Source organism: Streptomyces reniochalinae (genome assembly GCF_003323735.1).
In the GTDB taxonomy this organism is placed as follows: Bacteria; Actinomycetota; Actinomycetes; order Streptomycetales; family Streptomycetaceae; genus Streptomyces; species Streptomyces reniochalinae.
In genome coordinates this window covers 1-57,671 of record NZ_QOIM01000055.1, presented here as the reverse complement: position 1 = coordinate 57,671, position 57,671 = coordinate 1, and the positions used below count along the sequence as shown (strand labels likewise).

The window sequence follows — 57,671 nt, the reverse complement described above, 5'->3', positions numbered from 1 at the left end:
TCTTCCCCATGCTCTCCATGATGGACATCCTTCCGGGGCAACGCCCCTGATCTCGAATGTCCGTCAAACCGAATCAAGCCCACCCTTCACCTCATCGTCCATGAAGACGTCTTGGTCTTCCGCAAGCTTGAGGCCCTGAAGGTCGTGGGGCCTTCTCGCGACTCCGCTGCACCCCTCATTCCCTGTCTGCTCAATAGCCAACTGTGACTGAGCAAGCGCGACAGGACAGCGCCCGAACCCCTCGCATCAATCATCCGGCCCACCCGATATTCCCGTGGCCAAAGACTGACGAGGCGTGATGGGCGACAATGTTCCGCTGTCAGTGGCCGGTGCTTTTCTGAACGGAGGGGCGGCTGGCGAGCGGGCGCCTACCGAAGCAAGGAGTTGTTCATCCGTGACAATAGATTCCGTATCCCCCAGAGCGGAGACTCACCCAGCCCAATGGCGACTATGGACCGGTGCGACCAGCACCGGGGTCGCCGTCGTTCTGACGGCGATAGCGCTCGGCAGCACCTCAATGACGCTGTTCCCCGTGCTGGCCGCCCTCTCGGCTCTCCTGTTGCTCGGTTCGTACTGGGTCGTGAAACCGTGGTTCGTGGCTCGTTCGGAGACCTGGCACCGTGTGATCACGTTCGTACCGATGACCGCGTACGTGGTGGCCATGTTCCTGGTCGTGGTGGCAGCGGTCAGCTTCCTGCCGGACCAGCCCGTTGTAGCCGGTCTGGCCCTGGTGATGATCTGGTGCTTCCACATCGGCGGCGGGGTGCGGGAGTCGCCATCGTTCGCCTACGAGCGCCTGCAGGGCCGCCTAACCTGGGCGGCAGCCCTCCAGGTAGCCGCGATGTGCTGCGGCACCGTGGGAGCCGTCTGCTTGATCCGCACTCTGCCCGTTCCCGGGCGCTACTCGCCCGCGGTCTTCGCGGCGTGCATCAGCGTGGTGGTCGGACTCGTGGTCACGTCGGCGAAGGTGTTCGCGCGCGTACGAAAACTAGCCACGGAGCTGGACGCCCGCGCACAGAAGCTGGAGCGGTGTTTGACCCGGCTGTCCCGCGGTGCGGTAGGAGATCGCGCGCAGCTTCGGGACGCCGCCGAGGACGCATGGGACGATCTGCACCGGACGCTCCGCAACAAAGTGGAGACCGGGTTCCATTTGTACGGGACTTTCGTCATCCCGTCCGAGACGCGGAAGGGGTTGGAGACGTTGGTGCTGGCGGCGATCACCAACCCTGGTGCACCGCCGTACCAGGAAGCGGTCACACGGTTGAACCTGTTGCGTGCTTCGTGCCGACTTAAGATCGACACCGTGGCGTGAAGGAGCGCAGAAGCCGCGGAGCACTAGCTCGCCTCCCACCGGCAGCTCGTCTGGGGAACTTTGCCGGAAGGCCCACGCATGACCGTTCGGCCGTGCCACGATGGGCGTGCTCAAGCAACACGAGAATGAGGCCGACGGCCGGGCGGGAATCCTGTCTTAGGTCTTCGTTCCCCCTGGGGTCGACGTGCTGGGAGGGAATACAACACACCGAAAACCCCAACACTGCGAGTGCCAGCTCGAGCACCGTGAAGGTAGCCGGTAGTTGCGGGTCGGCTCCGCGTGGATCTGAAACGTCGGCAGGTCCTCAGCTCATGGCCACTGATGTCAGGTGGTCGGGCTGAGGCTGCCGTGCCCGGCTCGACCACCGCGAGCCGGATTGGGCGCAGACCCCATGCTGCCGAACTTCAGGACACGGCTGATGCTCATCGTTATCGCCGTCCTCTTCTCCCTCGTCGTCGCTCTCGTGGCGGCCTTCCTCTTCTACGCCGTCAAGAGGAACCCCCTGGTCGCGTGCACCCTGGGAGGCGGCGCCTTTGTTGCCACGATGACCTTGCTCCTGGGGGTGTACTCGCTGCTGCTCCCGTAAGCCGTAAACCACTGAAGCGTGAGGGGCGAGCCGTCGGGCCCGCCACCTCACGCTCACTGGCACGGAGCCAGGTGTGGCGTACGTAGCCAGCTGGCACGGAGGGGCGGTCATCAACAGGGGAGTGGCGTCTTCCTTTCCGCGGCTCGAAGCCTTTCGTCCGTCCGCACATCGTGCAGATTCGTTGGTCGCGGTCGACCTTCAGCCGGGTGCGTGCTGGCCCTTCACCGAGTGCCGCTGTAGCGCGGACAACGGGGTCAGCCACGTCATCCCGGCAGGTGTTCGCGGGCGGACTTGTGGTCGGCTTCCAGGGCCGGCGGTAGTGGATCTCTTCCGTCTGCTCTTGTAGCTGCGGGCTCAGTTCGGCATTCATCGCGCCGGGGTTGCTGGGACGGTCTAGGAGCGAGGGTCAGCAGCCCGTCTCCTTGGGAGGGGCAGGCAGGCCCCCGGCGGCCCGTGTGCCGTCCGCGGGTGTGCAGCCAGCTTTCCGGGCCTCCGAGATGGTCAAGAGCAACTCCGCAGAGGCCGCTGGCTGCCCTGTAGGTAGGCGCTTTTCAAGAAATCGACACTACTGGGGCTTCGATTCTGACAATTTTCCGCCTCGTGTTCTCTACTTCTGGTGTCAGCGAGAACCGCATCTTCAACCGGGCGCTGCCTGTCTATGCCTGTGAGTTCCATGCGAGCTGCACGTCCCCAGCCCAACGATGAAGAAACTCCAGAATTTATTTTCCCTGAAGAGCTCCCATCTCTCTCAGGGGAAGCTGTCCGAGCATTGCTGAAGTTCATCCTAGTAGAGTATCAGCGACATCACTCACTCGATTCCGTGTCTGGCTCTTCTCGTGCTGTCGAGGTACGACGGTTCCCAGTGAATCTACAACCCCGGATGATCTCGGGGTCGGAAAGGAGTGACTAGATGACGCATTTTGCATTTGCGGGACGTTGCTCGACTGAAGATCTTCAGGACCCGGAAACCTCCCGTCAATGGCAGCTCCGCCGAGCCCGCGGCCTGGTAGAGCCTAGGGGAGGGGAAATTGTTGTCGAGTACTTCGACTCAGGCCACTCCCGCGCCTTGTCCTGGAAGCGACGGTCACGCGGCGCCGCCCTCCTGAAAGCCCTGAGTGACCCAGAACGTGGCTTCGACGCAGTCGTGATCGGCGAGCCACAGCGCACCTTCTACGGGAATCAGTTCGGAAACACCTTCCCTCTCTTCGTGCATCACGGCGTGCCACTCTGGGTTCCCGAGATCGGCGGAGCGATCGATCCAGAGAACGAGGCGCACGATCTCGTCATGTCCGTATTCGGGGGCATGAGTAAGGGTGAGCGCAACCGCATCAAAGTGCGAACCCGAACCGCCATGGCGTCCCAGCTCAGCGTCGAGGGGCGATATCAGGGTGGGCGGCCACCATACGGATACCGGCTTGCCGATGCAGGGCCACACCCGCACCCGGGAAAAGCCGCTGAGGGCAAGCGTCTACACAGGCTGGAACCGGACCCCGCAACCAGCCACGTGGTGCCCCGCATCTTCGCTGAATTCCTGCGTGGGACGGGGCTCTATGCAATCGCAGAGGGACTGACCCGCGACGGAATTCCTTGCCCCTTCGCCCATGACCGCGCACGCAACCGACACCGCGATAGTTACGCCTGGTCCAAGAGCGCCGTTCACACCATCCTCGACAACCCGCGTTATACCGGCCGCGAAGTGGGGAATCGGCAGCGACGCCGCGAGGTTCAACTAGATGTCGAGGATGTCACTCTGGGACACCGTTCCAAGATGGAATGGAACGACCCGAGCGAATGGGTGTGGTCAACAGACGAAGCGCACACTCCCCTCATCGGGCCCGAGATCTTTTCCGCCGCACAGTCCAAGCGCCACGCTCGTCGCAACAACACCGCAGGAGTGGACCGCAAAGCCCGACCGATCAATCGCACCTACGCGTTGCGAGGTCTGATGCGGCACTCACTGTGCGGACGCAAGATGCAGGGCAACTACAACCATGGTGCTCCGCATTACCGCTTCCGTTATACGGCAGAGTATGCCAAGAGTGCACAACTGGACCATCCACTCACCGTTTATGTACGAGAGTCCGACGTCCTGCCGAAGCTCGACGAGTGGATCGCCCGCCATTTTTCCCCGGGACGGCTTCCGAACACTCTTCGTCAGCTCCATGCTGCCCAAGGGCAGGAGCGGGGGCATGAATCACCTGAGCTGACTGAAGCCCGGCAGCACGTGGCCGCCTGCGACCGACGGCTTGCTGGGTACCGCGCTGCACTGGACGCCGGATCGAACCCGGTGTTGGTAACCCAGTGGATCAACGAGGCCCAACGGGAGAAGAGTGCTGCCGAGCAGCGGCTCCGTGCCAGCCGCTCGAGTCAGCCCGAGAGGCAGTGCTTCTCTGAATCGGAACTGACGGCGTGATCCAGACGCTCGGCGACATGAAAGATCGTCTTCTCGCTGCACAGCCGGCGGACAAGCGCCCGATCTACGAATCGTTGGGCCTGTCCCTCACGTACGACGAACGGCGACAGACCGTGACTGTTACGTCACGAGCTGCCGCCGCGTGTGCGTATGGTGCTGCTGTGTGTCGGGAGGGGGAGCGGGGTTGTTTGCCCACGGGTTGCGGCGTTGATGACCGAACTGATTCTTGCTATCCCATAACCATAGGTCACCTGGGTGGGGATTAGCCGCAGTGGCCTTGTTCACGAGATGCGGCTCTGGCGCAACTTCTGTGAAACCTGCGCCGGGACGTCCGTGTTGGCCTTGCACGGATGTGAGGAGGAAGGGACAACCAGTCCCTCGTCTCACGGCCCCGCAAGCGACCGGCCTCACCTGCCCAATGCAGCGTCACTTGCCACGCTTCACCGGCAGCCCTGATGCGCACGAACCGTCACGCCCGCCACCTGAGTGGTCGACTGCGGCATGCTCACTATTATGGATCCACAGGTGATAGCCGCCGTCGTCGCCAGCCCCACCGCACTGGTCGCCGCCGCGGCGGCTTACGCGGCGGGACGCCACCAGGCGCGTGGAGCCCATCTCGGTCCCGTCGACGCAGTGCGCCGACAACACCAGCGGGACGCTTATGCCGCCTTCTTGCAAGCTGCCGAAGCGTACGCTTATGGAACGCGGCGCACCGTAACCATCGCCCAGGCTCACGCGGAAATCACCCGCACAGGTGACACCAGCAATCCTGCAGGTGTCAATGCACGCGCCGTTGTGCTACGAGCAGAGGCGGCGGAGAGGGACGATGCCCTGCGGGCTACACTCCCTGTCGTCCAACTCGAAGGGCCTGAGCACGTCGCCATCCTCGCCCAAGAAGTCGTCAGCGCGGCCTTTCAGATTCGGCTCGCCGCTCGACAGAGGGACTACTCCGACGCTGCCTCTGCGCAGGCTGCCCGTGATGAGCACGTTCACCTCACCAAAGCTATCGCCGCTTACGTGACCGCAGCCCGGGACCACTTGAATGGCGACAACGCCGGTCGGTAACCGTGCCTCGGAGCAGCTCCACCGAAGTTGTACCGGAACCGCATCTCGTGAACAGAGCCACCCCCAGTGTCCTCTGTCAGGCAATCGAGGCGTTTGACAGCGAACCCAGTCGTGCGGGCTTCCCAGACCGCCACGCCGAAGAGGTCAGCGGGAATGTCGCGATGTCCTGCCGGTACGGGTCTTGTCAGTGGTACCTCATACACTCCGCTGGTGCGACAGGCAAGGATGATGAGCACCCTGGCCGTGGCCCTGCGGGACACCGGTGCTCATGGGTACAGCGTCTGCCAGGTCGCCTGCAGAACCCCACCGGCACCAGGTGACAGCAGCGCTTCCGACGAGGTGAGGCGGTCTCCGTTGTGGATGACGGAGAGGGTTCCGCTGCCGTCCGTATCAACAGGGGGATTAAAGTCGTGCCTTCCGCTACTGGCTTGACCGATCTGCGCGAGCAGTGGATCCAGAAGATCTGCACGGGGATTGCCACCGCCGTCGGTCGCCACGCGTTGATGGACCCGGCGCGGATCGTCGGTGAGCCGAGTGATCTGGATCTATTGCGGGCCCTTTTGGTTCTGCGTATCGCTGTCTTGGACGCGCGTGGCCGATCCACCGCGCACATCATCGGACTGCTAGCAAGGCACCCAGTCTTCGCCGAGCCCAAGCCTGACACGGAACAACTCGCCAGCCTGGTCAAGCATGTCCGCTGGCACGTGGAGAACGACGGACTCATGGGTTCCGTTCTGCTGTTCGGCCTCGGCCTGCGCGCCGAGGATCCGGAGAGCGCGTACGCCCTTCTCCTGGACCACTGGTTCCGTCGGCGTTCCCGCGTGACCACCATCGCCAAGACAGTCAGAGAACTGACTCGGCACTGGGGCATGGAAACCTCTCGCGCCGCAGAAGCTATGGCGCCTCGCTCACTCAGACCGCTGGAGGTGTGCTCCGAGACCATCTGGTCCAGGCTGGAAGCGGAGCCCGACACGCGTGTCCAGCATGTCGCGGCACTTGCCCTGATCAGGGCAGGCAACGAGGCTCAAAAGCTATGGACGAAGGGGTTTCCCGCCCTCGGTGTCAGGCATCTGCGGGAGCTGGGAACCCGGGTGGCCGGCTGCACCGCAGCCAGTGGGTCCCTTCGCGAGGCAATCCGCGACTCCCGGCCAAACCATAGTCTGCGTCCGGTCTTCACCCGCGCCCTGGACGTGGTCGACGAGCAGCTTGAGGTGCTCTCCGAGGCGATAGGTTGTCTGAGCGCCACCGAGCGCGACTTGCTGCGGACCCGTACACAGAAGGAGCGCTTCCAGGACGCCTGCATCCTGACCTTCCTGAACTGTTCGCTCCACTTCCGAGAGAGCTACCGCATCGGCTCCTGCGTCCCCGACGCCCAGGCGCTACACGGCACATACGGCCCTCTACCCTGGTGGAACGTCATCGTACGAACCGAGAAGGAGACGGAGGCCGCCCGCGCCGCACTCAGCGAGGGAGTGTTGCCCCTCGGTTTCGAGAGGGACCCCGGACACGCGAGCCGCCTTCTGCTCATCTGCCGCAAGCCCAGAACGGAGTCCCTGGGCATACGCGCTCACTTCGTCTTCGATCTGGACAACCCAGCCCACGCCTGCGAGCTGCTCCTCATGGCGAAGCGCTCTGGCGTCCCCATTGACGTCTATGCGGAATCACACAACGAGCCGGATGAATGGGACATTGAGTCCACCCACCTGGGCACTCTGTACGCGCCCATCGGCCCGGAACTCGCCAGCCTGGTCACGGAAGTTGCCTCCGCAGCGCTGACACGGGCCTTGCCGGGCGCCCATGACTGTGACTACGACGAGCACGAGGGGATTGAGCCGCTCTCGGAGGCGTTGCGGCGTCTGGCTCCCGCGCGGGTCCAGCACTTCTCCTCGGGGCGCCACATCACCGCATCGTCCTATCGCGACCTCAAAGGCGGGGTCGTAGCGTTGTCAGCCCACCCGCCGGTCGAGCTCTCCGGATTCTCCAGGGGGACCAAGAGAGGCCAGCAATCTGGCCACTCACGGGAGACGCGTACCAGAACTCCCATGCCTCCCCCTCGGGCGACCGGGTTCGTGTACGTCCAGCGAAACCCTGCCTTCCCGGACATGCTTAAGATCGGCTACTCGGCCCGGCTTGCGGAGGACCGTGCGAAGGACCTGTATGGCACGTCAGTCCCCTTTCCTTACGAGGTGCTCTTCAGGGCTCTCTCGTCGCGCCCCGAAGACGTCGAACGGGCTGTCCACCGCCTCCTCACTGCCCAACGGGTCAGCGCAGACAGGGAATTTTTCCGCGTCACTCTGGATGTGGCCATCGAGGCGATCCGCCATTGTCAGGGCGAGTCAACCGGGATCACCAGCTGGGAGCCGATCCCTGCCATCCATCGCCTGCGCGAGGGCGACCGAGTCGTCCTGCCCCTGAGGGCTGGGCAGTTGTTCGCGCTTACGGCATATCCTCATCTGCTCAGCTCGTCCGCCGAGGTCCTCGACTTCTGGCAGGCCCACGGGGACGGCGATCTACTGGAAATTCATGCCACGCGCGCCCCCGGCCACGTGGCCGGAATCAGCGACAACGATCTCGGTGCGTACGAGGACCCCGTTCCGTTCCTCAACAGGGAAAAATCCGCGCGAAACGGCATGCTCCTCGGTCGGGAACGCCTCGTCGCTGGCGACCGGCTGATCTGGTTCTCGGACGAGGAGGGGCCAACCGGCGCCCGTGGCGTCGTCTTCGAAGCGGACGCCTTCTGCCAGGTCACCTACCGGACGTCGGTCCTGCGACGGGGCCCGTTGGGAATCCCTTTGGTGCTGAACTACCGTGACCGGGACGTCCCCGAGGCAATGGGATTGCTCATCAGGGACGTTGTCGCACTAGACCGACCGCGCACCTGGGCTCCCCGGAACCCCCAGGAAGAGGACGGCTGGGCTGTAGCGGCCACGGATCCCCAGCCGCCCGAGCACTGGCTCCCCCAACTCGAACGACGGCGCAAGAACGTCCGCCGAGACCGGCCCTGAACACCGTGAGGTGCAGAAGGACTGAACCCTCCAGCCAGATCACAAGCAGGCCCAGCAAGATCTTTTACCAATCCGATCCCAGTCGGCGCAGGTCAGCGCGACTCCAGCGACTAACTTTCACTGCCAAGGACAAACTGTCATTCGTCGACGCTGAATCCTCAGGCAGGAGCGTCGTAGCCATGAGCATTCGAATAGGCGTCAGCGCTGGTCGGCTGACGCCATCGGTCCGGCATACGCCCCGTTGCTGGGACTGCTCCATTGGGTAGTCTGGCAAGCCAGGGCAGCGTGATCGATCAGGGTGGGACAGGAGGCGTCGGTGCGGCGTGACATGGGGGAGCACTACGAGAATCTCGCCAGCGCGTACGACGACAACTGGGCATATAGTCCAGCCTTTGTTGGGTGGATGTCCGAGCAAATTGCCTCGGCGCTGGAGCTGTCGGCGGACGACCGTATGGCGGACATCGGCTGCGGCACTGGACTGTTCGCCGCGGGTATAGCGGAGGCTCTTCGCCCAGATCACCCTCTGCTGTGTGTCGATCCCTCCGCGGCGATGCTCGATCAGCTTCCGTCATCGTCTGCTCTCTCACCGCTTCGCGCCTCGGCCGAGGAGATCGCTGATCAGAAGGTGGCCTTGCCCTACGAGCAGTTGGATGCGATGTGGCTGAAGGAGTCGGTGCACCACGTCACCGATCCTGCCGTCACCCTCGGCGGCCTGGCACGGCTGTTGGCGCCCGGTGGGCGGTTGTTGGTGGCGATGTTGCCAACCACCATCGATTATCCGCTCTTCGCTGAAGCGCTTAGGCGGTATGAAGAGCTCCAGCCCGACCCTGCTGGTATTGCCCAGTACCTGGCCGATGCGGGGCTTCGGGTCGAACGGACTTGTGTGGAGCATGAGCTGCGCTTGGACAAGGAGCGGTACTTGTCCATGGTCAGGGCCCGGTACATGTCCGTGCTGTCGACCTTCAGCGACGAGGAGCTCGATGCCGGGATCGAGGAGATCCGGGCCGGCCACCCGGAGCCGGAGCTGGTCTTCCCCGACCGCTTCGAGTTTGTCCTCGGCATCCGTGAGAACCCCGCCGACACTATCAATCCTGGCGGGGGTGCGCGGTGACCGCTCCGGTGGACGAGCGCCTGCGCCGGTTACAGCATGAGCTGGACGATCACTCGCGGGTCGCCGAGCGCCTTGGGATCGATCTGGAGCGCCCATTACGTTCGCTGGACGATGGCTATCCGGAGAACGCCATCGCTCTGGTGGGCAAGATCACCGAGAAGCTGCTGAAGCAGCTCTGGCGGCATCATGAGGTGGCCGGTGATCCGTCCGGGCGCATGCTCAGCGAGTTGATCAAGGGCTGCCGTCCCCACATTCGCAGCACAACGGTCCTCGACGCGCTTACCGACATCCAGCGTCTGCGCAACCGCTCCACGCACGATGGCTACGAGATCGCTGAGGAAGACGGTCTGCTCGCTGTGCGTCGTCTGGTCGATGTGCTGGCCTGGTTCGCCAGCACCGCCAGTCCGGCCCTGTCCGGGAATGACCCGCGGATGGAACCCGAAGTTGCGCGCCGAGTGGAGTTCCTTGCCGGCCTTTACCTGACGCTGGGGTATCGGGTCTCCAAGCGCTTCGTTCTCTCCACGGAGACCGTCTATCAGTTGTTCTGCCGTGAATCCGGTGTTCGCCTGGAGTATGTCGAGCTCCTCCTGTCCAAGGATGCAGCCGAGCTGCGCAACGTGCTGGAGAGCACCGGCGGTGAGCTGCTGAAGACCCGACTGCCCAAGCTCACCCGGTTCGTCATCCTCGACGACGTAGTGGACCAGGTCCGCCCGTTGCTGGGGCAGGATTACCGGATCGTGGGCTATGAGGGCTTCATCGACACCATTGTCGATCTTCAGACTCATCTGGCATCCTGCGCCACTGCCGCGCCGGAGATGCCCAGCGAGCGTCTGCCTTTGTCCGGTGCCCTCCTCGCCAGTGACCCGCACAGCGGCGAATCCCTTATCACCGAGGTGGATGACGCTGAACCACTCCTGACTCGGCTTATGCAGGAGTCGGCCAACGTCCTGGTCATCGGCAAGCCCGGAAGCGGGAAGAGCACCCTGCTGCGTGCCCTGGTCAACGACACTCCCGCAACAGCGCGACGCTTCCGTTTCTACTTCGACCTCAGCCTGAAGTCCAAGGACGAGACCTTCGCCGAATACGTGGCCCGCATCCTGGCGCCTTGCATGCCGGGTGAACGCGCGCACACGTTCGAGCTGTTCTTGTACCTGATCCGCTCCGGCTCGGCGCTGTGTGTCCTGGATGCTGTCGACGAGGCGGTGGAGGAACCCAGTCCCGAAGGATTCTTGCGCCTTTTCGCGGACCTGGCGTCAGTGCTGTCAGCCGAGTCCTGCGTCGTAATGAGTTCCCGGGTCTCTTTCCTGGCCGATTCCCCGCAGATTCGGCGACTGCTCGACTGCTCCAGTGCCGTATCCGAGCAACTGGTCGAGCAGGTGTACGCCAACGGTGTGGACCCCCAGCGCGTTCCCCGCTTCAGCATGCTGCGACTGACCGGCACCCCAACCGGCAGCGAAACCACCTCGGATGTCGACACCGCCGTTCCCCCAACGCCGCTGGCACGACGCATCCGGAGCGCGCTGGACATGGCAGGGGCCCGCACGTTCACCGAGCTGATCGGCAGCCATATCGACCACGTACTCGCCAACGCCGGACTACCGCACCTCGCGCCAGCCCTCGCTGATGCCTGTGGCCGAGCCTTCCTGGAAGACCGCACGGTCTTCCCTCTGCTTGAGTTGCACAATGCGCTCGGACCGGAAGCTTTCGACGGTGGCCTCATCACGCCCGAGGCCTTCCGCCTGGCCCCGCTGTTCCGGCCGGCCGACGATCAGGCACTGGCCTTCATCCACTCCGCGTATCAGGAGCTACTTGCCGCCCGCTACCTCAGCACCCCAGCAGGCCGTGAACAGGCGATGGATCTGCCCGGCGCCCCCTATTTGACCGAACAAGTCCGCGCCTTTCTCGCTGCCCACCCCACCAACACTTCACCCCCCGCCCCGGCCGAGGACTGCGTGCTCCGCCCCGGTGTCTATCTCGTCGGGCCAGCCGAACGGCTGCTGCTGCGCCGTATCCATCGGCTGGTCCGCTTCGACCGCCACCCGGTCACCGTCGCCCGCTACCGCCCCTTTCTCCAAGCTCTGCGCCCCGACGGAACCTCACCCTGGGACCACCCGGACCAGCCGCCCGGCACCACGCACGCCCCATGGGCCGAGCGACTGCGTGCCCCGGACTACTACGACGACCCCCGATACGACGACCACCCGGCCATCTGCGTCAGCTGGTGGTCCGCGTACGCCTTCGCCGCCTTCGAAGGCAAGCGCCTGCCCACCTCGCTGGAATGGGAAGCCGCCGCCCGCGGCACAGACGGCCGCCTCTTTCCCTGGGGAGACACCCCCGACCTCCAAGCGGTGAACTGCGCCGACACCTGGGCCGGCCGCCCCCTGGTCACCTACCAGGCATGCAAGCAAGAATTCGACCGTGGAGGCCTGGGCCACGCCTGGGTCACCCCTGTCGATGCCCGTCCCTCCAACCGCTCCCCATACGGCATCGCCGACATGGTCGGCAACGTCTGGGAATGGACCTCCACCAGCGTCAACGACCCAGACGAGGCGGTCATCTGCGGCGGCGCATTCGACAACCCACTGCGCGCCGTTCAAGCCAGCGCCAAGGGGTTGTTCCGCCGCTCCCGAGCCAGCAACGCCGTCGGCTTCCGCTGTGTTACCGAACTACCCCCTGACACTGGTGACGAGGCGAAGGAGGGATCGCACGCATGACGGCAGACCGTCCTCAGAGGCCCGCCTCAGCCGACGTCCCCCGGTTCGGCCACGTCGTCGACCGCCGTCCCCACGGCGGCGGCATCCACGGCCGCGCAAGCAGCTACATCGTGCAAGACGAGGAAGACGGCCGTCACTACACCTTCGACTACACCCACATCGTCACCGAAGGATTCCGCACCCTGCACACCGGCGAACGCGTCCGCTTCCACATCGCCCCCGCCGACACCTGGCGAGCCGAATTCGTCATCCGGCTCAACCAACCCTCCCCGGAAGCCTTCTACGAGTGAGGCACACGCGCAACGCACCTACCGGTGTCCGCCAGATCATTGCCGTCGTCCTGCCCGCACGCCTGCCCACCGACCCAGCCTGGCCCCAAGGCCCCCTGCCCTTCACCCACGGCGCCCGCACCACTACCACTCACACCCGCCGCACCTACTTCACCCCCGCCGTCGCCAGCGTCCTTTACGGCACCCCCGATCACCCCACACGCTGGCACCGGCACTTCCACCACACTCACGGCCCTCTCACCGTCGACGGCGTCGAACTCCTGCGCACACCCACCGACGACAACCCCGACCGCGCTGTGGCCATCCTTCACCTGACCATCGCCGGCCCGGAACTCCTCGACACTCTCCGCGCCCTCGCCCGCCGCCCCGGGACCACCCCGCTTCCCTTGGCGGCCGAATCTGCGCTCAATGCCCTCCTGGAGGACAACACTCATACCGGATCGGAGCCCCTCCTCGGAGGCCGCGCCACGATCGAGTCCGACGCTCTTCCCTACACCGTCACCCTGCTCACACCCAGCCGAGTATCCCTGCCCCGCCTCCACCGGGGCCGTGACCACCGCCGCTGGCCGCCGACCCAGCAATGGCTCTGGGCACTCGCCTCCCGTACCAACGCCGACGACTACCCGCCCGACCCCGCAACCGTTCCCCAGCTCACAGGCGCAGCCTTGCGCCTATCCGCCGACTGGAGCGCCCTCGTCCTCCGCCAGGGCGCCGCCTTCATCGGCCACCGCCGCGACCACGGGCCCAGTGACCCCTTCTACGGCTATGCCGAACTCCACGCGCGCAGCATCTACCTCGACGCCCTCCTGCTCGGCATGATCCAGCGCACCCACATCGACCACCTCACCGAAGACCTCGCCCAGGTCTTCACCGGCCCTGGCGAGGCCAACCGCCTATCCAAACTCGAACGCAGGATCGCCCACTTCCGCAGCACCTACTGGCGCCAGCACCTGACCACCCACGGCATCGCCAACGACCTGCTCATCGCCTACCAGCAGCAATACCGCCTCTCCGACCGTTTCACCGAGATCCTCGCCGAGGCCGCCGACCACAACCGACTCATCCAGACTCAGGAGAACCAGCAAATCAGCGGCGCCCTCGGCGTGCTCACCATCCTCGGCCTCCCGCTGGGCACAGCTCTTGGCGTGCTCCAAGTGCTGGGTGACGACGACCCCTGGCACCTCGTGACTGCCACCAGCGGGGCTCTCGCCGCTACTGCCGTGCTCCTCACCACCCGATACGGCCGCCTCGTCCTCGCCGCCCTGCGCGGTCGCTCACCAGGCGATCGAGATCAGTGACTGTAGGCAGGATCAGCCCATTCCGGAATGAGATGGAAGGCGCCTCACTGATGAAATAACCTTTCTCGAGAACGACAGGTCCGACTGCTTGTGCGAAGAGGAGAAGCAATGCAGGGAGCGGCCTCGCCGCGGTACTCCGCCCGGAAGTGCGAGCGCGCTTGGACGGAGGCTATCGGGTTCCTGCGTCAGGGGCGTCCGGACTGGGCGGCGATCCGCTTCGAGCGGGCAGTCGAGCACGATCCGTCGGCCGCTGACGCCTGGCTGGGCATGCATGCGACCGGGCATCGTCAGGCAGAAGCGATCGATGCCATGTCGCGTAACCATGGCTCCTTCGGCGCCCTGCGCACGAAGCACCGAATGCCGCTGAAATCCCGCTTCGATCTCGGCGTTTACGTGACATTCCGGCTTGAGACTTCTCGCGATCTCTGGCTTGCAGTCGTAGCGAGGCTCCTGGACGAGGGCTACCTGGACAAGGCGTGGCAGTCGCTTTCCACGGCGTATCTCGACTGCGACGAGACACGGTTCGCAGCCACGAGGTACGCCTTCTTGGCACAGAACTGGCCACTTGTGCTGGATTTCTCGCGGAACATCACCGACCGGTTCTTTCGAGATGAATCCCAGCTGTACGTTGCCAGGGCTCTCATCGAGCAGCACGTCTTCCATGAAGCACTCAACGCGCTTGCCCCGCTCCCGCAGGCGTTGGAGCAGGAAGGTCAATTTGCCGGCGAGGTCGCCTATTTTCGAGGAATGGCATACGAGGGACTCGGACAGCATGAGGAGGCCCTGCGCCACTTTCAGTACGCTTTCCGCTGCTTCCCGACCTTCGCTGATGTGGCCACTCGTGCACAGGCTGTCCCCGTTCAGGTCAAGGCAGCCCCCAGCCAGCAGACGACCTCCCCTGAAGGCCCAGCGGCGGACTCCGCGCCCCCAGCCGAGTCTCAAACCCAGGAGGCGCTGTTGACCGAGGCGATGACGCTGCTGGACGGCATGGTGGGCCTTGAATCCATCAAGCGGCAACTGCGCACGCTCGTCGCACAGTTGCGCATGGCTGCTGTGCGGCGAGAGCAGGGACTTCCCTCCACTTCGGCCCCGCAGCATTTCGTGTTCGCCGGTCCTCCAGGCACTGGAAAGACCACTGTGGCCCGCGTGATCGGCAAGGTGTTCGCCGGACTCGGACTGCTCGAAAAGGGGCGGGTAGTAGAAGCGCAGCGTGTCGACCTGGTCGGTCAGCACCTCGGCGAGACAGCCGTCAAGACGAGCAAAGTCATCGACTCGGCGCTCGACGGAGTCCTGTTCATCGATGAGGCGTATGCGCTGTCCAACAGCGGCTACTTCAAAGGCGACGCCTTCGGTGCCGAAGCGCTCCAAGTCCTACTCAAGCGTGCTGAGGACGACCGGGATCGGCTCGTCGTCGTTCTGGCCGGCTACCCGCACGAGATGGCCGAACTGCTCGCGAGCAATCCTGGGCTGGCCTCCAGGTTCACCACGCGGGTTGACTTCCCGTCCTACTCCGCCGATGAGCTCGTGCAGATCGCTCGCGGCGTCCTGGAGGCCCAGGGCGACGTTCTCGATGAGGACGCTTCCAGCGCGCTGGAAGCCTGTTGAAGGCGGGCTGTGGACGACGCTCTTGTCGACCCACTGGGGAATGGCCGCTTCGCCCGAGAGCTGTGCCGCAAGGCTACTGCGCTGCGCGACCTGCGTCTGGACGAACTCCATGGAAGCTCCAGCACTCCCACACGCGAGGAGATCACCACTGTGCGTTTCGCGGACATCTCGCAGGCGTACCAGGAGCTCTGCGACAGCGTGGTCGCGCCTTGACCCTGACTTGCGACCAAAGCCTGCTCGGTGAGATCACCGGCGCATAGTCGCCGCCTGGGCGCAGTGCGGCCGTCAGCCGTACGTCACTCCCGTCGTCGCAGAATGACCAGAGTGCCCGATTGCGGTGCGCTGGCCTGCGACGCCAGCGCACCCCAGACGGCGCCCTGAAGGCGACCCTGTTCAGCTCTGCTTGCTCAGCAAGGGCTCCAGGAACGGGCTCGGGGCACCGTGCCACGAGATGGTCAGGCTGTCGCGGGCCCGGGTCGCGGCGACGAAGAGCAGGGAACGGGCCCGCTGGACCTCCCGGGCGTAGCGTCCGGGGTCATTCGTGCGGAGCCGTTCCACGGCGGCACGCGGCACCAGCCCGTCGCTCGCCCCAGCGATGATCACGTGCTGGTACTCCAGTCCCTTGAACCGGAACATGGTGCCGATGTGGACGCCGCTGCCGCCACGCGGCCCATCGGAGCCGATCTCGACGGCGCGGATACCGTGCTGAGCCAGGACGGAGGCGAGCTCGCTGGCCATCTGGTTGGTCGGCACCGCGATCGCGATCTGCTCGTGCGGTACGTCCCCCCACCCCGCGATCATTTCCGCGATGTCATGGCGCTCGGCCTCCCAGTTGTCACAAGGACGAAGTTGGGGGTGCCCTCCGCTGAGCACGGAGTGGTAGCCGGCGAGAGTCTCGGTGCTCCCGTCGAGGTCGTCGTACTTCTCCTGGGCGAGGACGCCCAGCGCGTCGCGCAGGATCTGCCGCGTCGTGCGATAACTCAGGTTGAGCCGCGACGATCGGCCGCGGATGTTGATGCCGAGGCTCCCGAGCGTCACCTGGTTCTTGTAGATGCGCTGGTGGGTGTCGCCGACCAGGAAGATGTCGTTGCGGTCCCGGGCGGCCATCGCGCGCAGCATCTTCCAGTGGGCGGGCCGCAGATCCTGCGCCTCGTCCACGACGATGTGGCGGTAGCGGTACCGCAGCCACCCGCGAGATCCGTCCTGGAGGTGGATGTTGTCCCGGCCCCCGGCGTCCTCGCGTTGCCGTTCCACGGCGAGAATGCGCTGCTCCCGTTCCATCTCCAGCCGGGCGGCCCGCTCCGAGACCTGGTCCCAGGTCTGTCGGCCGAGCCGGTCGAGACGCTGGGTGAAGCTCTCGGCGAGCTGCCAGATTGCGGCACGGTCGCTGCGGGAGATGTTCTTGCCACGACCGGCCCGGCGAGCGCGGAAGTACTCGGTCCGGGAGGGGATCGCCTGCCCGAGGATCACCTGGCTCCACTCGTCATGCAGGAACTCCGCGTCCCACCGGGACTCGCCGAGTTCGTCGAGGAGCGCGCGCCACTCCCGTACCGCCTGCGCGTCGTCGATGGTCTGCTTGCGGCTGTCGGGCTCTGCCTCCCGGACGCTGCGCAGCGCCAGTTGGTCGACGTGGCTGACGTCCACTCGGGAAAGCAGCGCCTCACCACCCAGTTCCAGCAGACGGGAACGCAGCTCGGCGGCCAGATTCTTGTTGAAAGTGGTCAACAGGATGGGCTTGGTGTGGCCGGAGGGCAACTGTGCCGCCAGTTGCTTCACACGGTGCAGGGCCACGATCGTCTTCCCCGTGCCGGGCCCTCCACCCACCCGCGCAGGACCGGAGTAGTCGCGTTCCACGATCTTGGTCTGTGCGGGATGCAGGAAGACCTTCCACCGGTTGAAGCTGCTGCCCTCCAACGCGTTGCGCAGCGCCTCGTCGGTGGTCGTCACCATCGTCGCCGGCCGTTCGGCCGCTGCCTGCAGGTCCTCGCGGTCGACCGGTTCCGGTGCCGAGACCGGCGCGGTGACCTTCTCCAGCACCTCGTCGTAGGGGGTGCCGTCGTAGAGCGCGAGCAGGACCTCGCCGGTGAGCTGAGGCGCGAAATCGATCAGACCGAGGAGCTGCTCCTCGGTGGTGAGGGCCTGGATCACCGGTACCAGCGGCTCGGCCACTCCGAGGTCGGTGAGCTGCTCCGCGTCCCAGTCGGCGAACAGAGCGGGGGGTTGCTCCGCGGCCTCCGCGGGCCCGGCCGAGGTGGGGCGTTCCGGAGCGACTGCGGGCTCCTGCGGAGGGGCGGTGGACTCCTGTGCCGCCGGTGTCCCTGCCGGTGCCAGCCCGCGCAGGAGGCTGTCTTCGACCACTTCGAGGTCGACGTACTCGATGCCGCCCGTGATCCGGTTGACCGAGTAGGCGAGGCGCTCGGGATTGTCGTAGGCGTGCTTGCGGTGCCGGACGGAGACGATGAGCCAGTCGTCGCCTCCGAGCTGCAGCAGCAGGGCGCGGTACTCGTCGTTGACCCGCGCCGACCACAGCTTGCTGTCCCCCTTGAGCTGCTGCAGCTTGAGGCCGGTGGCATGCGGATTGCTCTTGAACTTGTGCTGGAAGTCGTAGATCGCGCCCTTGACCGACCGGGGGAGTTTGAGGATCTCCTTGTCCGCCTTGTCGAGCAGGCGAAGTGTCACATTGGCGGCAGTCATGCCGTCCCCCCATCTTCCTGATGTGCTTGAGCTTCGCGGCGTGCCGCACCGGACGACGGCTGCCCCCCGGTGCCGGCGAGCCGTTCGGAAATCTCCCCCACGGTCCACCGTGATGCCGGACGCACGTCCCAGCCCGCCGCCGCGAACGCGCGGTCACGGTCCTCCGCCTCGGGGTCGTTCTCCTCACCGACCGCTGGGCGGGGCGCCAGTACGACTCCGATGCGCGCCTGTGGCCAGGCGAGTTCGGCCAGCCATCCGTTCCGGTCGAGTTCGTAGCCGTCTTCCGGAGGTGGAACGGTGTCGTGGTCCGCGAGGGCCGTCGCGAGGTTCGCGAGGCCGGGCTCGTCCGGGTCGAGGTATTCGAGGATCTCGTCCCAGCGGGGGTCGCGCGTGTGGCCATGGCCGTCACCCGTCCTGGGTGCGGTGGCGAGGGCGGGCGCCGGCTGAGCGGACGCCTCCGACTGGGGTGCCGCCTCTTCCTCTTCCGCCGTGAGCTCCAGACGGAGCGACTCCAGCAGCCCGGTGCCGCCCGTGACAGCGAGCGTTTCCAATGGGAAGGCGGCGAGCTGCCCGGTCGTCAGCTGTACGCCGTCCCCCTCGCCGTGATCGAGGAACTGCAGCAGGTTGCTCCAGAACAGCCACGCCCCCCAGCGGTGCCGGTGCTGCTCTTCGTCACCGAAGATCTCGTCGCTGTCGTCCAGCACCGCCAGACCGCTCCATTCCGGAGGCGTGTGGCGCCCGTCGGCAGCGCAGACGATGCGGCACCCCGAAGCGTCCCGGGCGGTGTAGAGGTTCGTCCTGCCCCCGGGCCGCGGCTGAGGCGCGACACCTCGCAGGGCGGCTCCCAGGTGCTCCACCAGCCGGTCCTGACCCACTGGTCCGCCCTGCGCCCCCGCGCCCAGCAGTCCGGCGAGGGCAGCCTCGGCCCGCCACTGCCAGCGTGCCGGGTCGGGAGCGCGGAGATAGGAGGTGAGGAGAACGGCGGGGTTGACCCACACGGTCTCCGACAGCTCGCCGGGCATGCCGCCCCGCACCCGCCCGTAGTACGTACGGGCCCTGGCACGGCCCTCGTCGCCGTAGGGCAGCCACGTCGCGGAGAGCGGAGCGGCTCCCGCGTAGCCGACGTCCCGCACCCTGCGCTGCCACTCCCGCACATCGCGGTAGGTCAGTTGGAGAACCCGCAGCCCTTCGGCACGCAGATTGGTGCGTTTGGCCGCGTCGTCGGCGAGCTTGTTGTGCGTGCGGGACGCGTGGAAGGCGTAGCCGTCCAGGTAGAGGGCCACGCGCGGGCCGGGAGCGTCCAAGCGTTCGAAGAGCACGTCGGGCCTGGTGCCGTCCAGCACCCGCTGCTGGGTGACCCGCCAGCTTCGGGTCTTGCCGTCGTCGCCGGTGAGCCGGAGGTTCAGGGCGTAGGTACCGGCCGGAGTGGTGTAAGCGTCCGCGCTGGCGGCGGACTCGGGCAGGGCGGCCCACTCCCGGAGTGTGTCGAGGAACATCACTTCCAGGTCGCTCTCGGCCTGCCGGTGGAGCGGGATCTGCTCCGTCGTGCGCACCTCGGAGGTGCTCCAGCGGGTGCTGTCGGGTCCCAGCAGTTCGTCCAGCATCTGCCGGACCTCCTGTCGGCTCACCCTGTTGTAGTCGCCCGGGGGCACCCGCCGCAGCAGACACCGGTGGCAGCCGTCCAGGCCCTTGTCCCGACACGGGCAGGCGTTGATGACCTCCCGCGCCTTCTCCAAGACCTCGCGGAAGCCGGTGGGTGAGGAGAGTCGGTGCAGGTACCCCGTTCCTCCGGGAAGCCGGTCGTAGACGACCAGGAAGCGGCGCGGCCAGTCCGCCGACCCCTCGTCGGGCATCGAGGCGGCGGCGATGTCGATGTGGTCCGGGTCCCCTCCGTAGCGGGCGGCGATCCCGGTGAACAGCGCGGCGGTGAAGGACGCCAGGCGCTCGTTGGCCCGTGCCACTGAAGCCGGCAGCAGGATGCGCACCGCCTCGGTGACCAACTCGTGGACGAGCAGCAGCGGAACGTCCTCGCCCTTGCCCTGCGCTTCTGCTCCTCCGTGCACGCGTCGGCGGGGACACCACAACTGGTGGTGTTCGCTCGCCTTGGTGGACCGGGCGAGGGAGTCGGTCAGCGCGTGCTGCGGCCGGTCGACGACGGGGCGCCCGCCTGCCGTGGCACCTCCGCAACTGGTGCACACGAAAAACGGGTTGATCCGCACCTCCTCCCCGGCGAGCGGCACCGTGCTGCTGCCGTCCTGCCGGTCGAGGCCCAGATTCAGGGTGCGGATCACCGCGTGCCGGGTGAAGTCCGCTCCGAAGGTCGCCGCATCGTGCCGCCAGGAACCGGGGACGAGACGTGCCGGATCGATGTCCACCGTGGTGAGGACGGAATAGCGGCGGCGGTCGCGCTCCTCGCGGTCGTCGCGCACCCGAGCGTCGTCACGCTTGTCGCGGGCGATGACCCGTTTGGGTTCGAGAACGTACTGCACACAGCCGGCATCCGCGATCTCCCGTGAGCCGCAGCGGGGGCATGGGCTGGTGTCCTGCTGCGCCTTGCGGGTCCGTGCGTAGCCGCAGGCCGGGCACAGCCGCCAGACCGACCAGGCGCGCCGTTCGGGGCTGCCGATGTCCAGCGCGCGTACGAGATGCTTGTACCCGTTGACATAGAAGCTGTTGCCCGGCGCGAGCTCGGTCAGGGCCAGTTTGCGGGAGCGCTCGTAGTCCCGCACCGCGCTGTGGTACTTCTTCCGCGGTTCCTCACCCTCCGCCTCCTCGCTCTCCTCGGTCCAGTAGAGGGTGCCCTCCAACTGGGTCGTGGAGTCGGACAGGCTGTAGTTGGGCAGCAGACCGAGTTCGACCAGCGCACCGTGCGCGCTGGTGTGGCTCAGCTCGCGCAGCAGATTCCCTGTGGCGCGCCGCTCGGCCAGCAGCTCGCGCCGCTCGCGCTCCTGCTCCCGGTCGCTGCGCAGCAGCCCGTCCACCGACTCGTCGATGGCCGCGATACGCCGCCGCAGTTCCTCGCGCCGGGCGGTCCAGCTCTCCTCGGCCTCCTGGAGCGAACGGGCGAGGCCCTCCGGAGAGGTCGCGTACTCACGGAGCTCATCAGCGGCGTGCTCGCTGATCCCGGTGCCCTCCGCCGTCCCCGCTGGGAAGAGCGCGAGAAACTCCTCCACCAGCCGCGCGCCGTGGGTGAGCGCCGCGTCCGCCAGGTCCTGGCACCAGCCGGAGGTGCCGAACAGCGCGGACACCAGCCGCGGGAGAGGCTGGAGCACCTCTCCGTCGGCCGTAGTGAGTTCGCCGCGCGCGGCGAGGTCCAGCAGGTGAGCCGTGTACTGGCGGCGCAGGATCTCCACGGCCGACAAGTAGCAGCCGGGCGGCACGATGTCCCCGGAGATCATCTCGCGCGGCTCGTCCAGATAGTAGAGATCCCGGGCCCGCCGTCCGCCGAAGGCGACGATGAGCGCGTTCCCCGTCCTGCGCCCCGCGCGGCCGGCCCGCTGCACATAGTGCGCCGGGCCGTCGGGCAGCGAGCCGAGCAGCACGGTGGACAGGTCCCCGATGTCGATGCCGAGTTCCAGTGTCGGAGTGCAGGACAGGACGTTGGGGTCGGTGTAGTGCGATCCGGCCTTGAACGTACGCTCCACACGCTCACGTTCGGCCCTGGTGAGCATCCCGGTGTGCTCGGCGGTGACGACGCGGTAGGTACCGCCGGTCAGATAGAGGTTCCGGTAGTAGTCGCCGCGGTAGTCCCGTCCCGTAACCGTGCTGCCGGAAGCCGTACCAGTGGGCGACATCTGCGGCTGCGGGGCCGTCAGCATCCCCTTGCAGCGGTAGCGGGGGCAGGGGTGCCCGTACCAGCGGGTGCGCCGCTCGGGCGGCACCACCTGCTCCCAGCCGCAACTCTCGCAGCTGACGAACGCCTTGTTCACGGCCGCCTCGTCCAGCAATCGCACCTGCACATGCCCCGGCTGCAGCCCGTAGACGCGGGTCGTCCGGTCGAGCGTGGTGCGTACGGAGAGCACCCTCTCATCCGCGAGCAGCGGCAGCAGCCTGCGCAGGAACTCCGCCGCGCCCGCCGCGTCCAGCCCCAGGCAGCGCTGGGTCCAGTCCTGGTACCAGCCGCCGCGCCCAGCGAGGGTGTCGAACGCGGTGCGCTCCTTGGGCTGGCCGAGCAGGAACCGGGGCGGCGCCACACCTTCCGGGAACGCGGGCATGCCGTCCGGGCGCCCGCCCCAGATCCGGTAGCGGGTGACCCCCGCGTCCTTGATCCAGGGCTCCAGCCACCGGTGCCGCACCCCGCCGCGCAGCCGCATCCGCTCCAACAGGCCGCGCACGTAAGCCGAATAACGCTCAGATGTCGGCAGCCCGTTGCCCAGGGTGAGCTGCCCCGGCAGGGACAGGTGCAGATCCCGGGCGAGGGCGGCCACCCGCTCCGGCTCCGGGACCGCGACCTCGGCGGCGGCCGTACGGGTCAGCTCCAGTGTGCGCCCGAGCCGGGACCGCAGCCCGAACTCCATGACCGTGGCGAACGCCAGCCGCTCACCGATCAGCTTCCACGTCCGCGCGTCCCCGGTCCCCCGCCCGGACAGCAGCCGGTCCACACCCGTCTCACCGTGCAGATCGGGCGGGACGACGGCGGCGAGCGCATCCACGTTGTCGACCGTGTCGAGCACGTTGCCGATCAGCTCGTTGAGGGCACAGGGCTCCCCGGAGTCGTCCAGATTGTGGGCCAGCAGGGATCGCAGGGAGAACTTGTACGACGCGTTGGCGACGTACCCGGCGCGGTGGGCGGCGTCCTGCGTCGAGTCGTTGAACAGGAGCGTCTTGCGCTCCTCCGCCGCCAGCGCGATCTCCTCGCCCCCGGTGAAGAGCTGCGTCACCGCGGCGGAGGCGAGTGCGGGCAGCGCTGTGCCCAGGAAGCGGATGCCGTTGTCCGTGTGGCAGGCGGGGCAGCGGTCGTCCTTCGCCGCCTGGTCCGCGGTCTTCTTGTCCAGCAGCGCGAGCGCGAACCAGGCGTCGAGCAGCTCCTCCGCGTCCGTGGCCACCGGCATCCGGTAGGTGCCGCCCGCCCCGTCCAGCACCACCACCGACTGTGGGTCCACCCCGCCCGACGCCGGCCGGTCACCCGTCAGCGCGTCCAGCGCCTCGCGGGCCTCGGAGGCGGTCGCGGAGATGAAGTAGCGGATGCGCCGCTTGTCCCGGCCCAGCCCGGCCCGCCAGATCTTCTCCGCGTTCATCTCCAACTGCTGCGGACTCGCCTCGGGCGAGAGCGCCGCCCAGCCGGAACGTCCGCAGTTGCGGCAGTACACAGAAGGCAGATGGGTCTGCGCCGGCCGCCGGGCGGTGTCCGAGCCCGGCAGCGGATCAGGGCGCCGCGAGTCGGACGACGGCCAACTGCCGCTGCCGGACGACTCCTCGTCGCCCGCGGCCTGCGTGTTCAGCACGGAGCTGAGCGCGGCCTCCCGCCGTGCGGCGGCACGGTCGTCCTCGTACCAGCGGAACTCGGGAACACCGGCCACCCCGCGCAGCACCCGGGTGACCGGGCGGACCCACAGATGCGCTTCGATGTACAGCAGCGGGCGCGGGTTCTTCTCATCCGACTCCGGATCACGCGCCACGGACAGCAGCGCCACGAAGCGGGCGAGCGCCTCCAGCGCGAGCCGGGGATTCTCCCGCGCCGCGCGCGCCCAGGCGTATCCGAACCGGGCCATCCGGTCCCGCAGCCCCCACTCGTCCAGCGGCTCCCCGTCCAACAGCGCCAGAACGCCGTGCGTGAAGTCGTGCCGCTTGAGCATCCGACCGAGCTGGAAGGCGTCCAGCCCGGTTCGGCCCAGCACCTCCCGCGCCAGCCCGTCCAGATCCAGCAGTTCGGGCCGCGATTCGACTCCCGGCCCCCCGGACACCTCGATGACCCGCTTCGGAGTCGGCGGCTCGGGCAGCGTGTAGTCGACCTCGCCGGTGAACGCGGTCGCGTCCTGCCGCTCCTCGGTGATGACCGCGTCGGGCCCGAACGGTGTACCGAAGACCTGCTCGGCGACCTGGAGCAGGCCGCTGGAGGTGCCCCCGCCCGCGGTGTCGGACGGTTCGCCCTCGCCCAGGGTCGCGGAAGTCGCGACAGGGCAGATGCCGCCGAGCGGGCGGCCGAGCCGCGCGGCCCCGACGGTGGCGGCCAGGCGGCGCAGCAGCATCGCCACGTCAGTGCCCTGTGCACCGTCGTAGGTGTGGAACTCGTCCAGCACCACGTACTGGAGCGCGGCGTCCTGCCACAGCGCCCGGTCCTCGGCGCGCTGGAGCAGCAGGTCGAGCATCTTGTAGTTGGTGACCAGCACATCCGGCGGTGTCCGGCGCATCTCCTCGCGCCGCGTCATCACCTGACGGAAGTCCGTGTCGGGCCGGTCGCCGATGTACAGCCCGGCCGTCACCTGCGCCAGCTCCGGCTGCGCCAAATAGTCGCTGATACGGCCCGCCTGGTCGGTGGCCAGCGCGTTCATCGGATACAGCAGGACAGCCTTGACGCCTGCTCGCCCCCGGGCCCGCTCACGACGGCAGTGGTCCAGCACCGGCATCAGGAACGACTCGGTCTTGCCCGACCCCGTGCCGGTCGTCACCAGCGTCGGCTCGGCCGGACCGCGCAGCGTGCTCAGCCGCTCCCACGCCTTGGCCTGGTGCCGGTACGGCGTCCAGCCGGGGCGCCACTCCAGCGCGCTCTGCCAGCCGTCCTCGGCCTGGTGGAACGGCGTGCGGATACGCAGGTACGGGCCCCGGAAGATGCCCGCCTCCGGGTCCCCCAGGAACCGCTCCAGCGACCGCCTGGTGTCCTCGTCGGCGAGCGCGTATGTGGTGGTGAGGTACTGGATCAGACTGCCGCGAAGTTGCGCGGCGGCCAACGTCGGCCTCACGGATTGTCCTCCAGCGTCCCTGCATACCCCACCTGTCACACCCACCGTATCGGGACGACGCCGAACAGTCAGCCTGACCAGCGAAAACGGTCCATCTGACGCGATTCGGCGCCGGTGGCCGGATCGCGCTCCCGCGCTGCGCCGCCCTCTTCCCTGGCCGGTCCGTCCCGATTCACCCTGAGTGTCGGGTACGAGTGCCGGATACCGCCGCTGCGTCGGTCGTCCGCCGGTGGGCCGGCGGCCGTTGCCCGGCGCTCCAGCGGATGCGGGCGGAGGAACCGAGGGACGTGCCGGCCCAGGGCACGTCCGGGGCCGGGGGAGGGGCCGTGCCATGCCGGAACCGCTGTATGTGCCCGTACTGCCGCTGAAGCCGCACGCGGCCCGTACGTTCGCCGGGCTGCCCCCGGCCGAGCGCCGGTACGCGGCACCGCTGTGGACGCTGCCCCCGCACGAGCAGAGGCCGTTGCAGCGCGTGCCCGAATCCGCGCTCCGCGACGTCGCCCGCTCCCGGCGCTTCACCCCGGGAGCCTGGCTGGACGTCCCCTACCTTGAGGACTGCACGGAGGCCGTCACCAGCAGGCTGCACGAGCTGTGGACGGTCGGCTCCCTGACACCCGTCACCGCGCCAAACCGTCCCCTGAGGCTGCACGACCTCGCGGTGACGAGCGCCGCCTCACCGTGCGGCGGGGAGCGCCTCGGCATCCGCGTCGCGCTGCCCGGCCGGTGGGACGAGACGCGGGCACAGGAGGTTGCCACCCTGCTCGCGGCCCTCGCGCGCTCCACCGCCACCGGTGACCTCCCCGTGGCGGTCGATCTGCTGCTGGACCTCGACACGGTGCTGGACGACCGGCCGGACGCGGGCAAGCAGGCCCTGCTCGCGCTGGACGCGCTCGTCCCCCTCGCACCGTGGCGGCACATAGCCGTCCTCTCCGGCGCCTCGCCCAAACAGGCCCTCCGCGAACTGCCCCTGGACGCGTACGATTACGCGCCCCGCCACGACTGGGCTCTGTGGCACGAGATACGCGATGCCGCCCGCGAGTACGGCCCGCGTGTGCGCTTCGGCGACTACGGAGCCCTCCCGGCCGAAGATTTGCGACTGGTGGAGAAGGAAAACGACCGCAGCGGGGGCGCGTCGGAATGGGGTGCGATCCGCTATACGACGGAGACCGACTTCCGCTTCGCCAAGTTCCGTGCGCGCGGCGAGGGGCGGCACGATTCCATCCGTGCCGCCGCCCGTCGCCTTCTCGCTGACGCCGACTACCGGGGGAGGGAGGACGGCTGGAGTGACGAGTGGCTGACGGATTGCGCGCTCGGCGCCGGGAGCGTCGGAGTCGGCAACGCGACGAAGTGGAACCAGGTCAGCAACCATCAGCACTTCACTCACGTCATCCGCGCCCTGCGACGCTGAGAGACGCTGAACTCGGCCCACACCGTCTTCACGATCGCGTCGCGTTGCCTCACGCCCCAGCGGTCGGCGAGGGCGTCGAGGATGAGCAGCCCGTAGCCGGACTCGGCGGGCGGGCCGGTGCCGTCCTGCTCGGGGCGGGACTGCTGCGGCAGCGGCCGGTCCGCACAGGCGTCGCTCACCTCGACCCGGAGGGTGTCGGCTCCGGCTCCGGCCTCCCAGGTGAGCCGCAGCCGGAAGTCCCGGCCGATGTTGCCGCAGTGGCGCACGACGTTCGAGGCCAGCTCGGCGACGAGCAGCGCGGCCGTCTCCGAGGCGTCGCTGCCGTACGGAATCCCCCAGTCGTCCAACTGCTGCACGGCCAGTCGCCGAGCCAGTCGCGCACCCCGGCGGGTGGAGGAGAGCTGGAGGGAGAACTCCGGGAGTTTGGGGCTGTGTTGAGTGGTGGCGGGCTGAGCAGCCTCAATTTCTGTATTCACAGGGTGACGATCCCGTCACCCAACTATCGTTCCCCAGGTCGGCCTGTGGTGCGCAAACAGTTGGTACGGGCGAGTACCACCGCTGTACGGGCCGCGAACCGTAACCGCACGGAGCGAACGATGAGGTGGGCGCGATGACCAAGCGCCGGGAACTTGAACAGCAGCCTGGGACCGCCGGTCGGCGCAACGACAACAGGCCGGGTGTCTGGGTGGCCTACGGGAAGCTGCTGAAGCTTCTGCGGAAGAAGGCCGGAGTGACCCAGGAACAGCTCGCGGAGGCTGTGGGCTACTCCCTGGAGCAGACCGCCTCCATCGAGCAGGGCCGCCGCCCCGCGAAGGCCGCCTTCACCGAGGCCGCCGAACGCTTCCTCGACGCGGGCGGCGTCCTGGAGGCGGTGCAGGAAGAGGTCGACTTCGCGAAGCTGCCTGCGTTCTTCCGCGACTTCGCCGTGCTGGAGCTCGACGCCGTCAGCCACTACTCCTACGAGCCGCTGCTGGTGCCGGGGCTGCTGCAGACGGAGGCGTACGCGCGGGCGCTGTTCGAGGCGTACTGCCCGAAGATGTCCGAGGAACTGGTCGAGCAGAACGTGGACGCCCGGCTCAGCAGGCAGAAGCTGTTCACCAAGACGCCGAGCGTCGAGTTCTCCTTCGTCATCGGGGAGGCGGCGTTGCGCAACCTGGTCGGTGGCGGCGAAGTGATGCGGGAGCAGATGCGTCATCTGCTGAAGCTGCGGGCGACGGGGAACGTGGAGGTTCAGGTCATCCCGAGTTTGGCTGGGTACCACACGGGGCTCGAAGGCCCGTTCGTGCTTCTGGAGACGGCAGAGCAGCACTGGCGATTCGGCTACATCGAGTCCCAGTCCCTGGGCTTCGTGATCAGCGACGCTACGTGGGTGAGCACCCTTGGGCTGCGCTATGGCAAGCTGCGTTCGAAGGCGCTGCAGGTAGACGAATCGGCAGCGCTCATCGAGCAGTTGCTGGAGGAGCACGATGGCCACTGAGCAGCAGACCACCGCCGACCTGTCACTGGCGTGGTTCAAGAGCAGCTACAGCGGAGGGGGCGGCGGCAACTGCGTCGAGGTGGCTCACGCAGCCACCGGTGTGCGTATCCGTGACTCCAAGGCGGTTGACGGGCCGCAGCTTGCGGTGTCCAGCCTCGGTTGGGCCGGATTCATCGAGCAGTTGGTGAAGGATTTTCGTTGATCGTTGACAAGCGGACAGCCGCTGAGCTTCCCCTGGTGTGGTTCAAGAGCAGCTACAGCGGATCAGACGGCGGCAACTGTGTCGAGGTGGCTCACACGGGCTCGGCCGTACACGTCCGTGACTCCAAGACGGACGGTCCTCGACTCACCGTGGCTCGCTCCGGCTGGGCCAGATTCGTCGCGTCGCTGACGCGCTGAGCCGCACCAGTTCGGGTCCCCCTGCCGCTGAGTGAACGAGCGGCAGGGGCACCGGGTGCCTCGGTCAACGCCAGCTCTGCAATTCATCAACGAAGTCGGTGAAGGAGCGGTTCGAACCGCTCAGGCTGCCGGTGACGTACCCATGCTTGACCGCCTTCTCCATGATTTCCGGCGCATCGGTCTCGCTGTACTTCTGGCCGCCCAGGACGCGTTCGAGATACTTCTTCGGGTCCTTCTCCAGGCCGCAGTCCCGCCTGTGGTCCTTCTCCGGTATCACCCACTTCGCCCTGAACTTGGTGAATGCTTTCGGGAAGAGGAGAAGCCACGCTTCCATCTCCACGGCGGCCAGAGCCAGAGCTGACTGGCAGGTGAAGGCTCTCCTCAGCTCCGCTGCGATGGTTTCGCGGTCCTTCGTGTACTTGTCGTCGGTGACGCGATCGAGGTCCACGTGCAGGGCGACACCGACCAGGGCGGCGTTCTTCAACTTCGCCTGGCTCTGCGCGAGGCGCCGTAATTCATCGACGCGTGGCGTGAGCTGAGTGGTCGCCTGCGACAGCTTGATGGGCTTCTTGACCTCTACGAAGTCTGGGCAGCGGCCGGGATGCAGGACGGGGATCAGGTGCCGTAACACCTGCCTGTCGTAGCGGCTTTCACCGGCGAGCGCGATCACCTTCTTTCCTGCCTTGCCGCTCTTCGCGGGTGAGGGTTTGGGCGTCACAAGTCCCCTCCCAGACTTCCCGAGAACCAGAGATCGCCCGGGGGCAGCCCCTCCGAAGCCTCGATGATCTCGTGAATCGTCTTGGTGTCGATCGCGGGCACGCGGGAGCTACCGTCCTCGCTCCGTTCGCAGATCACGATCTCCTCCGGAGTCAACTGGTTGACGAAAACGGGGGAGTGCGTCGTCACGAGGAATTGCGTGCGGTCGCTCGCTTCGCGGATGCGGTGGGCGAGGAGCTCCAGTCCGTGCGGGTGGATGCCATGGTCGATCTCCTCGATGCACGTGAGCGCGGGCGGGTGAGGATCGTGGAAGAGCGCCAGCAGGCTGAGCAACCGCACTGTTCCGAACGAGGCGTCCTTGAGCGAGGTGAGCCCGCGCAGGCCGCGCTCCTTGAGGGAGATCTTCACACGGTCCACGGAGGAGGGCCGGACCACGATGTCCTCGATCTGAGGGATGATGGTCCGCACGTCCTTCAGCAGGGACGCCCAAGCATCCTCGTCGCGCTGTAGCTCGTTGAGGAAGTCGGCGAGGTTCGCGGCGTCGTCGTCGAGCCGGACACCGAGAAAGCCGATGGGGGAATCACGGCGCGCTGCCCGCACGTCCACGTCGAAGGTGCGGACGGAGGAGAGGGAGTCCACGAAGTCGCGGACAGCCTTCTTGCTGGGGCAGTCGGGGAGGCTGGGCAGCCGGGAGTGCAGCCCCGTCTCGTACCTGTCGACGCGCAGCGGTTCTGCGGGGCGCTCTCCTGGCCCGGAGAAGTGCAACTCTTCCTGGGTGAGCTGCACTGTTGACGGCTCCTCCGCCTCGGCGTGCTGCTCGAAGAACTCCCGACGGGACAGGACGTACTCGCCGTCCGCCGTGAGGCGGTTGAGCAGCGTCAACGAGTACTGATCAGGTCGCGACTCGGAGGCATGGTCGGTCCAGATGCCCTCGATGCTTACGCGGAGCGTCGCCCGCCGACGCCTCCCGCCACGGAAGGCCAACTCCTCGAACCCGCCACTGTCACTGACAGCCCGCTCGACGCCATCCCGGCTCACCGTGGCGAGGAAGTCGAACATGTGTAGCACGTTCGACTTGCCCACGGCGTTGGGGCCGACCAGAACGTTCAGCGGCCCGAGCGGAAGACTTATGCGCGTCAGCGTACGGAAGTTCTCCACGCTGAGCTTTAAGAAACGACAGGTCAATGGGCTGGCCAATCGATGAGGCGGTGGACAGTGGACAGTGACGTGCGGTGGTGCGTTACGCGGACGCGGCGTCCGCCGCGTCCGCTGGCTCTGGCGGCGACCAACGGCCGGCAGCGATCTCCGCATCCAGCCGCGCCTGGAAGTGCGCATGCGCCCCCCGCATCTCGGCCTCCCGATCCGCCTTGTAGAACGGCGCCTCATATCCCTCAGGCGGCGGCGTGGTGGCCGGAGCTTCGAGGTGAGCGAGCAGCGCCGGGTACGTTTCCTTGGTTTGCCCGAAGCCGTAGGTGTTGTGATTGCGCGCGATCTTGCGCCCGTTGGCGTCGAAGTACATCTCCGCCTCGAAGTTCGTGAGTGTCGGATAACGTGCTACGTAGGTTGCTTGCATATCATCAGCGCTAACCCCGAGCCAGACAGCCACGAGGGCATCAATTTCGACAAGTGCAGCTCGACGTTCGTACTCCGTGCGCAGAGGTGTGCTTCTATCCCAACGCGGAGTCAGCTTTGCCGTGATGGGTGGCAATTTCGTCCACCCCTTGTAGGCCCAGCTCTCATACCCGCTCCAAGTGGAATCGAAGAGCGTGGCCCAGATGGACGAGTAATCGTTGGTCAGGCAATTGAGACGCAGGGTGCGAAGCAACAAGGGGGACGCCAGGGGATGCTCAAGAGTAGGGGCGGGCATTTTCCTTGCCTCAGTGACTTGCAGGTCGGAGCGCCCGGTAATGCGGAGGAGATAGTCCAGGGGCAGAGAAGCCCAAAAACCGGCATTCAGTACAGTCAGTCGGAGATCATCCAGCATCATGGAGTGCATCGTGTGCACGTGAGCGGGCCCTGGCGGAACAAGTGCTGCGTACAGACTTCGCTCGCCATTGAAGGCGATGAGGCGACGCCATGTCAGGCGAGGATATTCGGTATACGCCTTTCCGTGCCAAGTGTCTTGAGCGTCCTGAAAATCTTGCTCGCTGCAAGCTCGAACGTAATTGGTGCGCGGAATAGCGTCCGTTGGGAGTTTGGTTAGATCGAAGGGGGTGTAGTCAAGGTGGCTTCGACACGGGATGTCGGGTTGCTTATTTATTGGGGTTGCGACATTGATGTGAGGAGCCTGTAGAACCACTTCTCGGAGTTTTTCCACGTCACTCGTTCGCCATCTAATATAGCCTTTTTCCTTTGCCCCCTTTTCGTGATACCCGGAGCTGATCATAGGATTGAAATGGGCAAGTCGTGAATGGAATTTCGCGAACGCGGAGATTGTTCCCTGCTCGTGATGTGAAACCGGGTACAGCAGTGCCGCCTGGTCAGCCGGGGTGTTGACCGTTCCGGTGAGATGGTTCCATTCGGAGAGAAGCTCAAAGTTCACGGTGATAAGGCGCGCTTTATGTGGGCGCACATCCCACGAGCCGCCTCTCTTGATAGCTGGTGGCGAAGTGGTCCCTTCGTCCGTGAGTGATGCTATCACCACGGAGGGGGAAAGGACCCAGCTCATGTGAATGAAGTCAACGGCACGTTTGTGTGCCCCGTAGATATGAGTACCAAATTCAATGGTGGGGAGGATTTCAGGGAAGATGTTCAGGGAATTCGCATAATGAACATGGAAGCGCAAATGTCCGTAAGCTGATTTTCGCAAGACTCCTTCCCTTGGTCCAGTGAAATGGGTGTCAGGGTGAATTAGGCCAGTGATTCCTGGGGGATTGGAATGGTGCCAGGCACGACACATGAATGCTCGATACAGATCAGGCTGAGTTCCCGCGAGTAGGGGGTAGGACGCGCTATTGCCAAGGAACGAAATGGCGCCCGTGCTTTTTGCGATCTCCTCGAGAAAGGATGTCCGATGGGTGTCGGTTTCTTCGAAGAGTTGATTCTTTCTGAGGCGCCATTCCGTCACGCCGGGCTTATTTGACAACTTGAACCACGGGTCCGATTCTGCCAGAACGAGGTCCTCTTGCCATCGAGGCCGCACCCAAGGCGGGTTCCCCACCTGCAAGTCGTACCCGCCCCGGGCGAAGACCTGGCCGTACTCCAGCTCCCAGTGGAAGAAGCCCTGGTGGTCGGCGACATCCCCGACGACCGACATCCACGGGTACCGGGCCTCCAGCCAGTGTGCGGGGTCCATGCCCATCAGGTCGGGCAACTGGTCCTCGTAGGGCGTCAGTTCTTCCAGCGTCTCGAACTCGGAGACCAGCGAATCCTCCGGCACGTCCTGCGTGCCCAGCAGGGACTCGGCGAAGTCCAGCCAGGAGTCCAGGTTCGCCAACGACGTCACCGTGCGGCGTTCGCGGATGGCCTCCTTGCGGCGGCCTGTCCGCTTCCGTTCGAGGGATTCGCGTGTCAGTGCCATCTGCTGTGGCTCGGCGCCCAGGTCGAGGCCGGGGAGGGCGTCCTCCTCCCACATCATGAGGACGCCGTCCGGGTCCGCAGCATCTTCGCCAGCTTGGCCGACCTCACCATCAGCCTCGTCCGAGTCCGCGCCGGAGTCGGCAACAGCCTCCCGGCCGCCGCTCACCAGCACAGCCGCCGACTGCTCGGCGGCATCGCCGCCCGCCGCCCCGCGCGAGTACCGCTCGTCCTTCCCGTTCAGCAGCCCGGCCTCCTGCACCGGCCAGAACCACAGCGCACACCACGCATCCATCAGGGTCTTCAGTCGCCAGTACGGGGTGTCGACCGCCTCCAGGTCAGCCACCACCTCGTCCCGCTGGACGGCCTCCTGCGGGCGGCGCAGCCAGCCGTCCTCCGCGCCCCACACATCGATCCGGCGCGAGATGTCGCGCTCCGAGATCTCCAGGCGGCGCACCACCAGCCCCCACAGGTACTCGGCCCGTCGGGCCAGGCCCTGCAAACGGGCGGTCTGCTTCGCACTCGGCGACTTGGTGATGGCCCGGCGCCAAGCCGCCAGCGCTTTCGCCTGCTCCGGGGCGAGGGACTTGGCCTCCTTCTCGGCGGCGACGGCGCCCCACTCCTTCGCAGGAAGCAGGAAGTGGTGGACGGCGCCGGTCGGCAGCGTTTCGCCGGCCTGCGCGTCGGCGAGAGGGAAGCGTTCCGGCGTGGTGCCCAGCCAGCCGCCCTTCTTGAGACGTTCCGGTGCGTACACCTCGCGCCGGCCGCCGATCAGGGAGTTGCCGCGCCGCAGGTGGAGGCCGAACCAGGGGGCTTCCATGCCGGGGTGCATGGTGTTGAGCCAGAGGGAGACCTCGGCGAGCTCGACCGCCGTGGAGTTCAGGTCGACGCCGTAGCAGTTGTGCAGGGCGATGTACGCCTTCACCTTCTGCAGCTCGATCTGGTACTGCTCCGTGTCGATCGTGGTGCGCAGCTCCTTCTGGCGCCTGCGCAGATACTCGGCCGCCACTTGGTTGATGGCCTCGTTGAGGAACGCTCCAGAGCCCAGGGCGGGCTCGCAGATCTGCCACTCCAGCAGCTCGCGCGCCGGGGTCGTCTCGCCGTCCTGGTCGAGCCGGTGCTGCAGAGCGAGCTGCACCGTGACCTTCGTCAGGGACTCGGGCGTGTAGTACGACGCTGAGGTCTGCCGGTCGCGTCCGGAGAGGCGGTAGACGAAGGAGCCGGGGGCGTGCCGGACCCGGGGCTTCTCGCCGGTGTCCCGGTCATAGCCGCGCACGAAGACCTCGTCCGGGTACTCGTCGGCCTTGGATGCGGGCACCAGCCAGGAGCCGTCCTTGGCGTCGCCGTTCTTGGCGACCTCGTACAGCTCTTCGTTCGCGACGAAGCCCGAGTACGACATCAGGCCCTCGTACACGGCGCCGAGCTGGTTGATGCCGAGCTGGGCGTAGGAGATGAAGCCGCCGCGCCGCCCCTTCTTGCCTTCGGTGAGCATGAGGTTGCGCAGGACCTGGTACAGCGTCGCGTTGCGCAGGCGCGTATCGAGGTAGCGCGCCTCTTCCGGGCCTCCGGTACCCCGGCCCGCGTCCGCGTCGTAGCGGGGGTCGGGGACGGCGTGCTTGCCGATCAGCCGGATGGAAGCCGCCTCGAAGAGCTTGGAGTGCAGCGGTTCGAAGCGCAGCCCCACGTCCTCCGAGGTCTCGCATCCGGCGCCCTCGGCGTCCCCGGTCTCGGGGACGCCATGTGTGCGGCGCGGCCGGTAGCCGTCCTGCACCTTGCGGAAGAGCAGGTCAAGGGACTCGTACAGGTATGTGCCCCACCGCGACTCCTCGTCCACCAGCTCGCGGTCGGCGACCAGCTCACCCAGTCGGCCCAGCCCGTAACCCTGCTCGTACTCGGGGTAGTCCGAGGGGAGGATGCCCAGCTCGGGGCGGGCCTCGGCGTACAGGAGGAAGAGGATGCGGTAGAGGTAGCGCAGCGACTCGCGGGTGAGCTGGCGGCCCAGTTCCGGGAGATCCTTGACCTGTTCGGGCCGTACGCCCTGCTCGGTGATCCGGGCCAGTACCTCGTTGGCGATCAGTTCGACGCTCTGCCGCAGGCCGTCGCGCAGTTCGGAGGAGACGCCCACGGCGTGCTTGGCGGAGTTGCCGACGAGCTCGGCGAGCGGAACCTCGCCGCCTTCCTCCGGTGTGCGCAGCGAGTCGGCGCCGAAGAGGGCTGCGATGGTGTCGAGTTCGCCGCCGGTCTTGGTGTCGTTGCGCTCCAGCGCCGCGTCCAGCGAGACGGCGAGGTAGCGGCCTTCGCCCCACGCGGCGCGGTCGGCCAGGACGACGACCCCGCCGGTGAGCAGCAGCACGTAGCGGGGCGGCTCCTCGGACGCGAACAGGAAGGAGGCGAGCTTGGCGCCGGTGGCGACCGTACGCTGACCGTCGAGTACCACCGGGTCCAGCAGACGGCCGGGGCCGTCCCCGTCCAGGGCGTCGTCGGGCTCGGCGGCCCAGCCGCAGTCCAGCGCGACCAGGTCCTTCTCGCGGTGCGCGACCGTGACCTCGTGGGCCGCGTCGGCGCGCTGCACCGTCAGCGTGTCGGGTTTCGCGTCGAAGCCCAGCGCGCGCAGCACGTCCGCGTTGAGGGCGTGGATGCGCTCGCGCCACTCGGGGGAGGCGTAGGTGTCCGTATCGTCGCCGCCCGCCGCGACGCTGCCGCTGTCGTCCTGGCCCTGCCGGGCGGCGAAGAACGAGCGGGCCCGGAAGTAGGGGCGGCGCAGCTCGCGCAGTCCGGCGCGGGGGGTGACGGGCAGGGCGTCGGGTGCGCGAGAGGGGGCGGCGCTGTCGGCCGCGCCCTCGGCGGTGGCTGCCTCACGGGCCCGCTTCGCCTCCTCCTCACGCTTCTTCCAGGTGCTGAGTAGCCCGGACTTCAGATCCTTCGGCAGCACCTCGGACAGGTAGTGCGGGGAGAAGTAGTCACCGCGGTTGACCAGCGAGTCGAACGTCATGGCCTGGCTCTTCCAGCTCTCGGTCTCAGTCGGCGGACGGGGCGGCGGTGGGGTCGGGCGCGAGGACGGCGAGGAGTCGCAGCATCGGACGGCCGGTCGTCAGCAGCGAGTCGGCCAGGTCTGCCAGCTCCCGCTTGGTGCGTTCACCGGCCAGGGTGGGCTGCTCCCACGCGCCCAGCCGCGCCTTGTACCGCTCGATGGGCTCGCGCAGCGGCTCGTCCCACTCCGCGCGGTGCTGCTCCAGATACGCCTCGGCGGCTTTCAGCACGTCGGGTAGCGGCTCGGCGAGGCGGGCGGCGTTGTGCGGGCTGAGCGGGTTGGCCATCTCAGGGCCGACTCCGGCCTCGTGGAGCACCTTCACCATGTCGGCGTCCACCGAGCCGTCGGCGGTCACCGCCATCCACTGGACGACCGTGGGCTTGCCCTGCGCGTTGGAGTAGATCCCCTGGACCAGATAGCGGGCAGGCCGTACCTGTGCCGTGATGATGGGTGCGGTCTGCCGGTCGATGCGGACGAGCACCTTGTCCGTCAGCCACTCCACCATCGGATGCAGGTCCGTGAGGAGGGAGATCTCCGGCCAGTTGGAGGTGGAGGACTGGCGTGCGAGCCGCAGCGAGTGTTCGGCCAGCCGCCGGTTGAGGGTGACGAGCAGCCGCTTGTGGAGTTGCTGCTCGCGCACATAGTCCGGAGGCAGCGCCTTGAGACGCCGGATGAGGTCGCGCGGGGGCACGAAGGAGATCAGCCCGGACTTCTCGTCCATCGACAGGTCGAGCCGGTCGCGCGCGTCGGGAAAGACCTCGTTGAGGGCTTCGTCGATGTACTGCCGAGTGGAGGCGAACAGCCGCGGGACCTCGGCCGTGGGAGGGGCCGTGTGCTGGCCGCTGTCGTCGGCAGGCTCCTCACCGACCGTGCCGAAGAAGTCCCCCAGGAAGTCGTCCAGCCCGTCGTCCGTGCCGCTCGTGCCACCGGAATGCGGCGCGTCGAGCGACTCGTCCACGGTGCGGCCCCGCAGCAGGTCCTGGACGAGGGACTTCTCCTCGGCCTCGGCCCGGTACAGCCCGCTGACCGCCTCCGCCGTGCCCAGCGCGCGGTGCGCTTCGTCCTCCCGCTCCAGCAGCCGCTCGGCGACGAGGGTGTCGTCCTTGGCGCCGTCCACCGTGCTGGTCAGGATCAGGGCGCGGAACTGCGGCGATCTCTCCTGCCCGTAGCGGTCGATACGGCCGTTGCGCTGCTCGATCCGGATCAGCGACCAGGGCACATCGTAGTGGATGAGCTGGTGGCACTGACGGTGCAGGTTGACGCCCTCGGAGGCCAGGTCGCCGGTGAACAGGATGCGGACCGGGGTGTCGGCCAGGCCGAAGTCCTCGACGCACTGCATCTGCTGCTCGTCGGAGAGGCCACCGTGCATGATCCGTGCGGCGGCCCGCTGCGCCGCCTGCCCCTTGAACCCGAGGGCGGCCGGGACCGCGTCGCGGAGCCATTCGAGGGTCTGCACGCGCTCGGAGAAGACCACTACCCGGGTGTCGGAGCCCGGCCCTACGCCGATTTCCTTGAGCTGCTCGACGAGCGCGCGGAACTTCGCGGAGTCCTTCTCCGTCACCTTCGCGGCCAGAGCGCTCAACCGCTCCAGGGCTTCCAGTTCGGCCCGGTCGGCCTCGGGCGTGATCCTCTTCTCCAGCGTCTTGGTGCGGGTGGCGACCGTCGCCTTGAGCGCCTTGTGGGAGGAGAGGAAGGACTTCAGCAGCGTGTAGGGGAAGAGCGCGACATCGGTGACCGACTTCCGCCCGTCCGTCGGCAGCCACGTCTGCGTCAGCTCCTCGAAGATCTGCTCCTCTGCCGGGGACGCCGCACAGTGGATGGCCTGCGACGGGCCGCGGTCGGCCCACTGACCGCGCATCGCGTCCCGCACCTCCGGGCTCACCTTCGTCCGCCGGATGAACAGATGCTCGATGTCCTCGGCCCGGTAGCGCTCGGGGTCGCGGATGGCGGCGGGGTCGAGGAGCGAGATCAACTCGGCGAACGAACGGGCGTCGCCGTTGTGCGGGGTGGCGGAGGCCAACAGCAGCGCGTCGGTCCTGGGGGCCAGCGTCTTGGCGAGCTGGTTGCGCAGCGACCCCTTGTTGATGAGGTTGTGCGACTCGTCGATGACCACCGCGTCCCACCGGATGTGTTCCAGGTGGTGCTTGTACTGGTCGGTGTTCTTGAGGGTGTCGATCGAGATGATGACGCGCTTGAAATAGGTGAACGGGTTCCGGCCCGCCGGAATCTCCCGCTGGATGCGCTCGATACCCACCGAGTCGAGCCGTACGAGAGGGATGGCGAACCGCGTCCACAGCTCGTGCTGGAACTGCTCCAGCACATGCTGCGGCGTGACGACGAGGATGCGCTCGCCCCGCCCGCGCCGGATCAACTCCGCCAGCGTGAGACCGATTTCGAGGGTCTTGCCGAGTCCCACGACATCGGCGATCAGCATGCGGGGCTGGAGATTGCGGCCGGAGAGCGCGAGCTGCGCCGGACGCTGCTGGTAGGGCAGTGCGTCCAGCAGGAACGAGTCCGTGAGCGCCAGCCCCCGCTCGGACTGCGGCAGCGCCGTCTTGCGGATGACGGATTCCAGGAAGAGCCGGGAGCGCCGGAAATTCGGGGAATCATCCTGCACCAGCGTCGTCTTGCGCGGGTCCAGCAGCTCGGCCCGGTCCAGCGCGGTGAAGAACACCGCCTCCTGGTCCCGGACGAAGTCGGAGATGCCCACGGCGTCGATGCGGGTCCCGTCGTGCTTGGTGGGGAAGCTGTTGCGGACCAGCCAGACCTCGTCCCGTACGACGACCTGCGAACCCGGCGGGTACTGCGCGTCCTCGGAACTCTCGGCGAGGGCGCTGCTGCCGTCGAGGGTCACCCGCTGCCTCCTGTGTTGACGTTCGACGTTCGTGTCCTGGATGTGTGTATCACCACCCTTGTCGGGGTGGTGACGCCGGTCAAGGGGAACAGGGACGATCAGTGACCCGCTCGTTACCGCTGCCGTGCCCGGCCTTGCCGCGGGCGGGTCAGAACGGGGCGCTCGCGGCGTACACCTGGCGCAGTTGCTGGGCGGTCCGGCGGGCCTGTGCCGAGTGACGCAACGGCCCGGAGGAGGGAGTATCGCGAGGCCGTGACGCGGGGGCGGGGGTGGCCGGTGTCTGCACGCCGGGGGAGTCCGACTGCCCGTCCGGCCCGGCGGGGGAGGGGTCCAGCAGTGTGGGTGTCCGCTCCGGTGACGGAGCCGGGACGGTCGCAGCCTCGGGCTCAGGCGCCGGCTCGGTCCTTGCCGCTGCCGGCGGCGGGGCCGGGTGAGGGGGATGTGCGTGGGCCGCGGGAGCCTGGACCGTGTGTGTGGTCAGCCTCCGCCGCGCCTGAGCGATCGTCATGCCCTGGCTCTCCACCACCGCCCGGCAGTGCCGCACCACGTCGGTGAGGGACGGCCGGTCCTGCGCCTCGTGGGCCAACATGACGGTGAGCAGCGGCACCAGCTCTTCGGGGGCGCCCTCCAGATCAGGGGCCTTCGCTGGGTCCCCGACCAGATTGAACGTCGCCATCGGCGTGGCCGCCTGGTAAGGGGCGTGGCCGGTGGCGGCGAACAGCAGGACCGCGCCCAGCGCGTACACATCGACGGCGCCGGTCAGAGGCTTGACGCCGTTCGCCTGCTCCGGCGACATGTACGCGGGGGTACCGACCACCGTGTTCGGCGCCGTCAGAGACGCGTTCGACTCGGCGAAGACGGCGAGGCCGAAGTCGATGATCTTCGGCCCGTTCGGCCCCAGCAGGATGTTCGCGGGCTTGAGATCGCGGTGCACCAGACCCTGGCGGTGCACACCGGCCAGCGCCTCGGCGAGGGTGGCCCCGAGCGAGGCCGTGAGCAGGGACGGCAGCGTGCCGTGCATGTGCACGTGGCCGCGCAGGTCCGGCCCCTCCACGTACTCGGTGGCCAACCAGGGGTCGTCCGCCTCGGCGTCGGCATCCAGGAACGCGGCGATACGGGGACCCCAGATCGTCTTGAGGATCTCGACCTCTTGCGCGAACCGCAGCCGCGCCTCCGAATCCACCACGCTCGGCTTGATCACCTTCACCGCCGCGGGTTCCCCGCCGAGCGACTCTCCCAGGTAGACCTGGCCCATGCCACCTTGCCCGATCCGTCCCTGCAACTCGAAGCCGCCGATGACGGCGGGGTCCTCCGGGGAGAGGGGAGCAGTCTGCACGGGGAACCTCGCTGGTCGGGCTGGTGATGGGAAGTGCCACGTTAATGGATCTGCTGCCGTCGCGAGGGTGCTCTGGGAGGTCACACCGTCGCTGCCAGATGGGCGACCGTGTCCACGACGCCGCAGGAGGGCCGGGCTGAGGCTGATCCCTGGGAGTGGACACCCTGACGATGGATTTTGATGGTCCAGGGAGGGATGTCCAGGTGGGACGCGAGTATCCGTATCCGGAGGAGTTCAGGAAGGACGCTGTCGCGCTCTATCGCGCCGCGGCCGGGCAGCGGACGTACGCGACGGTAGCTGCGGATCTCGGTGTCACTGCGGAGTCGCTTCGGTTCCTGGGGGGACCCATACAAGATCGCGAAGTCACACTGGAGTGTTACTCGGGCGTTGCCGAACGCCAAGTCGTGGGTGGCCCTTGAGGGTGGATCGGGCGCGCGTCCTGGCAGCTTCCAGAATTCAGTCGACCGTACTGGCCTCTCGTCCGAAATCAGCACCTACCCTGAAGCAGGGTCAGGTAGTTCCTGCCGATGCAACGCTCCGGCAGCCGACAAGGGGTGGCTAGTGACAGCGGATGTCCGTGGGCCGGCATGGGCACTCGAGGGATTGGGCGTGCGGTCCGGGCGCTATCCACTGGCGGTGGAGGGCCCGGTGATGCGGGCGGTGGACCGTTTGGTTCCTGGAGTGTCCACGGTGACCCGGTACATCCGTTACCACTCGCTGTATGCGGCGATCGCGGCGCACGCGGAACGGAACGCTTGGGACATCACTGCGTGCCGCCGGGCGGTCCGCCGCAGCGAGGTCCTGCTGGCGGCGCTCCAGCACGACGGGGAGACAGATCCGGCGTGGCTTGCCCACGGGGTCGATCGGGTGCGGCGTTTTTGCACAGAGGAACTGGAACTCGCGCGAGCCGCCGACGAACAGCAGCTGAGCCAGTCGTACTCACCCCGCCGCTGGGGCTTTTGGGACCAATACGGCGGACCCGCCACGGTGCTCGGCACCGTGGATGTCCGGGACGGAGTGCTCAGACCCGGCCGGCACCCGTGCCCTCCCGCGGTCAAGGAGCTCTTCGCCCCTCTGCTGTCTCTCGCGGCGCGGGACGTCGTGTCCTTCGCCGACCTGGAGACAGCGAGGCAGGCGGCTCTCGGTGTCCCGTGTCCGGCCGAGCGGGAATGGCTGACGGACGTGCTGACCGCAACTCGCGGTGGAGGAAGCCACGCGCAGGGGGACTGGTCGGCGTCCGACCGCACTCGGCGTGCGACCCTCCGTATCCTCGGCCGGGCGATCGATCTCCGCGGTCACGAGGGTGATGGGTACCAGGAGACGCTGCGCTCCGCGGTGGCCTTCGGTGGCGAGGCGACAACTGATCCCGTCTTGACGGCGATTCCCGAGACGGCCGGTTGGCGGGGAGTGCTGCTGCGCCATTACTCCGTCGGCGCCTGGCGTCGGCTGTGGGCGGCACTGGTGGCCTGTGTCGGCTCCAAGGACGGCGAGGCAGACCGGTCGGCCGAGGAACTACGCGACTGGTTGGCGCAACAGGCCCCGGACGGGAAGGTACGGCGGGTCCTGGACGACCTGCCTCCGCCCAAGAACGCGGCAGGTCAGTTGTTGCCTGCCGAACGGCTTCTCCTGGAGCGGGGTGCCGATGCCCCGATGACCAATGTGCTGCTCCTGATGGTGGGTGCGCTGCGCTCCCGTGAGGGTCATCTGCCGGACGATGTACGGGCCGTCTTTCTGGGCCGTCAGCGGCGTCGGGCCGAGTTCCTCGACCCGACGTGGGTCGACGGCCTCATCGCCGGCTACGCCGACCGGCCGGTCAGCGACCTGGCCGCCCGGCTGGTGGACGACATGCTCGCCCAGTCCCGCAGAGTCGCCCTCGCGAAGCTGCGCATCGACCCCGCGACCGGCGGGCTGAAGATCTTCTCCCGTCTGCACTTCCGCAACGAGCGTTATTTCAAGACCGGTGACGAAGGCGACTCCGACATCGGCACCCGCATACCCCAACTCGGCTCCTTGGCGGCGCAGCTGGGGCTTTTCGCCGTCCGTGACAACTGCCACACCATCACCGCGGAGGGACGGCGAATCCTGGAGACGAACCCATGAGCGCGGCACACCACACCCGGTTCGCATCCCCCGTGACGCTGCTGAGGGAGTGGAGCGAACGCAGCGATCAGCAGGCACTGCACGAAGCGCTCTTCCTCGGATTCACAGTCGATCTTCCCTTCCTGGAGAAGGTCGCCATACCCGTTGCCCGTGGCCTGGGTGCCCGCACCGCGGTGATCGGTGATGCGGCCCAAGGACTGTACGACCCGGTCGATGTGCGCATGGCAGGCCGCAGTTATCTGCACGGCCTGGCCTCCTGCCAGCGCGCGTTCCACCCCAAGGTCGTCCTTCTGATCGGCGAACACGCCTGCCGGCTCGCAGTGGGTTCGGGGAACCCGACGCTGTCCGGCTGGGGTGCCAACGACGAACTCTGGACGGTGGTGGAAACCGAGGACGACGACTCCCACGCCCTCCTGGCCGACCTCGCCGACTGGCTGGACGCCCTGCCCTCCGCCGTGGAACTTGCCCCTTGGTCGGCGAATCATCTGACGGAACTCGCTGCCCTTCTGACCGAACGGCATGTCAACGCCCCGGCCGGACCGGAATCAGGTGCCCGGCTTCTGCACAACCTCCAGAAGAGTCTGCTGGACCAACTGCCGCTCGGTCCTGTCGACGAACTGCACGCGTATGCCCCGTTCGTCGACGAGGCCGGTCATGCCCTCAGCGGGCTGCTCGGCCGTCTCACACCCCGCCGCACCGTCCTCGGGCTCCAGCCACGCTGGTCCAGCTACGACGCCGGAGCGATCAAGAGGGCGCTCGGCAGCTTCGACGCGCAGATCCGTTTTCTCGAGGAGACTCGGATGCGGCACGGCAAATTCGTCGAGTGGCAGACCGACGGCCGCCGATACGCTCTCACCGGGAGCCCGAATCTGACCCGCGCCGCACTGTGCACCAGCACCCGGGACGGCGGCAACTGCGAGCTCGCCGTAATCGCCGCCGACACCGCGCCGCTGCTTCCCGAACAGGGGCGCATCACCTCACTCGCGAGCCTGACGGGCCGCACCATCCGGCCCTTCAAGTCCACCGGTCACACGCTCGTCCTGCTGGGCGCGAAGACGGACAGCGAAGGTCTGCACGTCTCTCTGGCGCACCCCCAGCTCCTGCCCGTGGTGATCAGCACGTCTCCGGACGGTTCACCAGGTTCCTGGACGCAGACCGGAACCATTCCGGCGGGGGCATCGGCCGGTTCCTTCCCGCTGCCCGAGGTCCCTGGTGCAGCGGTTCGCGCCACATGCGCCCGCCCTGACGGCACCACCGCCGAATCCGCCGTCGTCTTCGTCTACAGCCCCGTGCACTGCGCCCAGCGACACAGCGCCGACAGCGCTCCCCTGCTGAGATACGACTACACGGCGCAGACCCTGTTCGCCGACGAGCGTGCCGCACGCCGTTTCGAAACCGATCTGCTGCGCCTGCGCGAGCTCACCGCCGGAACGTCCGCTCCTCGGATGAGTTCGGCGGGAGACGCGACAGCGGGCTCGGTGACATCGAGCGGCGTCGACCGCTGGGACGCCTACCTCGCCGACTGCCGCCGGATGATCGGAGCGCCGTTGACGGATCTGGCGTTCGGCACCTCGCAGCTCGACCTGCCCCAGGCACCCTCGTCGCGGTGGATCGTGTCGGCGGTCACCCTTGCCGTGCGGGAGGAGGATGACGAAGAGCACGAGGACGAGACGGAAGAGGAGGACCTCCCCACCACCAGCGAGCCGCTCGTCCCGTACGTCGCGCCAGAGCAGCGTGCCCGTTGTCGCGCCTGGGCCCAGCGCTGGGTCGCGGCGCTCACAGGCCCTGACGGTTCAGCCGCAGCACCGGTTCCGGTCCGGCTGCTCGTGACCAGCCTGTACGTCCAGCTCCTGGCCGCCGGAGTCTGGGACGAGCAAGACCAGAGCTGGCGCGACGGACTCAGCCGCCTCCTCAAAGCACTCGGTGCCGAAGACCTGGCGGCCGAGACGGACCACGATGCTCCGCCCGAGACCCGGCGACGGCTGGATGCGGTGGCGGCCGTGGTGATGACACTGCTCGTCCAGGACGCCACCTTCACCGGCGGAGGCGAGCACGACGTACTCGCGGCCCGCGCCTGGCACGGCGGCAAGGCGGTGATCGCGCGTGCCGAGCCCGCCGAGGCGGAGGACCTGATGATCCCGCCGGAGCGGGCGCTCGCCCGCGTCGCGTCCTGGAGCGAGGTGGAAAAACTCATCGCTCTGGCGCAGGAAGACGACCCATACGCGGAGGTGATCGAGGGGCTCACCGCGGCCGGCTGGTCAGTCGTGTGCGAGGACGGGCTCTGGGAGATCACGGGCTCCTTCGGCAATCCGCTTCCAGTCGTGGCCAAAGCCGCCGAACGACTCGGGCGGCACCACGCCGACGGCGTGCTCGTACGAGCCCGCAGCAAGAACCGCTGGGCCTTCATGGCGTGGGCGGACCCCTACCTGGTCCTGCTCAATCCCCCGGCACGCGTCTGGCGTACCTACCAGGTACGACTCCCTGCCACACCGGAATCACGGTTCAGCGGCGGCGACCTTTCCGCGGTACCCGGTCACGTCGGTTCCCCGGTTCCGCTGCAGAAAGGTCCGCCCGAAGCCCTCAGGAAGATTCTCGCCGAAGCAGGCCTCGCCTACCCGGAGTTGGTCAGTCGCCTGTTCACACTCGACTCGTAACGGGGAAAGAAGGCGATCATCGCCGTGGCGCCGCCGGCGATGAACCGTCGAGCGGCTGATCCCCCTCGATTGACCTCGTCTTACCGTCACGCCGCTGCTCAAGGCAGGTAGGCGTGATGATGGTGGGCCTTTCTCGCGGGCAGGGAGCTGTCCGCTCCCAGCGCTGGCAGCGAGTCAGTCCGTGCCCACACCACAGTGCGGCCATCCGCGCACAGAGCAGCGCGTCGATGAGGTCCTCCCGATGCTTCCACCGACGAGGCGACTCAACCTCTCAGTGAGAGTTACAGCTGCTCAGGCGGATGATGACGAGGCGTGTCACCCGTTCGGTGGGACTGAGTTCCGCTCTTGTGCTGCTCGACGGTGTCGTCGTCGGGACCCGATTGGCGATTCGCTGGAGGTACCTGATGCCGTCCCTGATCCTCGCTGTCTGTCTACTGATCTCATTCGTCGTACTCGGAAGCGCGCCGTTTGCGTATGTGTCGGTGCGGACCTGTCTGGAGCTCGGGGCTGGTCGGAATCGGCGCGGTGGCGGTCGCCATGCGGCCCGTTGGGGTGCACGGTGAGTGCCCTGGCCCGCGCGGAACGCGGCGTTGTGGTCTATCGCTGGACCAAGGGGACGCGGCTGCCTACCGCAGGAGCCCGTCTCGCGCTGGGCGAAGCACTCGCTGGCCTCGGCCTTGAAGAAGGGACGCGAGAGGATGCGCAGCTTGCGTTGTCGGAACTGGTGGCGAACGCGGCCGAGCATGCCTGCGGTCCGTACGAGGTGCGGTTGCAGCGCATTCTGTCCGCGTGGGTCTGTGAGGTTGAGGATGGTGATCCTCGGCTGCCCCAGCTTCCTCGATTCCCGCCCGATCCTCTCTTTCCGCCAGAGGAGGAGAGCCGGGGCGGTGGGCTGGACTCGCTACTGAGCTTGTTGGAAGAGCGGGGCCGAGGGCTGCAGGTGGTGCACCAGCTGACTGGCGGTAACTGGGGATTCTGCCGGACGGGGGATACGAAGGTTGCCTGGTTCCTGGTCGGCGCTGTTGCTCCTTGAACCTGGCAGGTACGGTATGCAGCGCTGTCGCGCACCGGGGGTAGGGGCAGTCGTCACGATCCACCGCCGTGTGCTGTTGGCCGATGGCTGCGGACATATTTATAGGGGGCGGGCTGGGCCCTCGTGATGGCTGCGAGCACCTGGGATGTGACCTGGCACGGCGCCGGGGACTGGGGGTGATGCCGGGGGTGGCCGGGAGCGACTCGTGGAGGCTGTTCGTGGACGAAGCTCAAGCCGAGCCGTCGTGACGGGCTGGACGGTCACGATCCGCTGCTTCGGTGCCGTCGGCGTGCCGAGCGTCGAGACGGGGGTCACATCGGAGGTCGATTCGGGCGTCGTCCTTCGAAACGACGCCCCTGGCCGCTCCGTTCGCGCAGGTCAGGGGCACGACGAGCCACCCCTGAGCGAGCCCGACTGTATATCGGTGCAGGCAAGCATCCCGATCTTCGGGTACGGCGGGCGGGCGCGGCTCGCTGCGTGTATGACGACGGATGCTCTGCCGTTTGGTACGTCGCCCGTTCCGTGCTGCTTACCCGGCTGCGTAGCCCTCGCCCTTTCTCGGTTCTCGGTGGGCGCTCGGCCGCGCCCAACGCACGGCCGTGTAGGGGTTCTCTGGGCCTGGTGCGCTGCTGGAAGAGGCGTGCGGGTGTGTCGCCGCTGAGGGGCGACACACCCGTGCACTGTGCTGCGTTGTCAGTTCCCTGCTGTGGCCGAAGAGTCGTCCTGGGCCGGTACGTACTGGTAGCGGCGGGGCTGGTCGGTGACCTGCCGGACGGTGCCCCGCTTGGCCAGCGTGACGAGGCTGTTCGCGATGGCGCCGGAACTGCGCTCGATACTGCGGCTGATGGCGGTGGCGGTGAACGCTTCGTCAGGGTGGGCGGCCATGAAGTTGAGGACCATCTCACCCAGCACTCCTGGGCGCAGCCTGCCGCTGTCGGTAACGGTGGTAGATGGTCGCACGTGCCCGCAGGTGGGGCAGGCCCGCCCCGGGGCGGGCGCGTTACTGTCCTGTCCTGTCTGCGCGTGTGACGGGCTGTCGGCCGATACCGGCACACCGGACGGTGCGGCCGTCGCGGGGAGCCCGACAGGCCCCGGGTCCGGCGTAAGGGCCGTCGCCGCACCTGCCTGCGCACCTGGCGCCGGGTGGGGGTGAGGGTGCGCGGGTGCGTCGGGACTTCCCTCGGGCGTTGGTGCCCCGGCACCGGACTCCCGTGTGTGCGCGAGTTCCTCGTACGGGTGAGCTGGGGGCTCGGCAGGGGTGGGGGATACCTCGGGAGCGGTCGGGTGCGGTGCCGTCGTCTTCGCCTCGTACCTTTGACCGTCGGTCCCGGAGTCCTCGGATGAGGCATCCGCCATGGCTTCGGATTCCGTGTTGGGGAGCGGGTGCACCTCGTCCGGGGTGGCGTCGGGGTGCGGGTGCCATCGGTCCGGGGCAGCTTTGCCGGTGGTGGTGGCGCCGTTCTCGCGTACGGCCATGCCTTGGCTCTCCAGCGTGGCGAGGGGCCTTGCCGGCGGTGGAGCGGCCGATCCCGGGGACGAGGGCAAGGTCGGCGGCGCTGGAGCCGGGCTCGTCGGTGAGCGCCTGGAAGACGCGGGCGCGAGCGCCGGTCAGCTCGCCTGCTCCGGTGACAGGGCGATGCCGCTGGGTGCGGGTGGTCTTCTTGATGTTATTGATCACGAGGGGAACCCCAATCGCGGTCGTCAGCGGTTGGTTGGGTCCCCGGCCGGGGTGCGGCCCCAGGTGCATGGTTGGGTGCGTGCCTGGCCGCAGGCGGTGCGAGCCGCGTGCGCTGCGCGGTCGTGCTCGCTTCGCCGACGACCATGGACGCTCGATACCCGGCCCCAGTCAAGCGTCATCAGACCAGGTGAGAAGAGAGCTGCAAGAACCGGACGGGTGCAGTGAGGGAACGCGGGGGCACCGTGTGGGTGCGCCGGGGGTGCGGTGACGAGACACAGTTCTGGTGGACGAGCGGGCGACCACAGTTTCTCTGCTTGCGGCCAGGTGGATTTTCCACCCATCGGTAGTCGTTTGTAGGCTCGTTCGCGGTTCGATGGCGGCAACAAGGGGAGCAAGTCAGCTTGTCACGGTCGTGGTTGTCCATCCGCGTCGATTTGGTTTCCGGGCACGGTGCGGACCTGTGGCCGCGACCCGGCCGGATTCTTGCTGCGGCACGGACCCATTCCTTCGCTCGGCTCGCCCAAGCCATCGATCTGGCATTCGGGCGCTGGGATCTGGCTCACCTGCACATGTTCACGCTTGCCGACAAGACGGGCGTGAGCCCGCTGGAGTGGTGGGATGGCGAAGCCCCGGAGGGCACTCTGGATGGCCACTCCACCAAGCTCAGCAGGCTGAAAGCCGGCGAGCAGTTCGCCTACGTCTTCGACTTGGGGGACAACTGGGAGCACCTGTGCACAGTGGGCGAGAGGCGCGTTGATCCGCTGGAGGAGTTCGGCGAGACGCCCTCCCGGCCGGAGCCCTACTGGGGCTGGGGGACTCTGCCGGACCAATATGGCCGCCGGTGGGATGGTGATGATGGTGAGTCGCGCATGCCCGAGCGGCCTCCCAGAGGGCTTGGCGATCTCCCGCCGATCCTTCCCCTGTGGGGCGAACGACGGCGCGGCTGACGCCCGCTTCCGCCGGGTGGTTGCTGCTGACCGCCTGGAGCGTGCCCAGGGCAGTGCCCGGGTCTCTGGCCCCCGAGTGGCTCGCTACTGGCTCGCCACTGGCTCGCCCCTACCTTCACCTGCACGGATCACTGCTCGGCATATGCACCCAGACGATGGGCACTGCACAGCAGAATCGCCCGTACCAGTATGATTTGTGGCAACTCGGCACGCCGGGCCTTCTATACCTTGCGTGAGTCCGCGAACTGATGCCCATCTCCTGAGCAATGCTCGCCCAAGCACTACTCCCTCCCAACGGTCAGCATCCGTTCCTCCGACGACGCCGACTTCTCCCCGCCGGCGAGCAGCGCGAGCGACGGCGGCGCTGCTGGACCGGACGGTTGCGCATGACTAAGCACTCTGCCTGCTCGGAGACAACGCCGAGCCGTTTGTGCGTCATGTTCGCCACCCCTGAGCCCGAGCTCAATCGGGAAGCTGCCGCCGTTCTGCTGCGCATTCTCAAGCAGTACGCAGAGCGCAATGGCGCTCCGACGAGCATCGAGCTACGACTGGACGACCCCGCGAATCACCAGCAGAAGGAGCATCTGAGTGAGCGAAACTGATCTGGCTTCACCAGTCGGAGAAGTTGACCTCCCAGACCACCGCGACGCCCCGCCTCCCTCTCCGTTTCGCCTTCTACGGACGCGTGTCCACTGAGGACCAGCAAGACACCGAGGCTTCCCGGCTCTGGCAGCGCGGGCGGGCCGAAGCACTCATCGGGCCGACCGGCGCAACCATCGTCGCCGACTACTTCGACATCGGACAGACCCGCGCCCTGCCCTGGAAGCGGCGCCCGGACGCCCAAGCACTCCTGGCCGCACTCGCCGACCGCAACCGTGGGTTCGATGCCGTGGTGATCGGCGAGCCGCAGCGGGCCTTCTACGGCAACCAGTTCGGCGACACCTTCCCGCTCTTCGTGCACTACGAGGTCCCCTTGTGGGTGCCCGAGGTCGGCGGCGCCATCGACGCCAACAACGAAGCCCACGACCTGATCCTGTCCGTCTTCGGCGGCATGTCCAAGGGCGAACGCAACCGGTTGCGCCTGCGCACCCACACCGCGATGGCCTCGCAGACCCTCACCGAGGGGCGCTACCTGGGCGGGCGCCCGCCCTACGGTTACCGCCTGCGCGATATGGGTCCGCACCCCAACCCGGGCAGGGCTGCCGACGGCAAACGGCTCCGCGGCCTCGAACCAGACCCGGAGACGGCGCCCGTGGTCGTTCGCATCTTCACCGAGTCTCTGCGTGGCTACGGAACCTTCGCGATCGCGGAGGGGCTCACCCGTGACGGCATCCCCAGTCCGTCCGCCCACGACCCTGGTCGCAACCCCCACCGCGACACCCGAGCCTGGGCCAAGAACGCCGTACGGGCCATCCTGAGCAACCCCCGCTACACCGGCCGCCAGGTCTGGAACCGGCAGAAGAAGCACGAGACGCTGCTCGACATCACCGACGTCAGCCTGGGCTACACCACCAAGATGCGCTGGAACACCCAGGACAAGTGGATCATCTCGAAGGAGATCGTCCACACCCCGCTCATCGACGACGACACCTTCGCCCGCACGCAGGATGTCCTACGCGCCCGGGTCCGTTCCGGCCCGGCACCCGGGGTCAAACGCACTCGGAACACGTACCTTCTGCGCGGTGCTCTGCGATGCGGCGTCTGCGGTCGCACCATGCAGGGGCACTGGTCCCATTACCAGGCGTACTACCGCTGCCGCTTCCCCGAGCAGTACGCGCTCGCCAACCGCATCACGCACCCCCGCAACGTCTACCTACGGGAAGCGTGACTGATCCGGCCGCTCGACGACTGGCTCGCGAAGATCTTCTCGCCCCACCGCCTGGACGAGACCGTCGACCTCATGGCTGCCGCCACCCAAGAACCCGCAGGACCGGCCCGTACCACCAACACCGCTCAGCAGAAGATCATCGACTGCGACACCAAGCTCGCCGCCCACCGAGCCGCGCTCGAAGCAGGCGCCGACCCCGCGCTGGTCACTCAATGGATCGCTGAAACCCAGGCCCGCCGCGAACAGGCCGAATCCGAGCTCCGAGCCACCACGCCGCAGCCACAGCCGCAGCCCGGCACACTGCTGTCGCGGGACGAGGTTGCCGCACTCGCCAGAGCAGCCGGAAACATCACAGCGGCCATCCACCACGCCGACCCCACCCACAAGGCCGAGCTCTACAAGAGGCTGGGAGTCCGCCTACGCTACGACCCCGCGCAGCAAAAAGTCCTGGTCGAGAGCCATCTCAACCAGGACCTAGGCGGTTCCCGTGGGGTACCAGTACGTGTCGGGAGGGGGACTTGAACCCCCACGCCCTGTAAAGGGCACTAGCACCTCAAGCTAGCGCGTCTGCCATTCCGCCACCCCGACCGGGTGCGCCGCTCGGGCCGTGGTGGCCCTGGCGACGGGTTAAACCTTAGCACCTGCGGCGGACTGCGATCACCCGCCTCTTGGGACACCGCCGTGTCAGCGGGAGTATGGGGGTCTACCTGCGAGAAGAGGAGGCAGCGTGAGTGCCGAGAGCGCCGAGAACGAGGTCGTCGACCTGTGCCGTGATCTGATCAGGATCGACACCAGCAATTACGGCAACAACGAGGGACCGGGGGAGCGGGCGGCGGCGGAGTACGTCGCAGAGAAGCTGGCCGAGGTGGGGCTGGAGCCGCAGATCTTCGAGTCCCGGCCGGGCCGCGCCTCCACGGTGGCGCGGATCGCGGGCGAGGACCCCTCGCGTCCGGCCCTGCTCATCCACGGGCACACCGACGTCGTTCCGGCCAACGCCGACGACTGGACGCACCACCCCTTCTCCGGGGAGATCGCCGACGGCTGCGTGTGGGGCCGGGGCGCCGTCGACATGAAGGACATGGACGCCATGACGCTGGCGGTGGTGCGCGACCGTCTGCGCACGGGTCGCAAGCCGCCCCGCGACGTCGTGCTGGCCTTCCTCGCGGACGAGGAGGCCGGCGGCGTCTACGGGGCGCGGCACCTGGTCGACAACCACGCCGACCTGTTCGAAGGCGTCACCGAGGCCATCGGCGAGGTCGGCGGTTTCTCCTTCACGGTCAACGAGAACCTGCGGCTCTACCTCGTCGAGACCGCCCAGAAGGGCATGCACTGGATGCGGCTGACCGTGGACGGCACCGCCGGACACGGGTCGATGACCAACAACGACAACGCCATCACCGAGCTGTGCGAGGCCGTGGCGCGGCTGGGCCGCCACAAGTTCCCCGTACGGGTGACCAAGACGGTCCGCTCCTTCCTGGACGAACTCTCCGACGCGCTCGGTATCGAGCTCGATCCGGAGAACATGGAGGAGACCCTCACCAGGCTCGGCGGCATCGCGAAGATCATCGGGGCGACTCTGCAGAACACCGCGGCGCCGACGCAGCTCGGCGCCGGGTACAAGGTCAACGTCATTCCAGGACAGGCGACCGCCCACGTGGACGGACGTTTCCTGCCGGGGCACGAGGAGGAGTTCCTGGCCGACCTCGACCGCCTTCTGGGCCCGCGGGTCAAGCGGGAGGACGTGCACGCGGACAAGGCTTTGGAGACCACCTTCGACGGGGCGCTCGTGGACGCCATGCAGTCGTCCCTGCGCGCCGAGGACCCCATCGCCCACGCCGTGCCGTACATGCTTTCGGGGGGTACCGACGCCAAGTCGTTCGACGACCTGGGCATCCGCTGCTTCGGCTTCGCTCCGCTGAAGCTCCCGCCCGAGCTGGACTTCGCCGGCATGTTCCACGGTGTCGACGAGCGGGTGCCGGTGGACGGCTTGCAGTTCGGGGTCCGGGTGCTGGACCGCTTCCTCGACCAGGCGTGAGGACGCCACCGGGCCCGGCGTGCTCTTCATTTCGCTTGCTCCGGGCCCGGCGTGCCCTGTGCCCCGCCTGTCCAGGCTGTGCCCCGCCCCTTCCGGATCCGGCCTGGAAATCGGGCACGTGTGCTCATATGACCGGGAAGAGTGAATGATCTAGTCAGTTCGTATCCAGATTCCTCCGTCCTCGTTACAGGAGGTGCGGTCCCCGGCTGGGACCGTCTTGCCAACTAGGAGGAATAATGATCAAGAAGGTCATCGCCGCTGCGGCTGCCACCAGCGGTCTGGTACTGGCTGGTGCGGGTATGGCCGTCGCCGACTCGGGTGCGCAGGGTGCCGCCGTGCACTCCCCGGGTGTTGTTTCCGGCAACGTCGTCCAGGTTCCGGTCCACATCCCGGTGAACGCCTGCGGCAACAGCGTTTCCGTGATCGGGCTGCTGAACCCCGCCTTCGGCAACACCTGCGTCAACTCCTGACGCCGAGTCTCACCCGACCCGTTCGGTGAGCACACGAACCTGAGCGGCCCCGGAGCGCGCGCCACGCGCTCCGGGGCCCTCGGGTCTCTCGGGGGCCGAGGCCCTCGACGAGGTCGAGAAGTTCGAGGGGGCGGGACGGCGCACACACGCGCCTCCCCCTGGCCGGTCCACAGAAAGCCACATCAGGCAGCCACCACGAGGCAGGGGAATCCACACGATGCGACAAGGCACCAGAAAGGGCCTCATCACCATGGCCGCCGCGGGCGGTCTGTTCGCGATGTCGGGGGGAACGGCGTTCGCGGACGCGGGCGCCCAGGGCGACAGCGCGAACTCGCCGGGGGTCCTCTCCGGCAACACCTTCCAGGCACCCGTGAACGTCACGGTCAACATCTGCGGCAACACCGTGAGCGTCATCGGCCTGCTCAACCCGGCCTCCGGCAACGGCTGCGCGGGTCTCGGCAGCGGTTCGGGCGGTCCGGGCGGCGACTCCGGCGCGCACGAGGGGCAGCCGAGCGGTCAGAGCCCGCAGGGCGGCCGCGGTGACCAGGTCACCGGAGGCGGCAGCGGCGGCAACGGCTCCCACGCGGGCGGCTCTTCGCAGGGCTCGCCCGGCGTCGGCTCGGGCAACGACGTACAGGTCCCCGTCGACGTGCCGGTCGACGTCTGCGGCAACACGGTCGACGTCGGCGGGATCCTCGACCCGGCGCACGGCAACGGCTGCGCCGCCCCGGAGGCTCCCGGGCCTGTCGACCCCGGCTACCCGGAGCAGCCGGAGGAGCCGGGCAAGCCTGGTGAGCCGGAGAAGCCGCACCATCCCGAGAATCCCGGGCACCCCGGAAACCCGGGCGAACCCGAGCAGCCCGGGCAGCCGGACGAGCCGGGCGGGCCCGACCGGCCCCAGAATCCGGACGAGCCCACGCCGCCGAACTCGCCGCAGACGCCCGACCAGCCCGGCAGCACTGGGGAGGTGCACGCGGCCTCCCAGCCCGTGCCCGCGGCGGAGACCCCCGGTACCGCCGACGCCGACGCCCACGGCGAGCTGGCGCACACCGGTGCCGGTTCGCAGCTCGGCGCCGCCGCGCCGCTCAGCATGGGTCTCCTCGCCGGGGGCTACGTGCTCTACCGGCGCTCCCGCGCAGCCGCCCGCCGCTGACCCGGCGCGCGCAGGCGCGCGCCGGCGCACTGCCGGGGCGTGAACCGGGACGCGCCCCGCTGTGACGCGGCTGGTGGCCGACGATCGGCCATCCGGGCGAGGAGCAGGCCGGAGCGGGCAGCGGGCAGGCCGAAGCGGGAAGCGGGCAGGCCGAAGCGGGAAGCGAGCGGGCCGAAGCGGGAAGGGGACAGCGCCCGGACGGGAGCGTTCAGGAGGGAAGACCGGGCAGGAGCGCTCACGAGAGAAGACAGAAACGAGTAGCCCTCAGGAGGGAAAGGGAGCGGGCCCCCGGCGAGGGGCCCGCTCCCCGCACTGTCCGGCGGCGGCGCCGTACCCCTGCCCGGAGTCCGGGGCCGGCGCCCGTGGCGCTCACCAGGTGGCGCGCAGCTGACGAATGATACGGCGACGCAGTCGCACCCGGCGGCTCCCGTCGGGGTACAGCCTGGTCCTGGCGAGCTCCCAGTGTCCGTACTCGGCGTGGTCGGTGAGTAGTTGGGTCGCGGCCTTGCGGGACACGCCGCGCGGGACGTACACATCGCGAAATTCGTATTCCGGCATCCCCACCATTGTGCGTGCGGAGCCCGTCTGCCGATAGCGTCTGCACTATGTCTGATGCTGCGCAGCCCACCGCTGCCGACGTACGCGCCGCCGCCGAGGCGGTCAAAGCCGCGCTGGACCGGCACCTCGAGGCCGTCGAGCGCCGCGCGGGTGAGTCCCGGGCGTCCGCGGGTGCGGACGCCGACGCCGGTGACGGGGAGCGGAGCGAGGCGACGGCGGAGCAGGACACCGCCGGGCTCGACTCCGCCGTCTACGCCGCGTTCGACGAACTCGCCGCCGCCGGAGAGACCTACGACGAACTGCTGTACGAGGTCTACGACGAGGTCACCCCCTTCGAGATCCCGGGTGGGGACACGCTGCCCGCCTACGCGGGACCGGAGACGCCCAGCGCGCTGAGCGTCCTCATCCGCAGGGACTACACCATCGCCGAACCCCAGCGGATGCTCGCCCAGGCGGAGCGGGTCACCGAGCTGGACCCGGAGTCGGCGGAGGACGAGCGGGTCGAAGGCGCCTCGGCGGGCGGTGGCGTGCACGCCGCGCTGGGCGTGCTGTTCGGCGAGTACGAGCCGGACGAGATCGCGACCCGGCACAAGGAGTTCGGCCTGGAGGAGGGCGACTCCACGCTGTGGGTGACCGCGGTCGACGAGCCCGGCGAGCCGGGTGAGTGGCTCTCCGCCCCGTTCGACCAGGCGGACCCGCAGCACGTCGTCTGCCGTTTCGACGTCAGCTCGGTCTTCGACGAGGACGAGGAGGACCTGCTCGTCGAGACGGAGGACGGGCCCGGCTAGGCGGCGGCAGGCGGGGCCGGGACCGAGCGCCGTTAGCCCCTGACCACGCCTCCGCCTCTACCCCGACCGGCGCCTCACCGTCCCCAGGCCTACTCCGCCGCCTTTCGGCCCCGGCGGGACCTTCCGTCTTCGGCCCCGGCGGGAGTCTCCCGCCTTCGGCCCCGGCGGGAACTTCCCCCCTTCGGCCCCGGCGGGACTCCGTCTTCGGCCCCCGGCGGGGACCTCCCTGCCATGTGGAGCCGGCGGGGGCTTCGCGCCCTTCGGGCACCGGCCGACGGTTTCCTGCCTTCCGGGGAGCATGCGGGGTTTCCCGACCGAGGGCGACGGCGCCGACCGCCGCGTCCCCGTCTCCGCCGTCCCGCTCTCCGCCCTCCGCGTCTCAGCCGTCCTCGATCTGCGGCGCGGACAGGCGCATCCCCGGCCTCGCCGTCCCGCCCGGCCCGCGCCACCGCATTGGCGAGCCCAGGCGCGCACTCAGGCGTGCGCGCAGGCCCGCGCTCCAGTGCGGAGCGAGGTGCGGGCCGGGGCGGAGCAGGGCGGCAGGTGCCGCAGGGAGTCGGGCTCCAGCGGCGGCCGGGCCACGGTCACGGTGGACGAACGCGTGCGGTCGGTTCCGGCGCGCGGTACGCGCTCAGTCCGTGAAGCCCGTGTCCTCCTTGCCGGCCTTGCCGGTCTCGCCGGCTTCACCGACCGCGTCTGCCCGTGCCGCCTCGGCCGCGCGGGCAGCCTCCGTGAGCAGGGCGCGCAGACGCGTCACCCGTTCCGGGGCGGGGCCCGAGACGACGGCGCGGGGGAGGGCGTCACCGGCGCCGTGGACGACGGAGAGATGCCGCTCGCCGCGGCCGAACGCGGTGTAGACCCACTCGCGGGACAGCGCCTCCGTGGCGTCCCCCGGCAGCACCACGACGGCCGCGGGCCAGCGGAGGCCCGCCGCCTGGTGCGCTGTCATGGCCCAGCTGTGCCGCACGGTCTCCGGCACCCGGTCGGGTGGGACCGTGAGCGTGCGCCCGTGGCAGCTGAGGTGGAGCCCTTCTTCGTCGGCTGAGGCCACCGTGCCGATCTCGGTGCGGCCGGGTGCGGGGGAGTGGGCGACGCGGTCCCCGGGGTCGAAGCCGGCGAACCGGCCCTGGCCCGGGTTGAGCCGTTCCTTGAGGGCGGCGTTCAGCGCGCGGGTGCCCGCGGAGCCGCTGTGTCCAGGGGTGATGACCTGGGTCTCCTCCGTGGGCACGCCGAGGGCCCGGGGCACCGAGTCGGCGACGAGCTGCACGGTGCGGTGGACCGCCTCCCCGGCGTCATGCACCGGGACGATGACGACTTCCTTGCCGGGAGCCTCCACTTGCAGCAGCTCACCGACGCCGATGCCCGACACCAGCTCGCCGACGGGCCCGTGGTCCGGCGTGCGCGAGGCGACGTGCGGGCAGTACCGGGCCGCGGTCAGGTCGCGGAACACCTGTCCGGGCCCGGCCGCGCCGAGCACTCCCGGGTCGCCGCTGAGTACCAGCCGCGCGCCGTCCGGCAGGGATTCCAGCAGCGCCGCGGCGCCTTCCGCGTCGAGCTGCGGCGCGTCGCACACGGCCAGCAGGTCCACCGCGAGCATCCCCTCGGCGTCCCGCTCCGGTCCCTCGGCCCCGGCGAGGGTCCCGGCGACGGTGGCGCAGCCGGCGTCCGCCCCGGCAGGTGCACCGGGCTCCGCGCCCTGACCGTCCGTGCCGCTTTCACCGTCCGCCTCGCTCCTCTGCGCGGCCGTCGCCGTGGCCGCTGCTGCGGCCGCCGTGCCGTCGGGGCCCGCGACCGCCTCGACGAGCCGCGTCATACGGGCCCGGCCGTCATCCGTATGGGTGAGGGCCCAGGCGCGCAGTCCGAGCCGCCGCGCCGCGACGACGAGCGCGGCGACCTCCGCACGGGACGCCTCGCCCCCCGAGTGGGTGACCAGACCGCTGCCTGCCGCCGCGGTGATGAGCTCCTTCGCGGACGGGGACGGCGCCGCCTCGGCCGCGGCGGACCAGCCCTGCGCGGCGGACTCGACCGCCGCCTCTGCCGTGTCCGCCGCGGCCCGCTCCTGGGGCGCCCTGTCGAAGGTGCCGGCGATCCGGGCGAGGCCGTCGGCGAGGCTTTCCTCCGCCAGTGCGTAGCGGTCCAGGCCGAACAGCATCCGGACGGGGCGCTCCTCCTCGCCGGCCTCTTCCTCCTCCCCCTGCCGGGAGCCCCTCTCGGGGGCGGAGAGGGCGGGGCCCGCGTCCAGTGCGTCCTCGAACACGAGTACGGCGCCCGCGTCGACGGCCTCGCGGACCGCCTCTTGGGGGTCGGGCAGCGCGTGCCGGGCCAGGCCCTCGGCGAGGGCGGCCGGCTCCTGCACGGTGTCGCCCCGCAGCGCGGCGCGCTCCAGCAGCCTGACGACGAGCGCGACCGCCCGCCGCGCGTCCCCGGGGCCGGCCTCCTCGCCGAGGAGGGCGCGGGCGAATCCGTCGGCCTGTTCGGGCCGCACCCCCGCGACCGCGAGCAGCTGCCACGGGTCGGCACGCAGCACTTCGGCGGCGCCCTCGCCGAGGGCCTCGACCACGCGCGGGGCCAGGGACTCGGGCGCGCCGCCTTCCGCCAGCAGGGCCCGCACCTCCTCAGGGACCACGACCCGGCCCTCCCCGTGCGCGGGACGTGGCGCGGCCGAGCCGGCCGGGGCGCGCCCCGCCGGTACGCTCC

General features: G+C 68.1%; 36 protein-coding genes, 1 tRNA gene and 1 pseudogene. 26 read left to right on the top strand and 12 right to left on the bottom strand.

The window, feature by feature from the left end; all coding sequences use genetic code 11:
• Positions 1-394: 394 nt before the first annotated feature.
• The 11 genes from DQ392_RS32600 (at position 395) to DQ392_RS35625 (ending at position 15,612) form a co-directional block, all read left to right on the top strand.
• Positions 395-1,312: a hypothetical protein gene (locus tag DQ392_RS32600; RefSeq protein ID WP_147266615.1), complete on the top strand. Its 918-nt coding sequence runs from the start codon at positions 395-397 to the stop codon at positions 1,310-1,312.
• Between the two features lie 418 nt (positions 1,313-1,730).
• Positions 1,731-1,898: a hypothetical protein gene (locus DQ392_RS34695; protein ID WP_181856668.1), complete on the top strand. Its 168-nt coding sequence runs from the start codon at positions 1,731-1,733 to the stop codon at positions 1,896-1,898.
• Between the two features lie 910 nt (positions 1,899-2,808).
• Positions 2,809-4,311 carry a recombinase family protein gene (locus DQ392_RS32595; protein ID WP_114019310.1) on the top strand — a complete coding sequence of 501 codons (1,503 nt, stop codon included), beginning with the start codon at positions 2,809-2,811 and terminating at the stop codon, positions 4,309-4,311.
• A gap of 513 nt (positions 4,312-4,824) precedes the next feature.
• Positions 4,825-5,376, top strand: coding sequence for a hypothetical protein (locus tag DQ392_RS34190; RefSeq protein WP_147266614.1), 552 nt, complete (start codon positions 4,825-4,827; stop codon positions 5,374-5,376).
• Between the two features lie 428 nt (positions 5,377-5,804).
• Positions 5,805-8,381, top strand: a complete 2,577-nt coding sequence (locus DQ392_RS32585; RefSeq protein ID WP_147266613.1) for a GIY-YIG nuclease family protein — start codon at positions 5,805-5,807, stop codon at positions 8,379-8,381.
• Positions 8,382-8,697: 316 nt separating this feature from the next.
• Positions 8,698-9,492, top strand: coding sequence for a class I SAM-dependent methyltransferase (locus DQ392_RS32580; protein WP_245982262.1), 795 nt, complete (start codon positions 8,698-8,700; stop codon positions 9,490-9,492).
• An 8-nt stretch (positions 9,493-9,500) separates the two neighbouring features.
• Positions 9,501-12,206 (top strand): SUMF1/EgtB/PvdO family nonheme iron enzyme, encoded by a 2,706-nt coding sequence (locus DQ392_RS32575; protein WP_245982261.1) that lies wholly within the window; start codon positions 9,501-9,503, stop codon positions 12,204-12,206.
• Positions 12,203-12,496, top strand: coding sequence for a hypothetical protein (locus DQ392_RS32570; protein ID WP_114019306.1), 294 nt, complete (start codon positions 12,203-12,205; stop codon positions 12,494-12,496). The genes DQ392_RS32575 and DQ392_RS32570 overlap by 4 nt, the downstream gene beginning before the upstream one ends.
• The gene (locus DQ392_RS32565; RefSeq protein ID WP_114019305.1) at positions 12,493-13,794 is read left to right on the top strand and encodes a hypothetical protein; all 1,302 of its coding nucleotides are present in this window, start codon (positions 12,493-12,495) and stop codon (positions 13,792-13,794) included. Before DQ392_RS32570 ends, DQ392_RS32565 begins: the two co-directional genes overlap by 4 nt.
• 108 nt (positions 13,795-13,902) lie before the next feature.
• Positions 13,903-15,399, top strand: a complete 1,497-nt coding sequence (locus tag DQ392_RS32560; protein WP_245982254.1) for an AAA family ATPase — start codon at positions 13,903-13,905, stop codon at positions 15,397-15,399.
• A 9-nt stretch (positions 15,400-15,408) separates the two neighbouring features.
• Entirely contained in the window at positions 15,409-15,612 is a 204-nt protein-coding gene (locus DQ392_RS35625) for a hypothetical protein (protein ID WP_245982253.1), read from the top strand.
• Between the two features lie 180 nt (positions 15,613-15,792).
• Here the strand turns inward: DQ392_RS35625 and DQ392_RS32555 are convergent, their stop codons facing one another.
• Complete coding sequence (locus DQ392_RS32555) at positions 15,793-18,093, bottom strand: UvrD-helicase domain-containing protein (RefSeq protein ID WP_114019304.1); 2,301 nt, start codon at positions 18,091-18,093, stop codon at positions 15,793-15,795.
• Positions 18,090-24,992: a DEAD/DEAH box helicase gene (locus DQ392_RS32550; protein ID WP_114019303.1), complete on the bottom strand. Its 6,903-nt coding sequence runs from the start codon at positions 24,990-24,992 to the stop codon at positions 18,090-18,092. The genes DQ392_RS32555 and DQ392_RS32550 overlap by 4 nt, the downstream gene beginning before the upstream one ends.
• Before the next feature lie 331 nt (positions 24,993-25,323).
• On the opposite strand from DQ392_RS32550, the gene DQ392_RS32545 reads away from it, so the two are divergent.
• On the top strand, positions 25,324-26,400 hold the full coding sequence (locus tag DQ392_RS32545; protein ID WP_114019302.1) for a beta family protein: 1,077 nt from the start codon (positions 25,324-25,326) through the stop codon (positions 26,398-26,400).
• On the opposite strand, the gene DQ392_RS32540 is transcribed toward DQ392_RS32545, so the two are convergent.
• Positions 26,373-26,876 (bottom strand): ATP-binding protein, encoded by a 504-nt coding sequence (locus DQ392_RS32540; RefSeq protein WP_425470673.1) that lies wholly within the window; start codon positions 26,874-26,876, stop codon positions 26,373-26,375. The genes DQ392_RS32545 and DQ392_RS32540 overlap by 28 nt on opposite strands.
• 134 nt (positions 26,877-27,010) lie before the next feature.
• Between DQ392_RS32540 and DQ392_RS32535 the strand changes: the two genes are divergently transcribed.
• The 3 genes from DQ392_RS32535 to DQ392_RS32525 are packed head-to-tail and all read left to right on the top strand — an operon-like array spanning position 27,011 to position 28,276.
• On the top strand, positions 27,011-27,877 hold the full coding sequence (locus tag DQ392_RS32535; protein WP_114019314.1) for a helix-turn-helix domain-containing protein: 867 nt from the start codon (positions 27,011-27,013) through the stop codon (positions 27,875-27,877).
• Complete coding sequence (locus DQ392_RS32530; protein ID WP_114019301.1) at positions 27,867-28,079, top strand: DUF397 domain-containing protein; 213 nt, start codon at positions 27,867-27,869, stop codon at positions 28,077-28,079. The genes DQ392_RS32535 and DQ392_RS32530 overlap by 11 nt, the downstream gene beginning before the upstream one ends.
• Positions 28,076-28,276, top strand: coding sequence for a DUF397 domain-containing protein (locus tag DQ392_RS32525; protein WP_114019300.1), 201 nt, complete (start codon positions 28,076-28,078; stop codon positions 28,274-28,276). The genes DQ392_RS32530 and DQ392_RS32525 overlap by 4 nt, the downstream gene beginning before the upstream one ends.
• Before the next feature lie 64 nt (positions 28,277-28,340).
• On the opposite strand, the gene DQ392_RS32520 is transcribed toward DQ392_RS32525, so the two are convergent.
• The 5 genes from DQ392_RS32520 to DQ392_RS32500 form a co-directional block, all read right to left on the bottom strand.
• Positions 28,341-28,994 (bottom strand): hypothetical protein, encoded by a 654-nt coding sequence (locus DQ392_RS32520; protein ID WP_147266612.1) that lies wholly within the window; start codon positions 28,992-28,994, stop codon positions 28,341-28,343.
• Positions 28,991-30,151: an AAA family ATPase gene (locus tag DQ392_RS32515; RefSeq protein ID WP_245982252.1), complete on the bottom strand. Its 1,161-nt coding sequence runs from the start codon at positions 30,149-30,151 to the stop codon at positions 28,991-28,993. Before DQ392_RS32515 ends, DQ392_RS32520 begins: the two co-directional genes overlap by 4 nt.
• 82 nt (positions 30,152-30,233) lie before the next feature.
• A complete protein-coding gene (locus tag DQ392_RS32510) occupies positions 30,234-35,501 on the bottom strand; it encodes a DNA methyltransferase family protein (protein ID WP_114019297.1) in 5,268 nt (1,755 codons plus the stop codon).
• Between the two features lie 25 nt (positions 35,502-35,526).
• Positions 35,527-38,394 carry a DEAD/DEAH box helicase gene (locus DQ392_RS32505; RefSeq protein ID WP_114019296.1) on the bottom strand — a complete coding sequence of 956 codons (2,868 nt, stop codon included), beginning with the start codon at positions 38,392-38,394 and terminating at the stop codon, positions 35,527-35,529.
• 148 nt (positions 38,395-38,542) lie between these two features.
• The gene (locus DQ392_RS32500) at positions 38,543-39,730 is read right to left on the bottom strand and encodes a serine/threonine-protein kinase (protein ID WP_114019295.1); all 1,188 of its coding nucleotides are present in this window, start codon (positions 39,728-39,730) and stop codon (positions 38,543-38,545) included.
• Positions 39,731-39,933: 203 nt separating this feature from the next.
• Between DQ392_RS32500 and DQ392_RS32495 the strand changes: the two are divergent.
• The 4 genes and pseudogenes from DQ392_RS32495 to DQ392_RS35620 all read left to right on the top strand — a co-directional run.
• Positions 39,934-40,062: pseudogene (locus DQ392_RS32495) on the top strand (transposase); the annotation flags it as partial.
• A gap of 349 nt (positions 40,063-40,411) precedes the next feature.
• The gene (locus DQ392_RS32490; protein WP_245982264.1) at positions 40,412-41,830 is read left to right on the top strand and encodes a hypothetical protein; all 1,419 of its coding nucleotides are present in this window, start codon (positions 40,412-40,414) and stop codon (positions 41,828-41,830) included.
• Complete coding sequence (locus DQ392_RS32485; RefSeq protein ID WP_114019294.1) at positions 41,827-44,484, top strand: phospholipase D-like domain-containing protein; 2,658 nt, start codon at positions 41,827-41,829, stop codon at positions 44,482-44,484. The genes DQ392_RS32490 and DQ392_RS32485 overlap by 4 nt, the downstream gene beginning before the upstream one ends.
• A gap of 559 nt (positions 44,485-45,043) precedes the next feature.
• Complete coding sequence (locus DQ392_RS35620) at positions 45,044-45,517, top strand: ATP-binding protein (RefSeq protein ID WP_245982250.1); 474 nt, start codon at positions 45,044-45,046, stop codon at positions 45,515-45,517.
• A gap of 693 nt (positions 45,518-46,210) precedes the next feature.
• On the opposite strand, the gene DQ392_RS32475 is transcribed toward DQ392_RS35620, so the two are convergent.
• The gene (locus tag DQ392_RS32475; protein WP_147266611.1) at positions 46,211-46,477 is read right to left on the bottom strand and encodes a hypothetical protein; all 267 of its coding nucleotides are present in this window, start codon (positions 46,475-46,477) and stop codon (positions 46,211-46,213) included.
• Positions 46,478-47,611: 1,134 nt separating this feature from the next.
• On the opposite strand from DQ392_RS32475, the gene DQ392_RS32470 reads away from it, so the two are divergent.
• The 3 genes from DQ392_RS32470 to DQ392_RS34900 all read left to right on the top strand — a co-directional run bounded on the left by DQ392_RS32470 (position 47,612) and on the right by DQ392_RS34900 (position 50,492).
• Positions 47,612-48,142, top strand: coding sequence for an IS1096 element passenger TnpR family protein (locus DQ392_RS32470; RefSeq protein WP_114019291.1), 531 nt, complete (start codon positions 47,612-47,614; stop codon positions 48,140-48,142).
• Positions 48,143-48,767: 625 nt separating this feature from the next.
• Positions 48,768-49,970, top strand: coding sequence for a recombinase family protein (locus tag DQ392_RS32465; protein ID WP_281273059.1), 1,203 nt, complete (start codon positions 48,768-48,770; stop codon positions 49,968-49,970).
• 72 nt (positions 49,971-50,042) lie between these two features.
• Positions 50,043-50,492: a hypothetical protein gene (locus DQ392_RS34900; protein WP_220182683.1), complete on the top strand. Its 450-nt coding sequence runs from the start codon at positions 50,043-50,045 to the stop codon at positions 50,490-50,492.
• On the opposite strand, the gene DQ392_RS32460 is transcribed toward DQ392_RS34900, so the two are convergent.
• Positions 50,474-50,558, bottom strand: a tRNA-Leu gene (locus DQ392_RS32460). The genes DQ392_RS34900 and DQ392_RS32460 overlap by 19 nt on opposite strands.
• A 139-nt stretch (positions 50,559-50,697) precedes the next feature.
• Here DQ392_RS32460 and DQ392_RS32455 point away from each other — a divergent pair.
• From DQ392_RS32455 to DQ392_RS32445, 3 genes are all read left to right on the top strand, one after another.
• Complete coding sequence (locus tag DQ392_RS32455; protein ID WP_114019290.1) at positions 50,698-52,005, top strand: M20/M25/M40 family metallo-hydrolase; 1,308 nt, start codon at positions 50,698-50,700, stop codon at positions 52,003-52,005.
• A gap of 236 nt (positions 52,006-52,241) precedes the next feature.
• Positions 52,242-52,475 (top strand): chaplin ChpH, encoded by a 234-nt coding sequence (gene chpH / locus DQ392_RS32450; protein WP_114019289.1) that lies wholly within the window; start codon positions 52,242-52,244, stop codon positions 52,473-52,475.
• 217 nt (positions 52,476-52,692) lie between these two features.
• On the top strand, positions 52,693-53,628 hold the full coding sequence (locus DQ392_RS32445) for a chaplin (RefSeq protein ID WP_114019288.1): 936 nt from the start codon (positions 52,693-52,695) through the stop codon (positions 53,626-53,628).
• A 369-nt stretch (positions 53,629-53,997) separates the two neighbouring features.
• Here the strand turns inward: DQ392_RS32445 and DQ392_RS32440 are convergent, their stop codons facing one another.
• Positions 53,998-54,186, bottom strand: a complete 189-nt coding sequence (locus DQ392_RS32440; protein WP_114019287.1) for a DUF5703 family protein — start codon at positions 54,184-54,186, stop codon at positions 53,998-54,000.
• Positions 54,187-54,233: 47 nt separating this feature from the next.
• Between DQ392_RS32440 and DQ392_RS32435 the strand changes: the two genes are divergently transcribed.
• A complete protein-coding gene (locus tag DQ392_RS32435) occupies positions 54,234-54,974 on the top strand; it encodes a hypothetical protein (RefSeq protein WP_114019286.1) in 741 nt (246 codons plus the stop codon).
• Positions 54,975-55,605: 631 nt separating this feature from the next.
• Here DQ392_RS32435 and DQ392_RS32430 read toward each other — a convergent pair.
• Positions 55,606-57,671, bottom strand: a 2,066-nt coding sequence (locus DQ392_RS32430; RefSeq protein ID WP_114019312.1) for a helix-hairpin-helix domain-containing protein, incomplete at its 5' end; no start/stop codon positions are given.

Excerpts from the sequence above, each read along its gene's own strand:
- DQ392_RS32535 (WP_114019314.1), top strand. The coding sequence starts at position 27,011 with ATGACCAAGCGCCGGGAACTTGAACAGCAGCCTGGGACCGCCGGTCGG.
- DQ392_RS32570 (WP_114019306.1), top strand. The coding sequence starts at position 12,203 with ATGACGGCAGACCGTCCTCAGAGGCCCGCCTCAGCCGACGTCCCCCGG.
- DQ392_RS32510 (WP_114019297.1), bottom strand. The coding sequence starts at position 35,501 with ATGACGTTCGACTCGCTGGTCAACCGCGGTGACTACTTCTCCCCGCAC.
- DQ392_RS32530 (WP_114019301.1), top strand. The coding sequence starts at position 27,867 with ATGGCCACTGAGCAGCAGACCACCGCCGACCTGTCACTGGCGTGGTTC.
- DQ392_RS34695 (WP_181856668.1), top strand. The coding sequence starts at position 1,731 with ATGCTCATCGTTATCGCCGTCCTCTTCTCCCTCGTCGTCGCTCTCGTG.
- DQ392_RS32435 (WP_114019286.1), top strand. The coding sequence starts at position 54,234 with ATGTCTGATGCTGCGCAGCCCACCGCTGCCGACGTACGCGCCGCCGCC.
- DQ392_RS32485 (WP_114019294.1), top strand. The coding sequence starts at position 41,827 with ATGAGCGCGGCACACCACACCCGGTTCGCATCCCCCGTGACGCTGCTG.
- DQ392_RS34900 (WP_220182683.1), top strand. The coding sequence starts at position 50,043 with ATGGCTGCCGCCACCCAAGAACCCGCAGGACCGGCCCGTACCACCAAC.
- DQ392_RS34190 (WP_147266614.1), top strand. The coding sequence starts at position 4,825 with ATGGATCCACAGGTGATAGCCGCCGTCGTCGCCAGCCCCACCGCACTG.
- chpH (WP_114019289.1), top strand. The coding sequence starts at position 52,242 with ATGATCAAGAAGGTCATCGCCGCTGCGGCTGCCACCAGCGGTCTGGTA.
- DQ392_RS32440 (WP_114019287.1), bottom strand. The coding sequence starts at position 54,186 with ATGCCGGAATACGAATTTCGCGATGTGTACGTCCCGCGCGGCGTGTCC.
- DQ392_RS32545 (WP_114019302.1), top strand. The coding sequence starts at position 25,324 with ATGCCGGAACCGCTGTATGTGCCCGTACTGCCGCTGAAGCCGCACGCG.
- DQ392_RS32560 (WP_245982254.1), top strand. The coding sequence starts at position 13,903 with ATGCAGGGAGCGGCCTCGCCGCGGTACTCCGCCCGGAAGTGCGAGCGC.
- DQ392_RS32555 (WP_114019304.1), bottom strand. The coding sequence starts at position 18,093 with ATGACTGCCGCCAATGTGACACTTCGCCTGCTCGACAAGGCGGACAAG.
- DQ392_RS32595 (WP_114019310.1), top strand. The coding sequence starts at position 2,809 with ATGACGCATTTTGCATTTGCGGGACGTTGCTCGACTGAAGATCTTCAG.
- DQ392_RS32445 (WP_114019288.1), top strand. The coding sequence starts at position 52,693 with ATGCGACAAGGCACCAGAAAGGGCCTCATCACCATGGCCGCCGCGGGC.